Source organism: Intrasporangium sp. (assembly GCF_035280925.1).
GTDB lineage: Bacteria > Actinomycetota > Actinomycetes > Actinomycetales > Dermatophilaceae > Intrasporangium.
This window is the reverse complement of the sequence record NZ_DATEEY010000206.1, coordinates 1-57,671: the sequence shown is the minus strand read 5'-3', so window position 1 is coordinate 57,671 and position 57,671 is coordinate 1. Positions and strand designations below refer to the sequence as shown.

The following is a 57,671-nucleotide window of genomic DNA, read 5'->3' as shown; positions in this document are numbered from 1 at the left end:
ACGTTGCCCGGCAAGACTCCCGCGCAGAAGGCCGACGCGCAGCTGTCCACGTCTGGCGCGGAGGTCATCGGCGTCTCGCGCGTGGGCGACGAGCCGAAGCAGCTGCTGGTCGAGACGACCCTTGAGAAGTCCCAGGCAGCCGTGCTCGCCCTCCTCGTCGGCGACGAGGCGGGCCAGGAGTTCAAGGTCGCGGCCCTGACCCCGATGCTGACGGAGGCGCGGGTCGACGAGCTGGACGCCACCTCGATCGGGTCGGAGGCCATCGGCTCCGGCGAGGGGCTGGCGATCACGCCGGAGGAGGCCTCGCAGTCGTTGGCGGACTCCCTCAGCTACCCCGAGCCGGAGGAGACCACCGCGCTGGTCGAGGACCCGTTCTCGGCGCAGCTGCGTCAGTCCGCTGCCGCGCAGGCCAAGGCCATCTCGGCGAGCGGGACGTTCACCCAGTCGCACGAGCCGAAGGACGTCCTCGGTGGCCTGCGCCTCAAGGACGGTTCGGGCGCGATCGTCTTCACCCATCTCGTGCGCACCGACAGCATCGCCATGCGGCAGCCCACCAAGCTCAAACCATCGAAGGACCTGACGCTCCTGACGGGCATCAAGCAGATCACCAGCGAGGCCAGTCTGGAGTCCAACCAGATCGTTGCGCTCGTCATCCCGACGGCCGGAGCCGCCCGAGTCGTCGCGGCCTGGGACCAGCTCGTCGGCGGCACGGGTCGGTGAGGCAGGATTGATCCATGAGTCAGCAGCCCTTCACGGCAGCCGCCTTGCGCGGTGCCGTCGACCTCTCCTCGCTCAAGCGTCCGGCCCAGCCGGCTGGCCCCGCATCAGGCGGGGGAGCCGCCCCCACCACCTCCGGTGGTACTGCCGGCGTCACCGTCGACGGTTCTGACGCGGCGCTTCGCGACATCATCGCGGCGAGCGCCCGTCATCCCGTCGTGCTCGTCCTGTGGTCGTCGCGGCTCGCCGAGTCGGCGACCTTCGTGGCGACGGCCAAGCAGGTGGCGCAGCGGTATGGAGGCCGCTTCCAGCTCGTCACGGTCGACGTCGACAGCAACCCTGCCACGCTGCAGGCCTTCCAGGTGCAGGCCGTGCCGGTGAGCTTTGCGTTGATCCAGGGTCAGCCGGTGCCGCTGTTCGAGGGCGCCCAGCCCGAGGCGCAGTTCGCCGCGGTGATCGACCAGGTGCTCGCGCTCGCCGCCCAGAACGGCGTCACCGGCACCGTGTCCCCCGACGCCGACGCAGACGCCCGGGCAGCCGAGACCACCGGCGACAGCGACGGCGAGCCGGCCGAGGCGGCAACTCCGCTTCCACCGCTGCACCAGAAGGCCTTCGACGCCATCGAGGCGGGCCAGCTGGACGAGGCTGCCGACGCATACCGTGAGGCGCTCGCCCAGAACCCAGCGGACACGGACGCCAAGCTCGGCCTGGCCCAGGTCGGACTGCTCCAGCGCACGGCCGGCGTGGACCTCGCCGCAGCTCGCGCAGCGGCTGCCGACGCGCCCACCGACGTGGACGCCCAGGTCCTCGTCGCCGACCTCGACCTGCTCGGGGGTCATGTGGAGGATGCCTTCCTGCGCCTCGTCGACACGGTTCGCGTCACGAGCGATGCCGACCGCAACAAGGCTCGTGAGCACCTCGTCGAGCTGTTCGACATCGTCGGCCCGACGGATGAACGGGTCGTCAGAGCGCGCAAGGCGCTCATGAGCGCCCTGTTCTGACCGTCTCGACCCTCAAGCCGGCCCACCCCGGGAGCGGCGCTTCACGCTGCGCCCAGCCCGGCGGCATACGGCATCGTGGTGACAACGCAGAGGTGCCGCCCGCTCGTGTGAGCGGGCGGCACCACCCGGGTGTGCCGTCGTCAGCGGCGACTACTCGACGGCGCCCACGGCGTTGACGATGCCGTCACCGTAGAAGCCGTTGAAGTCGGCCGTGCCGACGCACGTCGCCGTGAACTCAGCCGAGCGGCCGACGTCCTCGTACGACATGACCCCGCCGGCCGGGCAGGCGTGGTCGCGCGCCGTGTCCATGAGGATGCTGCGCGTCAGGGCAGGTGCCAGCCCGAAGTTGCTGGCCGTTGTCCCGGTCCCGTGTGCGCCCACCACGAGTGCAGCGACGCCGGAGGCGTGCGGCGCTGCCATCGAGGTGCCCTGGAGCCACTGGTAGTACGCACAGGCCGAGGTGTTCTCGTTGTGCTTGCCGTTGACGCAGGACTTGAGCGTGCCCAAGTCGCGGCCCAGCTTGGTGATGTTGCCGTTCTTGTCGACCTGGCCCTCCGCCTGCAGGACGTTGAGAGGGGCGGCCGACAGGATCAGGTTGCCGTTGGTGCGGTGGGAGTCCGTGCCGAGGCCGTCGCGGAACCAGCCACCCGGTGCGGACACCTCGATCTCACCAGAGGTCAGGTCGGTCGTGTAGTTGGAGAAGTCCGACTTGCGCTCCGACGGACCCAGGGCAGAGACGCCGATGACGTTCGGGCCCTCGGTCGGAAGGTCGAGGCACTTGGAGTTGTCGATCGTGCGCTCCCACGGCTCGGTGTCCCAGTTGTAGATCGGGTTGTCGTAGTCGGGCGACGAGAAGTCGTGCCGCGGCTTCGACAGGTCCTCATGGTTGTTGCCGAGAGCACCGACGAGAGCGACGCCGTGCTCGGTGGCGTAGCCGAGCGCCCGGGTCATCGCGTCGATGACCATGTTCTGCTCCGCGACCGCTTCCTGACCGCCGTTGGTGATGTCCTCCGGAGCGCCGCCGCGGCAGTTGTACAGCCACGGGTCGACGTAGAAGGACATGTTGACGACGTCGATGCCGCTGTCACCTGCATAGGTCAGCGCGTTGACCACAGGGCCGAGGAAGAAGTAGCCGCTGTCCTGGCCGCCGCGGATGTTGACGATGCTGGTATCGGGCGCGATGCCGCTGATGCCGACGCCGTTGAGGGCCGCGCCGATGGTGCCGGCCACGTGGGTCCCGTGGCCGTTGTCGTCGGTGTTCGCCGGGTCGACGCAGTCGCCGGTCTCGCAGGCGCCGTCCACGGCCGGGATGTCCGTCGTGAAGTTGCGCGACAGCGCGTTGTCGAAGTTCGGGGCGATGTCGAGGTGGGTGCCATCGACGCCGGTGTCGAGGATGCCGACCCGGACCTTGTCACCGGTCTCAGTCGCGCGGGCCGTGAAGGCCTCCACCATCTCGTGGCCCCACAGGAATCCGTCGAGGGGGTCGGCTCCCTCCGGGGCCGCGGGCACCTTGGTGCTGCCGTTGGCCCGGCTCTTGTTGAAGACGTGCTCCTTCTCCACCGGGTCGGGCTTGACCTTGATCGCCGTCGGGGCTTGGCCCACGGCTCGGTTCAGCGCCGCACCCTGAACGCTGGCCAGGTTGCGCGCCTTGGCCGCGAACCCGGCATCCGTCGAGGTGACGGTGACGAGACCGATGGCGGTGTTCTGGTTGATGACCTTGGCCCCCGCCCGGGTCAGTTGACTTGCCAGCTCTGCGGCGGACACGCCGCTCTTCGCCAGGACGTAGTACGTGCGGGCCGCGCTCTGGGTCTGTGTCGATGCCGCGGTGGCTCCTGCGCTTGCCGCCAGTCCACCGAGACCGGCAGTGGCCAAGGCGATGGCGCCGGTGACCGCAACCATGCGAGATCGTCGCATCCGAATCTCCTCTGTCAGGTGCTGGGCACTTCGTCGTGCCCAAGGGCCAACCTAGGCCCTCCGGAGACCTCCGGAACGTTACAAGCGCGACGAATGCGCATACCACCGATTCGACTTTCGCGCATTCCGAGGACGTGGCACCGCCGTCGCGGGACCATCCTTGTGACGTGGATCACCACAATCGTGGGCTCGGGGCCGTCATGTCGAAGGGAAAGATCCATGCTCGGACGAACGACTCGGCGGCTGGCCGCCGGTGCAGCACTGGCAGGCGCACTCGTTCTCGGTAGTGGCGCTGCGGCGTTCGCACACGAGTGCTACAACGCGAGCCGCTCCGACAAGGGCAACGAGATGGCCGGTTCGAACTCGCAGGCCTGGTTCACGCTCGTCGTCAGCGACGCGATCCAGGGCGACGCCGACTCGGGCTTGATCACCCAGGAGCAGGCCGACTGCATCACCGAGGCCTACGCCGAGACTGGCGCCCCGGCGTCCTTCACCATCCACGTCAAGGGCGCCAACGGCCAGGACGGCGTCATCGCAGGCCACAACCCCAACGATGGTCTGATGACCAACGGCAAGGGCATCGACCACGCGTTCGACGCGTATGGAGACGCGATCTTCGGCAGCTACGCCGCCTGCGGCGTGCAGTTCTGAGCCGCTGCTGGTGGATCCTCGAGATGTCCCGCGTCTCACTCGTGGCAGGCGCCGGGACACCTCGAGAAGCAGATCCGGGTCGGCGGGGACGTCAGTCGGCCGACTCGGGGCCCTCGTCCGGCTCGACGGTTCGGACCTTCGCTTCCTCGAGATGTGCCAGGACCGCGTCGGCCAGGTCCCCGGGCGCGGCCGCGTTGGCGTCGAGCCACAGACCCCACCGGGGGGTCGCCGAGACGCGTGGGTCCTCGAGGACGACGACGTGAACGGTCTCCGGCGCAGCGAGGTCGAGGAAGTCCTCGAGGTGTCCGCCGGTGACGACGTCGCACACCACAGCGTCGAACCCCTCGAGCTGGTACGTCTCCGCGGCAGCGAGGCACGCTGACCACCGCAGCAGACGGTGGCGGACGCCCTCCAGACCGACGTCGTTGTCGGGGACGCGGCCGCTCACGACCATGGCGTCGACCTGCGCCCCCGCGACGACCAGGCACCTCGGCAGCCGGTGGCCGAGCTCCAGCCCGACGGCTGCTGCCGCGTCCTCGCTCGGCGCCGTGACGAGGAAGAGCCGGCCGCGCGCCACGGGTTCGTCGGTCATCCGCGCAGCGCCGCGTCAACGACCTCCTTGGCCTCTGCCTGGACCTGGGCCAGGTGCTCGCGGCCGCGGAACGACTCGGCGTAGATCTTGTACACGTCCTCCGTGCCGGACGGCCGGGCGGCGAACCAGGCGCTCTCCGTCACGACCTTGAGCCCGCCGATCTTGGCGCCGTTGCCGGGCGCCTCGGTGAGCTTTGCCGTGATCGGTTCTCCGGCAAGCGATTCCGCGGTGACAGCGGCTGCCGACAGCGCCGACAGCTTCGCCTTCTGCACACGGTCGGCGGGGGCATCGATGCGGGCATAGGCAGGCGATCCATGCCGCTCGGCGAGATCGGCGTAGTGCTCGCTCGGGGTCCGTCCCGTCGCGGCGAGGATCTCCGACGCGAGCAGCGCGAGAATGATTCCGTCCTTGTCCGTCGACCAGACGGTGCCGTCGAAGCGCAGGAAGCTCGCCCCCGCCGACTCCTCACCACCGAACCCGACCGACCCGTCGAGCAGACCGGGCACGAACCACTTGAACCCGACAGGCACCTCGAGCAGCCGACGGCCCAGATCCGCGGCGACGCGGTCGATCATCGAGGAGGACACGAGGGTCTTGCCGATGGCGGTGTCGGGGCGCCAGCCGGGCCGGGCGCCGCCGAAGAGGTACTGGATCGCAGCCGCGAGGTAGTGGTTGGGATTCATCAGCCCGTCGTCCGGCGTGACGATGCCGTGCCGGTCGCTGTCCGCGTCATTGCCGGTCGAGATGTCGAACCGCTCCTTGCTCTCGATGAGTGATGCCATCGCCGCCGGGGAGGAGCAGTCCATCCGGATCTTGCCGTCCCAGTCGAGGGTCATGAATGACCACTGGGGGTCGATCTCCGGGTTGACCACGGTGAGGTCGATCGCGTGTCGTTCGGCGATCGCGCCCCAGTAGTTCACCGACGCCCCACCGAGGGGGTCGGCGCCGATCCGTACGCCGGCTTCCTTGATCTTCGCCAGGTCGACCACGCCGGGCAGGTCTTCCACGTAGATACCCAAGAAGTCGTATGCCGCTGAGCTCGCTCGCGCCTGGTCGTACGGGGCGCGCTTCACTTCCGTCAACCCCGCGCGGATCAGCTCGTTCGCCCGTGCCGCGATGACCGAGGTCGCGTCGGTGTCCGCGGGGCCGCCATGCGGCGGGTTGTACTTGAAGCCCCCGTCCGAGGGCGGGTTGTGGGACGGGGTGACGACGATGCCGTCGGCGAGCCCGGTGGAGCCGGACGTCTTCCCACGGTTCGCACGGAGGATCGCGTGCGACACCGCAGGAGTGGGCGTGCAGCTGTCGCGGTCGTCGACGAGCACCTCGACGCCGTTCGCGACGAGGACCTCGAGCGCCGTCTTCCAGGCGGGCTCGGACAACCCATGGGTGTCGCGGCCGATGAAGAGTGGGCCATCGAAACCCTGCGAGGCCCGGTACTCACAGATGGCCTGCGTCGTCGCGAGGATGTGGTCCTCGTTGAACGCCGCGTTGAGGCTCGAGCCGCGGTGACCGGAGGTGCCGAAGACCACCTGCTCGTCGGGGTTGTCGACGTCCGGGTGCTGGTCATAGTAGGCGGCGACGAGCTCGTCGACGTCGACGAGGTCGTGCTCTTGGGCGGGCTGTCCGGCGCGCGGGTGGGTCATCAGGGGCCTTCCTTCGACGTGGGCTTCGTGCGACGCTGCCTCGTCGCGCCCGCCGGCTTCTCGGCCGGCTCGGGAATGAGCCAGAGGGCAGACAGGCGCGGGACGGTGATGGTGGCGGCGTGTGACTGCTGCTGCCACGCCTCGGATCGCGCCTCGACGACGACACCGGTGCTGCTCGGGGCACTCGGGTGGTAGCCGGCCGTGTCCAGCACGACGCGCCACGCCCCGGCGCGGGGAAGCCCGACGCGGTAGCCCTCCCGCGTCTCACCGCTGAAGTTGACGATGCAGGCGACGACAGGGGCGTCGAGCGCCTGGTCGCCCGCGCCAAAGCGCAGCCAGGCAAAGGTGCTGTGGGCGGCGTCGTCGGCGTCGAGCCATTGGAAGCCGGCCGGGTGGGAGTCGAGCTCCCACAGCGCGGGGTTGGCCCGGTAGATGCCGTTGAGGTCCTTGACGAGGTTGTGGACCCGATAGTGGAGGGGCAGGTCGAGCAGCCACCAGTCGAGGCTGCGGCCCTCGGACCACTCGGACTCCTGGCCGAACTCGCATCCCATGAAGATCAGCTGCTTGCCAGGATGGCTCCAGATGTACGCCAGGAAGGCCCGCAGCGTCGCCACCTGGTCCTCACGGGACCCCTGCGACTTGCGGAGCAGGGAGCCCTTGCCGTGGACGACCTCGTCGTGGCTGATCGGCAGGATGTAGCTCTCGCTGAAGGCGTACATGAGCGAGAAGGTCAGCTTGCCGTGATGGTGGCTGCGGAAGAGGGGGTCCTGGCCGAGGTAGCTCAGGGAGTCGTTCATCCAGCCCATGTTCCACTTGAAGCCGAAGCCGAGGCCGCCCCGGTCGGTCGGCTTCGTGACGCCTGGCCACGCCGTCGACTCCTCGGCGATCGTGACGATGCCGCCGACCCGCTTGTACGCCGTCGCGTTGGTCTCCTGGAGCAGCGCCACCGCCTCGAGGTTCTCGCGACCGCCGTGCCGGTTGGGCACCCACTCGCCTGCCTGGCGGGCGTAGTCGAGGTAGAGCATCGAGGCGACGCCATCGACCCTCAGACCGTCGATGTGGAACTCCTCGAGCCAGTAGATCGCGTTGGCGACGAGGAAGTTGCGCACCTCGGGCCGACCGTAGTCGAAGACGTTGGAGCCCCACTCCGGGTGCCACCCGAGGCGCTTGTCCGGGTGCTCGTAGAGCGGCTCGCCGTCGAACCGGGCCAAGGCCCAGTCATCCGTGGCGAAGTGGCCGGGGACCCAGTCGAGGATGACCCCGATCCCCGCCTGGTGCAGCTCGTCCACGAGGTAGCGGAAGTCGTCGGGGGTCCCCCAGCGCGAGCTCGGTGCGTAGTACCCGGTGACGTGGTATCCCCAGGAGGGGACGTAGGGGTGCTCCATGACCGGGAGGAGCTCCACGTGGGTGAAGCCGGCGTCCCGGACGTAGTTGACGAGGTGCTCGGCCAGCCCCCGGTAGCCCAGGCCCTGACGCCAGGACCCGACATGCACCTCGTAGATGCTCATGGGACCGACGTGGGCGTCCGCGCCCTTGCGTCGCTCCAGCCACGCGTCGTCGTGCCAGACGTGGTGCGACTCCGTGACGATGGCGGCCTGCTTCGGGGCCACCTCGGTCATGCGGGCCATGGGGTCGCTCTTGAGGCGGACGACGTCGTCGGCACCTCGAATCGCGAACTGGTAGTTCATCCCCTCACCTGCGCCGGGGAGGAACAGCTCCCAGACGCCCGACTCGCCGAGCGCCCGCATCGGGTGCGACAGCCGGTCCCAACCGTTGAAGTCGCCGATGACGTGGACCGCCTTGGCGCGGGGGGCCCAGAGGGCGAACGAGACGCCCCAGGCATCGCCCATGGGTCCGGGGTAGTTGCGCAGGTGGGCGCCGAGCACCGTCCACAGCTGCTCGTGGCGCCCCTCGTTGATCAGGTGCCGGTCGATCTCGCCGAGTGTGGGGGCGAAGCGGTACGGCTCGTCCTGCTCGTGCTCGATGCCGTCGCCGTAGGTCACGAGCAGGCGGTAGTCGTGGGTGCTGCCGAAGTCGGGCGACGTCATCGACCAGATGCCGTCCCGGATGTGCTGGAGGTCCACCACGTCGCCCGAGTCCAGGCGCGCCCGGACCGAGGTCGCGAGGGGGCGGTAGCAGCTGATGGTGAGCCCACCGGGCCCGAGGTGGTGCCCGAGCAGGTCGTGCGGCTGTCCGATTCGTCCTTGGAGAAGGGCGTCGACGGCAGCGTCGTCGAGACGTGGCCGGGAAGGACCTGATGGACCGGATGGGCCGGACGGCGCCGGTGGCGCGGGGGTGGACGGGGGACCTGGTTGCGGCGGTGTCCTGCGTTCCGGGCTCATCGTGTCGGGCCTTTCTCGGAGAGGATCCGCCCAACGGCCTCGACGGGGATCGGCAGCCAGGTCGGGCGGTTTCGGGCCTCGTAGTCCACCTCGTAGAGGGCCTTGTCGAGCTCCAGGACCCGGACCAGTGTGCGGTCGTCCGCGTCGAGCTCACCGGCGACAGACCCATACCCATCGACGAAGGCGAGCCGACAGCGGGCTGCCCACGCGCTGGGCGCGTCGGTCGTGTCGTCGGTTGAGGCCCGCCCGCTCAGGCGAACGGACCCGGCCACGTAGTCGAACGACCGCAGCATCCCCGCGATGTCGCGGTGAACGAGGTCGGGGCGGACCCGCTCGGCGAGCGGCCGCAGCGGCTCTCCCTCGAAGTCGAGCGCGACCCACCCACGCTCGGGCACGTCCAGCACCTGGCCGAGGTGGTAGTCCCCATGGATCCGCTGGAGTGGCGGCCACGCCACGGAGCTGAGCCGTCCGAGCAGGGCCTCGACGTCGGACGCGCGCACGGCAAGCTCTGGCACGTCGGCAACGGCAGCGGCATACCGTGCTCGCATGGATCGCAGCAGCGCCTCCTGGGCCTCGGCAGAGGCGTCCTCCCTGCCGAGCGTGGCGGCCAGCGACTCGTGGATCTCCGCGGTCATCATGCCGAGCTCGCGAGCCCGGCCGGTGAAGTCGGTCCCCGAGGCTGCCGCGACGAGGGCGACCCGCCAGGCGTCCTCCACCCCGGGGATGAACTCCTGGGCGAAGGCGAGCTCGCCGTGCTGCTCGGCCCCGGAGCCGGCCGGGTCGTCCCAGGCGCCGGACAAGTGACCGAACGCGGCCGGCACCCGCGTCGAGCCGGCTTGCGTCAGTGCGGACTGGATCGCGACGTCGGGGTTCTCGCCGTCCTGGACGATGCGGAACACCTTGACGATGAGCGGCTCCGCGGGTCCACCGTCGCGCGCTCCCATCCGGCAGATGACCGAGGTGTTCGACTGCTCCCCGGTGAGGACCTTCGAGGACGTCACCGTCCCCGTCGTGAGGCCGGTGGGCCGGCCGACGGCCAGGGCGTTGCTCCCCTGCGAGGCCTGGCCGTCATCGCTCTGCCCGCCGGTGAGGATCGTGTCGACGAGGCCGGCGACGTAGACCGGGTCGTGCGGGCCGTCGTACACCCACCGTGGGCCGAGAACGCTGTGGTCCATGGTGCCGATGAGCGCGTGCTCGGCTCCCTCCAGCGGGGCGCCCCGATAGCTGAGTGGCACCTGGTAGACGACGGGCGGCGACGCGGCCCGGTCCGCGACGAGGATCACCTCCACGCCGACCTGCCCCTCCGGGTCCTCGAAGCGGAACCCTCCGACCCGCTCGAGCTGCGGGGCCCGGCCCTTGGCTGCGTACCACCGCTGGTCGGGCATCCATGCCGTGACCAGCTCGAGCTTCGACGGAACGATCGAGGCGCCCTTGTGCACGGTCGCCATCAGGATGCCTCCGCCCCGCGCAGCTGGAGCCAGAAGAAGTCACGCGTGCCCAGGGTGATGGTCACCCGGCCGTCCTGGGCGACCCACGGGAACCCGCTGCCGCCGAACAGGTCGACGAGCTGACGGCCCGCGAAGCGCTCCGGCAGCGTGATCGTGGCAGCCTGAGGGCGGCTCGACAGGTTGCTGACGCAGAGCACCGCCTCCGCAGGGTCGCCAGCCTCAGCCTCCATCGACCGCGTGAAGGCCAGGACGGTCTCGTTGTCGGCGCCGACCACCTCGAAGTCGCCGAGTCCGAAGACCGGGTGGCGGCTGCGCACCTGGAGCATGCCGCGGAGCCAGTGCAGCAGTGAGGCCGAGGTGGCCATCTGCGCCTCGACGTTGACGTTGTTGTAGTGGTAGACGAGGCTCGAGATGACGGGCAGGTAGAGCTTGCCCGGGTCGACGCTCGAGAACCCCGAGTTGCGGTCGGGCGTCCACTGCATCGGGGTGCGCACGGCATCCCGGTCGGTGAGCCAGATGTTGTCACCCATCCCGATCTCGTCGCCGTAGTAGAGGCACGGCGATCCGGGGAGCGAGAGGATGAGCGCGTGGATGAGCTCGATCTCCGGTCGTGAGTTGTCCAGCAGGGGCGCGAGCCGGCGTCGGATGCCGACGTTGGCCCGCATGCGTGGGTCCGGCGCGTACCAGCCGTACATGGCGGCCCGCTCCTCGGGCGACACCATCTCGAGGGTGAGCTCGTCGTGGTTGCGCAGGAACGTGCCCCACTGGGTTCCCGGCGGAATGGGTGGGGTCTCCGCCATCACGGAGACGATCGGCTCGGCCCTCTCCTCACGCAGCGCGTAGTAGAGGCGCGGCATCACGGGGAAGTGAAAGCACATGTGGCACTCGGGATCCTCCTCCGTGCCGTAGTAGTCGACCACCTCCGCCGGCGGCTGGTTCGCCTCGGCGAGCAGGATCCGGCCCGGGTACTCCTCGTCGACCATGGCCCGGACCCGAGCGAGGAACTCATGCGTCCGGGGCAGGTTCTCGCAGTTGGTGCCCTCCTCCTCGAACAGGTAGGGCACCGCATCCAGTCGGAAGCCGTCGATCCCGAGGTCCATCCAGAACCGGACGATGTCGAACATGGCCTCCTGGACCGCCGGGTTCTCGAAGTTGAGGTCCGGCTGGTGGGAGAAGAAGCGATGCCAGAAGAACTGCCGGCGCACCGGGTCGAACGTCCAGTTCGAGACCTCGGTGTCGACGAAGATGATGCGGGCGTCGGGATAGCCCTCGTCGGTGTCGGACCACACGTAGTAGTCACCGTACGGGCCGTCGGGCTCGGCCCGGCTGGCCTGGAACCACGGGTGCTGGTCGCTCGTGTGGTTCATCACGAGGTCCGTGACGATCCGGATTCCCCGGGCGTGCGCCTGCGACACGAGCTCGGTGAACTCCGGCAGGGTGCCGAACTCCGGCAGCACCGCCTTGTAGTCGGCGATGTCATAGCCGCCGTCACGCAGCGGCGACGCGTAGAACGGCGGCAGCCAGAGGCAGTCGACGCCGAGCCACTGGAGATAGTCGAGTCGGCCGATGAGACCGGTGAAGTCGCCGGCTCCGGAGCCCTTGGAGTCGGAGAAGGCCCGGACCAGCACCTCGTAGAAGACGGCCTTGCGAAACCACTGGGTGTCGTACTTCAGGCCGGGCTGGGCGAGGTTGAGTCCCTGCATGAGCTCAGTGGCCCCTCACGCTGAAGATGTGGACCGGCTCCGTGTCGGGTCCGAGTCGCACGTAGTTGTCCCGTCGCCAGGTCCAGGTCTGGTTCAGGACGTGGTCGTGCACGTCGAACGTCGACCACGTGGCAAGCCCCAGGGCCTCCATGTCGAGGTGCACCCAGGTCTCGCGGGTCGCGTGGGGATCCAGGTTCGCGACGACGAGAACCGTGTCACGGTGTCCGTCGACCAACCTCGTCTTGGAGTAGACCAGGAAGCTGTCGTCGTCCGCGCGATGGAAGCGAAGGTTGCGCAGCCAACGCAGCGCCGGGTGCCAGCCGCGGATCTCGTTGAGCCGCTTGAGGTACCACGCCAGCGACCGGCCCTCGAGCGGACCACCGGACTCGTGGAGGTACCACTGCCGGTCCTTGTACTCGTACTTCTCGTTGTCGAGCTGCTCCTCGGCGCCCGGCCGGGCGACGTGCTCCATGAGCTCGTAGCCGGCGTAGATGCCGTACGTGGGGACCATCGTCGCCGCGAGCGCAGCACGCAGCTTCCACGCGGTCGGGCCGCCGTACTGCATGTAGGGCGTGAGGATGTCGTGGGTCGTCGGCCAGAAGGACGGGCGCATGTAGGCCGCGGCGTCCCCGGAGAGCTCGCGGCCGTACTCCTCGAGCTCCCAGGCCTCGTTGCGCCATGCGAAGTACGTGTAGCTCTGCTGGAACCCGGCCTTGGCGAGGGCGTGCATCATGGCCGGCTTGGTGAACGCCTCGGAGAGCCAGATCGTCTCCGGGTGGTCCTTGGCGACATCGGCGATGAGCCACTGCCAGAAGGGAACCGGCTTCGTGTGGGGATTGTCCACCCGGAAGATGCGGATGCCGTGGTCGAGCCAGACCTGGATGACCCGCCGGACCTCCGCGTAGGCGCTCGCCGGGTCGTTGTCGAAGTTGAGCGGGTAGATGTCCTGGTACTTCTTCGGCGGGTTCTCGGCGTAGGCGATGGTGCCGTCCGCCCGGGTCGTGAACAGCTCCGGATGGGACTGCACCCACGGATGGTCGGGCGAGGCCTGCAGCGCGAGGTCGAGTGCGACCTCGAGGCCGTGGCGCCCGGCCTCCGCGACGAAGAAGTCGAAGTCCTCGAACGTTCCGAGGTCAGGGTGAATGGCATCGTGGCCGCCGTCGGCCGACCCGATGGCATAGGGCGACCCGGGATCGCCGGGCTCCGGGGACAGCGTGTTGTTCCGTCCCTTGCGCGCCGTCGTGCCGATCGGGTGGATCGGGGTCAGGTAGACGACGTCGAAGCCGAGGTCGGCGATCGCGGGGAGCCGCCTCGCCGCACTTCGGAACGTCCCTGACGTCCACTCACCCGTCTCCGGGTCCCGATGAGCCCCTTCCGACCGCGGAAAGATCTCGTACCAGGCGCCGTAGAGGGCGCGCTCGCGCTCCACGAGGAGGGAGTACGGCTGCGTGGGCGAGACGTACTCGCGCAGGGGCATCCACGAGGCCAGCCCCCTGATCTCGGGGGAGGTGGCCGCCCCGAGGCGGTGGGCGGCATGGCGGTCCCGGTCGCGGAGCGCCGCGATCCCCTTGTCGATCTCGCTCGCGTCGACACCCATGCCACGGACCGACTCGGCGAAGCGCTCGAGGACACGGACGCCTTCGGCGCACATGAGCTCCTCGTCGACACCCGCGCCGATCTTGATCTCGGCGTCGTGGACCCACGTGGCATAGGGGTCTGACCAGCCCTCGACGCGGTACGTCCACCAGCCCGTCCGGTCGGCGCGCACCGTGGCACTCCACTCGGACAGGCCGAGGTTGTCGCAGTGCATGGCGAAGTAGTGGTCCTGGCCGTCCGGGTCCCTGAGCACCGCCTGCGCATTGACCGCGTCGTGTCCCTCCCGGAACACCTTCGCCCGGATGACGAAGTCCTCACCGACGACGGACTTGGCCGGGCGCTGACCGCAGTCGACGATCGGTCGCACGTCCATGACCGGAATGCGCCCGATCGGGCTCGCGCCGCCCGCCATGCCCTCGACGGTCGGTGCCGTGCTGGCCGGGCTGGCGGGGGCCAGGTGGGTGGCCCCCGCCTCGGTGTCGTCGGTCAGGCCGACCTCGGCAACCGGTGTCGCCGTGGGCTCGACGGTCGCTCTCGTGCTCCGCCTGAGGGGCGGTTTGGCGGGCTGGTTCGGACGAGATGTCGGGGAGGAGCCAGTCACGGATCGACCGTATCGAATGTGCGTCGGTTCGCACCCTCTGCTTCGCCCGCGGACTTCAGCGCCGGGCCCGTCCGATCCCGCCTTGGCCGTATGCCGCTGGGCTCGCCCCTCGTCGAGTGTGCAGTCCGTGCCCGTGCAGTCCGAGCGAGTGTGCACTCCGTGCCCGCGCAGTCCGAGCGAGTGTGCACTCCGCGCCCGCGCAGTCCGAGTCGAGTGTGCAGTCCGCGCCCGTGCAGGTGACTTCCGACCACGCCAAGGACGTGGCCCGTACCGGCTCGCACACTCGTCTGGGACGGTGCCGGGCGCGGACTGCACACTCGACTGAAAGCTTGGGCTGGGCACCCAGCCCACATTCGACGCGAAGCCGGCCCAGCGGCATACGGCCCTGAGGTGTTGTGCAAGACCGCTGAAACGGTTGCAAGATCTTGCCGCGACCAGCCGTATGCTGTCCCCTCGTGAAGGCTATCCGTCGCTTCAGCGTCCGCACTGTCCTGCCCGGCCGCATCGAGGGCCTCGGCGTGCTCGCCAGCAATCTCCGCTGGTCGTGGCACCCGGAGACCCGGGACCTGTTCGCCAGCATCGACCCCAAGGAATGGGCCGACACGAAGGAGGACCCGGTCCGTCTCCTCTCCCGTCTCTCGGCCGAGCAGCTCGCTGCCCTGGCGGCGAACGATGAGTTCGTCGGGCGCGTCGTCGCCGCGAACGAGGATCTGCACTCATACCTGACGAACGAGCGCTGGTACCAGGCCTGGAGTCGCGAGCAGGAGGCCGCCGGTCGTGCTGCTCCGAAGGCGATCGCCTACTTCAGTCCGGAGTTCGGCATCACGTCCGTCCTCCCGCAGTACTCCGGTGGTCTCGGCATCCTCGCCGGCGACCACCTGAAGACCGCGTCCGACCTCGGTGTGCCGATCGTGGGCGTCGGCCTGTTCTACCAGACCGGCTACTTCAAGCAGTCCCTGTCTGCTGATGGCTGGCAGCTCGAGTCCTACCCGGTGCTCGACCCCGACGGCCTGCCGCTCTCCCTCGTCCGAGAGGACGACGGCAGCCCCGCCGTCGTGTCGATCAACCTGCCCGCCGGGCGGGTCCTGCACGCCCGCATCTGGCGCGCCCAGGTCGGCCGGGTGCCGCTCCTGCTGCTCGACTCGGACGTCCCGGGCAACGACGAGCAGACGCGCAAGGTGACCGAGTCGCTGTACGGCGGCGGCGGGGACACCCGCCTCGAGCAGGAGCTGCTTCTCGGCATCGGCGGCGTCCGGGCGCTGCGTATCTGGTCGCGCCTGACCGGCGCGCCGGCGCCGGAGGTCTACCACACCAACGAGGGCCACGCCGGCTTCCTCGGCGTGGAGCGGATCGCCGAGCTCGTCCATGACCACGGACTCACGTTCGACGAGGCCATCGAGGCGGTGCGCTCCGCGACCGTCTTCACGACGCACACGCCGGTCCCCGCAGGCATCGACCGCTTCGACGCCCACAAGATCGAGCTCTTCTTCGGCGGGCCCAACGGCCTGCCGGGCGTGCCCGTCGAGCGGCTGCTCGCGCTGGGCGCGGAGGACTACGAGGGCGGTCAGCCGGGGATCTTCAACATGGCGGTCATGGGGCTGCGCCTCGCCCAACGCGCCAACGGAGTCTCCCAGCTGCACGGGCACGTGAGCCGGGAGATGTTCGAGGGCCTGTGGCCGGGTTTCGACGAGGAGGAGGTGCCGATCACCAGCATCACCAACGGGGTCCATGCACCGACCTGGGTCGACCGGAAGGTCTACGACGCGGCGCGCGCCCACCTCGGCACGGCCGATGTCGCGGGTGCGAACGCCTGGGAGCGGGTCTCGAGCGTGCCGGCGGAGGCCATCTGGCAGGTCAAGGGCGACATGCGCGCCGCGCTGGTGCAGGAGGTCCGCCGGAGGGTCCGCTCGTCGTGGCTCAAGCGTGGCGCTGCACCTGCCGAGCTCGGCTGGGTCGACGACGTGCTCGACCCCGACGTGCTGACGATCGGCTTCGCCCGGCGCGTGCCGACCTACAAGCGGCTCACCCTGATGCTCAGCGACAAGGAGCGACTCAAGCGCCTGCTGTTGCACCCGCAGCGGCCGATCCAGCTCGTCATCGCGGGCAAGTCACACCCGGCGGACGAGACCGGCAAGCGGCTCATCCAGGAGATGGTGCGGTTCGCGGATGACCCCGAGATCCGGCACCGGGTCGTCTTCCTCCCGAACTACGACATCGCGATGGCGCAGGGGCTCTACCCGGGTTGCGACGTCTGGCTCAACAACCCGCTGCGTCCGTTCGAGGCGTGCGGCACGTCCGGGATGAAGGCGGCGCTCAACGGCGGGCTCAACCTGTCCATCCTCGACGGCTGGTGGGACGAGTGGTTCGACGGGCAGAACGGCTGGGCCATCCCGACGGCCGACGGCGTCGAGGACCCGGACCGACGCGACGACCTCGAGGCCGCGGCGCTCTACGAGCTCATCGAGCACAACGTGGCGGCGACCTTCTACGACCGCGACGAGGCGGGCATCCCGCGCAGCTGGATCGCGATGATCACGCACACGCTGGAGACCCTCGGGCCCAAGGTCCTGGCGAGCCGGATGCTGGAGGACTACACCGAGCAGCTCTACGGCCCGGCAGCTGGCGCCGGACGCGCCCTGAACGGCCCCGACTTCAAGGGCGCTCGTGAGCTGGCCACCTTCAAGGCCCGGGTCCGGTCCGCCTGGCCCAAGGTCCGCGTCGACCATGTCGAGCCGTCCGGGTTGTCCGACTCCCCGCAGATCGACGACACCCTCCACGTCAGCGCCTTCGTCGACCTCGGTGGTCTGACGCCGGAGGACGTCGAGGTGCAGCTCGTGCACGGGCGGGTCTCGGACACCGACGACCTGCGCGAGGTCATCGCGGCGCCCCTGGAGCTCGTCGAGGGCTACGACAACGGGACCTACCAGTTCGCCGGAGAGCAGGGCCTCACGCGCACCGGATCATTCGGCTACAACATCCGGATCGTACCGAAACACGCGGCGCTCGCGTCGCCCGCCGAGCTCGGGCTGGCCCGCAACGCCTGACCGTTGTGTCGGGTGTGCAGTAAGTGACGTTCCTGCTGACAGTCGGGACGACCTTGGCACTGTCTGCACACTCGACTGCTACGTGGGGTCGTGGGCGCTCCACAGACGCATGGAGGACGGCGACATCGTCACGTCCGCGCCCGCAGGCACGGTGGGTCCGGGGGGAGCCGGGCGCTCCCGCGCGCTGTCCCACAACAGGTCGTATGCCGCTGAGCCGGGTGCTGTGGGCAGCGTGACCTCCGCCGCCCACGCGCTCCCGTTGACCTGGAGCAGGACCGAGCGGTGCCCTTGCCAGGCGCCGTTGAGCAGCGCCTGGAGCGCGTCGACGGCGGGACCGTCCCACCGCCTGCCCATCTCCTCGCCGTCGCCGCCGTACCAGGCGAGGTCGGTCGAGCCGTCGGCGTGCACCCGGCGGCCGGAGAAGAACTGACGTTGCCGCAGGACCGGATGGTCCCGTCGCAGCGCGACGAGGTGACGCACCGTTTCGAGGAGGTCCTCCTGCCACTGCTCGAGTTCCCATGAGTACCAAGAAATCTCGTTGTCCTGGCAGTACGGGTTGTTGTTGCCCTGCTGGCTCCGGCCGAACTCGTCACCGCCGTTGATCATGGGCACGCCGGTCGACAGCAGGAGGGTGCCCATGAGGTTGCGCATCGAGCGTCGTCGTGTCGCGTTGACCGACCCGTTGTCGGTCGGCCCCTCGACGCCGTGGTTCCAGGACCGGTTGTCGTCCGAGCCGTCCAGTCCGCCCTGGCCGTTCGCCTCGTTGTGCTTGCGGTCGTGGGCCGTCAGGTCGGCCAGGGTGAAGCCGTCATGGGACGTGACGAAGTTGATCGACGCGATGGTCCCGCGGTCGAGGCTGCCGAAGAGGTCCTGCGAGCCGGCGATCCTGGTGGCGAGGTCGCGCACGCCATGGCCGGTCTCGCCGGCCGTGGACGCCGCCAGGTCGGGGAGCCAGAACGTCCGCACGGCGTCGCGGAAGCGGTCGTTCCACTCGGACACGGGTGGCGGGAACTGGCCCGTCCGCCAGCCGTGCAGCCCGAGGTCCCATGGCTCGGCGATCAGCTTGACGCGCGACAGGACCGGGTCGGTCCGTAAGGCCACCAGGAACGGGTGAGTCGGGTCATACGCCTCGTCCCGCCCGCGCGCGAGGGCAACCGCGAGGTCGAAGCGGAACCCGTCGACGTGGCACTGCTGCACCCAGTAGCGCAGCGAGTCGAGCACCATCCCGGCGACGATGGGGTGCGACAGGTCGAGCGTGTTGCCGCACCCGGTGACGTCGATGTCCTGCCCCCGCGCATCGAGCCGGTAGTAGGCACGTGAGTCGAGTCCCCGCCAGGACAGGGTCATGCGGTCCTGGGCCTGCTCCGCAGTGTGGTTGTAGACGACGTCGAGGATCACCTCGATACCGGCCGCGTGGAGCAGCTTGACCATGCCCTTGAACTCGTCGACCACGCCCTGCGGGTCGTCGGCCGCCGCATAGCCTGCATGCGGCGCGAAGAAGCCGAGGGTGTTGTAGCCCCAGTGGTTGCTCAGGCCCTGCGCGACGAGCTCGGGCTCGTGGGTGAAGGAGTGGATCGGCAGCAGCTCGACCGCGGTGACGCCCAGGCTCTGGAGGTGCTCCACGAAGGCCGGATGCGCCAGACCGGCATAGGTGCCGCGGAGGTGCTCGGGAATGTGGGGGTGGAGCGCAGTCGCGTTCTTGACGTGGACCTCGTAGACCACCGACTCAGTCAGTGACCGCCGAGGCGGCTCATCCGCCCCCCAGTCGAAGGTGTCGTCCACGATGACGGAGCGCGGAAGGTATGCCGCTGAGTCACGTCCGTCGATCACGGTCAGGTCGCCGGTGAGGTCGGGACCGACGTGGTGGGCGAAGAGAGCCGAGTCGAGCGTGACGTCTCCGTCGAGGGCCCGGGCGTACGGGTCGAGCACGAGCTTGCTGGGGTTGTAGCGCTGCGCGCGCCCTGGCTCCCAGGGTCCGTCGGCGCGGAAGCCGTAGCGCTGGCCGGCGCGGACTCCCGGCACGGTGCCGAACCAGGTGCCGTGCGCGCGCTCCAGCAGGGGGACGCGCCGCTCGGACTCGCGGCCCTGTGCGTCCCGGTCGAAGAGGCAGACCTGCACCGCGGTGGCGTTCAAGGCATGGACGGAGAACACCGCCCCCTCCGCAGTGAGGTGGACCCCGTGCTCCGGCGGGACATCGGGAGATCCTGGGGGAGGAGACGGCACGGCCTCAGCCTAGAGCGCGGGGGAGGGGACGCTGGGACCGAGCCCAGCGGCATACGGCCCCTCGGTCGAGTGTGCAGACCGTGCCGGCACGGCACGGACGACTGACGGGGACGAGGCGGCACGAAGTGCACACTCGACAGAAGAGGACTTTCGTCTGACGCGTGCATGTGACTGGCACCTGCCTCGCTCGTTACGGTGGGGCCATGACCGATCCGACTTCCCTGCCCAACTTCCAGCCGCACGCACCTGCGGGCCCCCCGAACGGCGCCGCGAAGAGCGACGCTCCCGTGCGCGACCGCATCGTCGCCGTGCTCGCGGAACTGGGGTTGCAGGCCAAGGTCGACAACGACGGCGACCTCGAGTTCGTCGTCAACGAGCAGACGCTTTTCGCTCGGGTCGCAGAGGGGGAGATCCCCCTCGTCCGCTTCTTCGGTCAGTGGCAGCTTCAGGAGCCGGTGTCCCCGGACCGCAACGAGCGCCTCGCCCGGTGCAACGACATGACGCTCCAGCTCAACGTCGTCAAGATGTGCCTCGTGCAGGAGAGCCTCGTCGTCTCGGCGGAGCACGTCGTGCCGGAGTGGGCCGACCTCAAGCTGCTCACGCCCCTGTCGATCAACCACATCCTCCAAGCCGTTCAGTTCTTCTTCCAGTCCTGGCTCCCTGCCGATGACCAGGCGCAGCCGGGTGCTGGCGACGCGACGCAGGGAGGCCAGTGATGGGGGAGTTCGTGCGGCTCGAGGTCGAGGACGGCATCGGCACGATCCGGCTCGACCGACCCAAGATGAACGCCCTCAACGTCCAGGTCCAGGAGGAGATCCGCGCCGCGGCCCTCGAGGCGACCGACCGCGCGGACGTCAGGGCGGTCATCGTGTGGGGTGGTGAGAAGGTCTTCGCCGCGGGGGCGGACATCAAGGAGATGCAGAGGATGTCCTACACGGACATGGTCGACCGCTCCGGTCCGCTCCAGACGTCCATCACCGCCGTCGCCCGGATCCCCAAGCCGGTGATCGCCGCCATCACCGGGTATGCGCTCGGCGGCGGGTGCGAGCTCGCCCTGGCCTGCGACTTCCGCGTCGTCGCTGATGACGCGAAGCTCGGCCAGCCGGAGATCAACCTTGGCATCATTCCCGGAGGGGGCGGCACGCAGCGGCTTGCGCGTCTGGTCGGCCCCGCCAAGGCCAAGGAGATCATCTTCAGCGGCCGCCACCTCGACGCGCAGGAGTCCCTCGCCATCGGCCTCGCCGACCGGGTTGTCCCCGCCGCCGACGTGTACTCGGCGGCGCAGGAGTGGGCCCGGCAGTACGTCAGCGGCCCGACCTATGCGATCCGGGCCGCGAAGGAAGCCGTCGACCGGGGGCTGGAGGTCGACCTCGAGACCGGTCTGGAGGTCGAGCGGATGCTCTTCGCCGGTCTGTTCGGCACACGCGACCGCGAGATCGGCATGGCCGCGTTCGTCGAGCGGGCCGAGGCGCAGTTCGAGGGCAAGTGAGCGGCACGTGACAGGTGTGGACGTCCTCGTCTTCTACTCTCCTGTCGAGTCGACCGAGGACGTCCTCGCGGCGGTGTTCGCTGCGGGAGCCGGGACGATCGGCGACTACACGGAGTGCGCGTGGTTCGTCGAGGGGACCGGTCAGTTCCGTCCTGGTTCGGCCGCGCGCCCGACCATCGGTGCGGTCGGGGATCTCGAACGACTGCCCGAGCACCGTGTGGAGGTGACGTTCCCGCGACAGGTGCGTGGCGAGGTCGTGGCCGCGCTGCGGGAGACGCATCCCTACGAGGAGCCGGCCTTCCACGTCATCGAGTCGGCGAACCCCGACACCTGACCCCAAACTCGATCGAGTGGACAGCTTTCGGGGTATGCCGCTGGGCCGGCTCCCACAGATCTTGTTCACTCGATCAGCGGCGGGGTCACGCGTGAGCGCCGGCGGGCGACGGCCTCCTCAGCTGACCGGTTCGCCCCGACGACGTTGTCGAGGCGGGAGGGCTGGGAGCGCGCCGGGCGAGGTCGGCCGGCTCAGCGGCATACGGCATGGTGCATTGACGTGAGCCAGCCCACGGGTGGTGAGCGTCACCCCGGAGGGGTGGTGGGTATGCGGGCGCTCAGTGACAAGATGGACGGCAGTGCCGGGGTGGACCTCCGGTCTCAGGGAACCCCGCAACACCAGCTACGGAAGAGGACGTTCACCCATGAACATCGTCGTCTGTGTCAAGTACGTGCCGGACGCCCAGGCGGACCGCACGTTCAACGCATCTGACAACACGACCGACCGCGCGAATGTCGACGGCCTGCTGTCCGAGCTCGACGAGTACGCCGTCGAGGCAGCACTGAAGCTGGTCGAGGCCGGCGAGGGTGAGGTCACCGTCGTGACGGTCGGCCCCGACCAGGCAGCGGACGCCATCAAGAAGGCCCTCCAGATGGGCGCTCACAAGGGCGTGCACATCAAGGACGACGCCGTTCACGGCTCCGACGCCCCGGCCACCTCCCTCGTGCTCGCCGAGGCGATCAAGAAGCTGTCCGCCGACGGTCAACCCGACCTCGTCATCACCGGCATGGCCTCGACCGACGGCACGATGGGCGTCGTCCCCACGATGCTCGCCGAGCGGCTCGGCCTGCCCGCCGTGACCTACGCCTCGGAGCTCACCGTCGAGGGCGGCGCCGGAGGATCCGTCACGATCCGCCGCGACGGCGACGTCTCGACCCAGACGATCGAGGCGAGCCTCCCGGCCCTCGTGTCGGTCACCGACCAGATCAACGAGCCGCGCTACCCCTCCTTCAAGGGGATCATGGCCGCGAAGAAGAAGCCGGTCGAGACGTGGGGCCTCGCGGACCTGGGCGTCGACGCGTCGCAGGTCGGCCTCGACGCCGCGTGGACCAAGGTCGAGTCCTTCGCCGCTCGCCCGCCGCGCACGCAGGGGACCATCGTCACCGACGAGGGTGACGGCGGCCAGAAGCTCGCGGCCTTCCTCGCCGAGCGCAAGTTCATCTGATCGCAGCAGCCGTTAGAAGGAGAGACATCGCAATGGCTGAAGTTCTCGTGCTCGTCGACCACGTCGACGGCAAGGTCCGCAAGACCACGTCCGAGCTGCTGACGATCGCGCGCCGCCTGGGCGAGCCGTCGGCCGTGTTCATCGGCTCCGGCTTCGACGCCGCCAAGGAGACGCTGGCCAAGTACGGCGCCGCCAAGGTCTACCGCGTCGAGTCCCCCGAGGTGCTCGAGCACCTGGTCGTCCCGCAGGCCGAGGTGCTCGCACAGCTGGTCGGCTCCGCGTCGCCGGCTGCGGTGCTCGTCCCGGCCAACACCGAGGGCAAGGAGATCGCGGCGCGGCTCGCGGTCAAGACCGAGTCGGGCCTGATCACCGACGCGGTCGACGTGCAGCCCGGCGCGGGCGGCGGCGTCGCCACGACCCAGTCCGTGTTCGCCGGCTCCTACACGGTCGAGGCGACCGTGACCAAGGGCACGCCCATCGTGGCCGTGAAGCCGAACTCCGCTGCCCCCGAGGAGGCCCCGGCGGCCGCGGCTGACGAGGTCGTCGACTTCACGCCCTCCGACGTGGCCAAGAGCGCCCGGATCACCGAGTCCAAGGAGAAGCAGGCGACCGGCCGTCCCGAGCTGACCGAGGCGGCGATCGTCGTCTCCGGTGGCCGCGGCACAAGCGGCGACTTCTCGCCGGTGGAGGCGTTCGCCGACTCGCTCGGCGCGGCGGTGGGCGCCTCGCGTGCGGCCGTCGACGCGGGGTGGTACCCACACACCTCGCAGGTGGGCCAGACGGGCAAGCAGGTCAGTCCGCAGCTCTACGTCGCCGCGGGCATCTCGGGTGCGATCCAGCACCGTGCCGGCATGCAGACGTCCAAGACGATCGTGGCCGTCAACAAGGACAACGAGGCGCCGATCTTCGAGCTCGTCGACTTCGGCGTCGTCGGTGACCTGTTCCAGGTGCTGCCGCAGGCGACCGAGGCGATCAAGGCCGCCAAGGGCTGAGGCTCGGATTCCGCGCCGCAGAGGACCTCCGATCACTCGTGGTCGGGGGCCCTCGTGCGTCGGCTGACGCTCGCCGACGCACGACGATGCCGTATGCCGCTGGGCTGGCTTGCGCTCAGGCAGCGGGCTGGCCGTCTGGTCGCCTCCCCGCAGTGCGCACCCAGCTGCGCACCTCCTCGCGGTTCCGCGCGTACGTGGTGGCCGCGGTCCCGAAGGCCCACCACGGCGAACGCAGTGTCTCGGAGAGCGATCGCGCCGCCCGGTTCCCGCTCCTGCGCCACTCGATACGGCCCCGCTCCGTGATGCGGTGGACGTCGTCTCTCGAGATCGACTGGGAAACAAGGGTGTTGTGCACGCGCATGGCTTCGTTGTTCCTCAGGTCGATGCGCGCGGTCCAGGCACGGAAGCCGAGGGCGGCCGCCACGCTCAGGCACACCGCGTAGACCGGGACCTCGGACAGGTCGACGAGCTCGAGGATGAGGCGGGCGACGAAGTACCCGACCACGGGACTCGCCAGCGCCGCGACGACCCGATGGCCGGCCGGCGCCCTGAGGGTGCGGGGGCCATGCCTCATGCGGCCGATCATAGGCAGCGCCGTCAGCGCCGTCAGCGCCGTCCAGCGCCCTCAGCGCCCTCAGCGCCGGGCGGGGGTGGGTAGGCGGGGGGACGGACGGTCGAGGATGCCGGTCTCCACCAGCCTTTCCTCGACGATGGGGGACATGGACTCGACGTAGGTCCGGGTGATGTGGGTGCCCTGCCGGTAGACGAGGATCTCGCCGACGACGGCGGGGCACTTGCCGTCCGGGGTCCGCGGGCAGACCCACGGATTGAGGTCGAGCCAGGTGCGGGACGCCCCGAGGCCGGCCGCCCGACGCAACGCCTGGGAGCCACCGCCGTCGTTCGCCGGGAAGGCGCACTCCAAGTAGTCGTCCGGGTGACGCTCCACGCATTCGTAGCGACGCTCCTCGCCGCCCGGGCGGGGGGTGTCGCTGATGGCGACCACCGTGGTGCCGACACGCTCGAGCCGATCCCAGTAGGAGTCATAGCCCGCAGCCGCGGCGTCGCCTTCGGCCGCGTTCGCTCCGCCGAGCAGCGCCGACGTCACCACGTAGTCGACCCGGCCCTGCTCCGACGTCAGGTGCCTCATGACGCGGTCGTTGTAGGTGCGACAGTCGGGCGCGCGCTCGGACGGGTTGAGGGCGCAGGCGCTCTTGAGATAGAGCTCGAGACGCCACCCGTGGGCATCGGCGATGGCTTCCAAGGCGTCGAACCACTGCCCGGCCTTCGAGTCACCGGTGAGGGCCACGGTGACGTCCCCGTCCTTGTCGCCGTAGACGCAGTCGAGCCTGGGCGTCGCGTCGCCCTCTGCTGTCTGGCAGTCGTCGTCGTAGTACCCGGGGATGTCATCCGGCGCCGCGGCTGGACTGGGATGGATCGGACCTGAGCGGGTGAACTCCGGGGCGAGGGCCGTGGTGGCGCGGGTCGGCGTCGGCGTGGCGCCGTCGTGAGAGCGGGGAGACGAGCTCTGGGCTGGGTCCGGTGAGGAGCTCGCGGAAGACGGCTGCCGGTGGGCCAGCGCGAGCGCCCCGGGAGCATCGGTCGGCGTGTCGGTCAGGCGTGGGACCTGGGTCCAGACCACCCCAGCCGCGGCCAGTGACAGCGCCATGCCGGCGGCGCCCATGGCGAGGGTCGGCCTGGGGCGGCCGGCGAAGATCGACCCGAACCGGATGGGGTCCTCGACGAGGTGCTTCGAGAGCCAGGCCAGCCCAATCGATGCCACGGCGAGGCCGACCTTGTGCCAGGCCGTCAGCTCGGTGACCTCCCCGGCGAGGGCGATGAGGGGCCAGTGCCAGAGGTAGATCGAGTAGGAGAGCCCGCCGAGGAGGACGAGCGGCCGCAACGCGAGCAGACGCCCGGCCGCGGTGCTCGAGTGCGCGACCCCTGCCGCGATGACAGCCGCCGCCCCGAGGGTCGGGAGCAGCGCGGCCCATCCCGGCCACGGCGTCGTCCTCGAGACGACCACGCCGGACGCGGCGACGAGGAGCAGACCGGCGGCAGCCAGCCCCGAGGCGGTTCCCCTCGTCAGGCGGCGCAGCAGCGGCACAGCGCACGCCAGCAGTGAGCCGAGGCCGAGCTCCCACGCGCGGGTCGTGGAGAAGAAGTAGGCAGTCTCGGGCGCGGACGCGGTGTGCGCCATGGAGACGGCCAGCGATGTGACGACGACCGCCCCCATGCCGACGGTGACGGTCCGACGGACGCCCCACCCGAACCGTCGGGACAGCCAGGCCAGCCCGATGATCATGATGGGGATGACGACGTAGAACTGCTCCTCCACCGAGAGCGACCAGTAGTGCTGCACCGGCGACGCTGCGGCATCCTCGGCCAGGTAGTCCACGGAGCGGAGGGCGAGCGCCCAGTTGACGACGTAGAGCGCTGCCGCCATGACGTCCTCGGACAGGCTCTGCCAAGCGGAACCCGGGAGGACCCACCAGCCCACGAGCGCCGTGACGACGAGCACGATGGTGGCCGCTGGAAGCAGGCGGCGGGCTCGACGGGCGTAGAACCGCACCAGCGATACGGTCCCCGAGCGCTCGGCCTCGCTGAGCAGTCCCGAGGTGATGAGGAAGCCCGAGATGACGAAGAACACGTCCACGCCCGCGAAGCCTCCCGACAGCCGGTCGACGCCGAGGTGGTACACCAGGACGAACAGCACGGCGACGGACCGCAGGCCCTCGATGTCTCCTCGGAGCGGGGAGCGGGACGGCTGGCTGGGTGAGCTCATGCTGCGTGGGATTCCTCGTGGCTGGGCAGCTGACGGTGGCGACGTTCGATCGTCACACGTCCACCCGGCTGCTCGCATCTCTGCGAGCGGGTCGGCACACCCCGGGTGGCCAGGCTGGCCGTGTGACGGCGACGAGCGGTTCCGGCCCTAGAATCGGTGGGTGACTGCCTACCTCGACCACGCAGCGACCACGCCGATGGTTCCTGCTGCTCTGGAGGCGATGACGGAGCAGCTGGCCATCGTCGGCAACGCGTCTTCACTCCACCGGACCGGGCGTGCGGCGCGCCGGGTGGTCGAGGAGTCGAGGGAGAAGATCGCCAAGGCGATCGGCGCGCGCCCGTCCGAGGTGGTCTTCACCTCAGGTGGCACCGAGTCGGACAACCTTGCGGTCAAGGGCACGTACTGGTCGCGCCGTGACGCTGATCCGGCGCGCACCCGTCTCGTCGTCAGCGCCCTGGAGCACCATGCGGTACTCGACACCGTGGAGCACCTCGTCCGGCATGACGGCGCCAAGGTGACGTGGGTCGAGCCGACGAGCGACGGCTTCATCGAGCCGGACGCCGTGCGCCGGGCGATCGAGCAGGATCCCGGCTCGGTCGCTCTCGTCTCGGTCATGTGGGCCAACAACGAGGTCGGCACGATCCAGGAGGTCGGCTCCACCGCCGCCCTCGCGCACGAGTTCGACGTGCCGTTCCACACCGATGCCGTCCAGGCGGTGGGGCACGTGCCGGTCGACTTCGCCGCGAGCGGCGCGGACCTGCTGTCCCTGACGGCGCACAAGCTCGGTGGGCCCATCGGGGTCGGCGCGCTCGTGGCCCGGAGGGACATCCGCCTCATGCCGCTGTCGCACGGCGGCGGGCAGGAGCGCCAGCTGAGGTCCGGCACGTTCGACACCCCGGCGATCCGTGGCTTCGCGGCTGCCGTCGTCGCCGCCACCGAGTCCCTCGACTCCGAGATGACGCGGATCACCGCCCTGCGGGACCGGTTGCTCGAGCGGGCCACCGCCCTGGGGCTCGGCATCCGGCCCGGCGGCTACTGGCGACCGGGCGACCACCACCGTCGGCTGCCGGGCAACGCTCACCTGCTCATCGATGGGTGCGACGGCGACTCGCTGCTGTACCTGCTTGACGCGGCCGGTGTCTCGTGCTCCACGGGGTCGGCCTGCCAGGCCGGCGTCCCCCAGCCGAGCCACGTGCTCCTCGCCATGGGGACCAGCGAGCAGGACGCCCGCGGCGCCCTTCGCCTGTCGCTCGGCCACACGTCCACGGAGGCCGACGTCGACGAGGTCATCGAGGCGCTGCCGTCCGCCATCGAGCGTGCTCGCCGAGCGAGGCAGGTGACGGCATGAGGGTGGTCGCGGCCATGAGCGGAGGCGTCGACTCCGCCGTCGCGGCGGCGCGCATGCTCGACGCGGGGCATGACGTCGTCGGGGTGCACCTGGCCCTGTCCCAGAGCGCGGCGACGTTGCGGGAGTCGGCGCGGGGGTGCTGCACCATCGAGGACGCGGGAGACGCCCGACGGGTGGCCGACGTGCTCGGCATCCCGTTCTACGTGTGGGACATGGCGGAGCGCTTCAAGCGCGACGTCATCGAGGACTTCACCTCGGAGTACGCCCGGGGCCGGACGCCCAACCCGTGCCTGCGCTGCAACGAGAAGATCAAGTTCGCCGCGCTGCTCGACAAGGCGGTGGCGCTCGGCTTCGACGCCGTGGCCACCGGTCACTACGCGCGGATCGTCGAGGTACCCGACGGCGCCGGGGGAATGCGCCGCGAGCTGCACCGCGCGGTCGACGCGGCCAAGGACCAGAGCTACGTCCTCGGCGTCCTCGACGAGGTGCAGCTGGCCCGGGCCTTCTTCCCGCTCGGGGACACGACGAAGCCGCGGATCCGCGAGGAGGCGGCCGAGCGCGGTTTCTACGTCGCCAACAAGCCGGACAGCCACGACGTCTGCTTCATTCCCGATGGCGACACCAGGGCGTGGCTCGGCCGGGCCCTCGGGAAGGAGCCGGGCGACATCGTCGACGCCGACGGGTCCGTCCTGGGCCGTCACACCGGCGCGTTCGCCTACACGGTCGGCCAGCGCAAGGGCCTGCGGCTGAGCCGCCCGGCCCCGCACGGCGAGCCACGATACGTCGTCGAGGTCCGGCCGGAGCGCAACCAGGTGGTCGTCGGAACCGCCGACCTGCTCGGCATCAACGCCATCACCGGTGACCACGCGCGCTGGTGCGGTCCGGCGCCGGACGGCCTGATCCGGGTCGGGGTCCAGCTCCGCGCCCATGGCGAGGAGTTCCCGGCCACAGCCTGGGCGCACGGCGACCGCGTCGAGGTGCGTCTCGACGAGCGGACCCGGGGCGTGGCACCCGGCCAGTCGGTGGTTCTCTACGAGGGGACGCGCGTCGTCGGGTCGGCGACCATCGCGGCATCCCGACTCGAGCGCGTCGAGGCACACTGACCCGCCTCAGGGCAGGGACCTGGTCCACGTCACGGTCCGTGCGACGGGTCGGAAGCCGATCGCCTGGTAGAGGCGTCTCGGTCCCGGGTAGTCGTCGTCGCCGCGTGGGCTCACCTGTGCGGTGTGCGCCCCGAGCTCTCGCGAGCGGTGCAGCGCGGCCAGCGTGACCGCGCCGGCGAGGCCCCTGCCGCGATGGGCGGGAGCGCAGCCGACCGGCTCGACGAGCGCAACGCCGGTCGCCTCGTCGAGCCAGACGAGGGCGGAGGCGACCAGCTGCCGCTGGTCATCGCACGCCACCCAGTCGAGGGCGCTGCGATACGGCCAGGCGTGCATCACCTGCGCGTAGGCCCCGGTCGTGACCCGGGACGGTCCGAGCCCTGACCACGCGGCCCGGTGGACGGCCGCGCGGAGCGCTGCCTCGTCCTGCTCGACGGGGCGAAGCACGTACCCAGCAACACGGTGCACGGGTGGCAGCTCGCGGAGGTCGAGCAGGTGGTGGCTGAAGTGCCAGCCGTCTGGCTCGGGCCGGAATCCCGCCTCCCGGAGCACCGGTTCGACGCCGTCACCCGCCATCGCCACCGCGGACTGCTGCGGCGCGTCGCTCCAGTCCTCGAACCAGTCGACGACGTCGCCGGCCACCTGCGGATGGTCAGGGTCGACCTGGAGCTCCAGCCAGTCGGGGCTCTCGGCCCAGCCGAAGCCGACCACCTCATCGCCAATCCGCCACAGCGAGATCGCCTCGTCGCGCCCCATGCCGTCGCGGTCGAGGGGCTGCGAGTACCGGTTCCAGGCGAGCTGGCCGGGATGGAACCGCGCCGTCGGGGACCAGACCCGCGAGCACATCGCCTGCATCTCACGCAGGTCCCGCGGCCCGGAGAAGTCGCTCCGCGTGGTCGGCACGCCGCAAACCCTAGCCACTGCCGCCCCAGGAGCTCCGGCCACGCACCCGCATGCCGTGTGGTCGAGCCGGCTCCACGAAGCCTGCCGCTGATGGCCGGGTGTGCTGCGGGTTCGAGTGCGGGCCTAGGGTTGGGCCGTGACTTCGGCAACCGGGATCGGCTCGTGGCCGGGAACATCGATGCGAGACACGCTGGCCCAGGTGCGCGAGATCCTCGACGGTCACCTGCCCTACCTGCCCGAGCTGCCGGCCCGTGGCCCGGGGGCAGACATGATTGGACGCACCACCGGTCTGCTCGTCGAGCTTCCGGTGGACCTCCAACCGACCGGCTGGCGCCTCGTCGACCGACCGGGTCGCGATGCGCAGCGGACCGCAGCACTGCTGCGTGAGGATCTCGACGAGCTGGCCGAGGCCTTCGAGGGACACGTCGGCGCGTTCAAGCTCCAGGTCGTCGGGCCCTGGACCCTCGCGGCCTCGGTGTGGCTGCCCCGTGGCGAACGGGTGGTCGTCGACGAGGGGGCCTGCCGAGATCTCGTCGACTCGCTCGCGGAGGGCGTGCGGGCCCACGTGGCGACCGTGCGACGGCTCGTCCCAGGCGCGCACGTCGTGCTCCAGGTCGACGAGCCGTCACTGCCGACAGTCCTGTCAGGTCGGCTGCCCACTGCGTCCGGGTACGGACGGCTGCCCTCGCTCGACCCGGAGGTGGCCGCCGCGGGACTGATCGCGGTGCTCGCGGCGCACGACGGGGACACCGTCATCCACTGCTGCAGCGCCGATCCACCCCTGCCGCTCCTCCGCTCGGCGCGCCCGGCGGCGGTGTCCCTCGATATCGCGCAGCTGCGTCCGCGCGGCTGGGAGGGTGTGGCCGTCGCCGTCGAGGACGGCATCGGCCTGTACGCGGGCGCGGTGCCGACGGATGGGTCGGTGACCCGGGCGGTCGAGGTGGCGGACCGCATCACTGACGCCTGGCGACGAGTCGGTATGCCGCTGAGCTCGCTCTCCGACGTCGTCGTCACTCCGGCGTGTGGCTTGGCCGGGGCGCCGCCACACGTGGCGCTCGGCATCCAGCGCGCCGCGGTCGACGCCGCGCGCGAGCTGACCGAGCGCGCCCAGGCGGGGTGAGGTGGTCAGGCCGCCGTCCCTGCGGTCCCTTCGGCGCGTTCACCGCACCCCGGGAGCGAACCTACCCGGGGTAAGATAGCGGCCATGGCCGCCCCCACCCATCTGAGCCTCGGCGACCGGGGACAGCGGATCGGGCTGCGCCTGATCACCAAGGTCGGCTCGCTGCCCATGCTGGGCAACCCCGACGTCCGCCGGACCGTCGAGAGCTTGCTCTACCGGGGCAGCCGGAGTGCGTTCGGGACGATCGAGGCCATCGAGGCCATGGAGGCGGCCTCGAGGCGATCTTTCCCCTCGCGGGCCGGCCGTGGGGACCCGGCCCGCACAGCAGTGGCCCCGGCCCGACGCGAGTTCGACCTGACCCCCTCGGATGACCAGGACCTGATCCGCTCGGCGGCGGCGGGGCTGGCCGACGACGTGATCCGGCCGGCTGCGGCGAGGGCCGATGCCGAGCGCTCGGTCCCCGGGGCCGTCCGTCGTGCGGCCGCCGAGCTCGGCCTGACCCTCCTCGGCGTCCCGAGCGAGCTCGGCGGCATCGCCGAGGAGCGATCGGCCGTCACCGCCGCGCTCGTGCTCGAGGAGCTGGCCCGCGGAGACCTGGGGATCGCGACGGCTCTCCTGGCTCCGGCCGCCGTTGCGACGGCGCTCGCGAACTACGGCTCGAGCACGCAGCAGGCCACCTACCTGCCGGCCTTCACGAGCGAGAGCGTCCCGGCCCGGGCGTCACTGGCCCTCATGGAGCAGGGACCGCTCTTCGACCCGCTGTCGCCCACCACCACCGCGGCCATCCGTGGGAGCGACCTCGTCATCAACGGCGCCAAGTCCCTCGTCGTCGGCGCGGCCGACGCGGACCTGCTCATCATCTCCGCGCTCGTCGACGGCGCGCCCCGCCTGGTCCTCGTCGAAGCGGGCACGCGAGGGATCACCGTCGCCGACGACCCCGCCATGGGCATCCGTGCCGCGTGCACCGGCAGGATCGCTCTCGACGACGCCGTCGTACCTGCCGCCAACCTGCTCGGCACGAGCGAGGACCACCTCGACGCGGTGCGGCGTGCCCGGCTGGCCTGGTCCGCCGCCGCCTGCGGGACTGCCCAGGCCGTCCTCGACCAGCTCATTCCGTACGTGACGACCCGTGAGGCCTTCGGGGAGCCGATCGCGCACCGGCAGGCCGTGGCGTTCACCGTCGCCGACATCGCCATCGAGCTCGCGGGGCTGCGCCTCGTCGTCTGGCGCGCCGCGTCCCAGCTGGACCAGGGCAAGGACGCCGCGCGCCTCGTCGCCCACGCCCGCCACCTGACGGCCAGGCATGCGGCGCAGATCGGCTCGCATGCCGTCCAACTGCTCGGCGGCCACGGCTTCGTCAAGGAGTTCGACAACGAGCGGTGGTACCGCGACCTGCGTGGCGCGGGCGTCCTCGAGGGGGTGCTGCTGACATGATCGATCTCGAGGTGCCCCGGAAGTTCATCCCGCTGCTGGCCAGGGCGCGCAGGTTGGCGGACGAGGTGATGCGGCCGATCTCGCGCAAGTACGACCGCGCGGAGCACGCCTACCCGGTCGAGCTCGACCTCGTCTCCGCGGTCATCGACGGCCTCACCGACTCAGGTGCAGGACGAGGCGCAGGTGTGGCGGGCGCCACCCGCACGAAGGACGGGTCCGCCGGCGTCGGGTCGGGCCGCGAGGCACCGCGAGGCAGGAAGAACCGTAACGGTGCCAACCTCTCCTCGGTGCTGTCCGTCATGGAGACCTGCCGCGGCGACGTCGGGCTCGCGCTCTCCATCCCGAGGCAGGGCCTGGGCAACGCCGCGATCGCCGCCGTCGCCACCGAGGAGCAGAAGGCGCGCTACGGCAGGCGCTGGGCGGCGATGGCGATCACCGAGCCGGATGCCGGCTCGGACTCCGGCGCAATCCGCACCACTGCGGTCCGGGACGGTGACGCATACGTCCTCAACGGCGAGAAGATCTTCGTCACCGGTGGTGAGCGGGCCGAGCTCGTCGTCGTCTGGGCGACCCTGGACCGCAGCCTCGGCAAGCGGGCCATCAAGTCCTTCGTCGTGGAGCGGACCAACCCCGGGCTCGAGCTCGTCCGGCTCGAGCACAAGCTGGGCATCCGGGCCTCGGACACGGCCGCCTTCCATCTCGAGAACTGCCGGGTCCCCGCGGACGACCTGCTCGGCGACTCCGAGATCAACCCAGAGATCGACCCCGAGATCGGCACCGAGGGCGTCAGCCAGGCCGGCTTCGGCGGCGCGATGGCCACCTTCGACAACACCCGACCCCTCGTCGCGGCCATGGCGGTCGGCCTGTCCCGCGCCTGCCTCGACACGACGACGGGTCTGCTGGCCCAGAGGGGCATCAGCGTGGACTGGGACCGCCCCCCGCTGGGCCAGAGCGCTGCTGCGGCCCGGCTCGCCGCGCTCGAGGCGGAGCACGAGTCCGCCTACCTGCTCACCCTGCGTGCCGCCTGGATGGCGGACAACGGTCGTCCCAACTCGATGGAGGCCTCGATGGCCAAGGCCAAGGCGGGTCGCAGCTGCGTCGACGTCGCCCTCGCGTGTGTCGAGCTGGCCGGGCCGACCGGTTACGCCGAGACCGAGCTGCTCGAGAAGTGGGCCAGGGACGCGAAGATCCTCGACATCTTCGAGGGCACCCAGCAGATCCAGCTGCTCGTCGTCGCCCGACGACTGCTCGGTCTCACGTCCGCACAGCTGAGGTAGCGTCGAAACGAACCTCACGGGAGCGTGTCGGTGGTCGTCGTTATCGTGTGCGAGTGACTCGGGAGACGACGACGGTCCAGGACAGCGCGCGAGCGGAGGACGCCGTGATCTCGACCCGTCGGCAGCGGGTCCCGTGGCAGGTGAAGTTCGGGTCGCTCGCGGTCATCTGGGGCGCCAGCTTCCTGTTCATGAAGATCGGGCTCCGGTGGTTCTCGCCCGTCCAGATCGCGACCGCCCGCATCGTCCTCGGCGCCGTCACCGTCGTGCTCCTGCTCCATCTCGCCGGTGGTCGCCTGCCGCGTTCGTGGCACGTGTGGCGCCACCTGCTCGTCGTCGCCGTCTTCCTCGCGTCGCTGCCGTTCGTCCTCTTCCCGCTCGGGGAGGAGCGGGTCAGCTCGGCACTCGCCGGGATCGGCAATGCCATCACCCCGATCGCGACCGTCCTCGCGACGATGGCGATGGTCCCGTCAGAGCGCCTGCCGGGGCGTCGGATCCTTGCGATCCTCGTCGGCTTCGTCGGCGTGGCCGTCATCGCCCAGCCCTGGGAGAGCACCGGTCAGCCGGACCTCGTCGGCTTCGGCCTGACGCTCATCGCGGGAGCCTCCTACGGCATCGGGTGGACGTGGGTGCGCAAGTACCTGTCGGACGCCGACCTCGGCGGCCTCCAGCTCCCGGCCGCGCTGCTCACCGTCGCCGCCGGCCAGATGACGATCGTGCTCGTCGTCTGGTGGGCGCTCCACCGCGAGCGGTTCCCGGCGCCGTGGTCCCCGGCCGTCGACGCGACGGGTGGCGGCAGCGGACCGATCCTGTCGATCCTCGCGCTCGGGATTCTCGGCACCGGGCTGGCCTACCTGTTCCAGTTCGACGTCTTCCGCGCGGTTGGCCAGCAGGTCGGCTCCCTCGTCACCTACCTCATCCCGATCGTGTCCGTCGGGCTCGGCTACGTCTTCCTCAGGGAGCGGCTCGGCCCGTGGCAGCTCGCCGGGGCGGCCCTGGTGCTGGGTGCCGCAGTGGTGGTCACGCGTCCGCAGCGTGCACGCAGCACCGGTTGACCGGCACCGGCCGCACACGCGGACGTGCGACGAGAGCGAGCCCAGCGGCATACGGCCTGATGCAGGTCAGCCGCCGCCGGCGGTACTAGAGGGCCGAGCCCTTCTGCCAGGCGGACCAGCTGAGGTTCCAGTCGGCGTAGCCGTTGCCGAGGGTCATCGGCTTCTTCGAGCCGACCGTCTCGACGACGTCACCCACGCGCATGTTGTCGTACAGCCAGATGGAGTTCGCGTTGCTCATGCCGACGCACCCGTGGCTGACGTTCTCGTGACCCTGCTGGGCGACGGACCAGGGCGCCGAGTGGAGGAACTCGCCCGAGTGGGTGATCCGCAGCGCCCGCTTGACCTTGACGTCCTCGTAGTAGTCCTTGTCGCCTTCCTTGAGGCCGATCGACTCGGCCTTCATGGTGAAGTCGGTGAACTTCTCCATGATGACCTTGACTCCGGAGCGGGTCTCCCAGCCGGGCCGTCCGCCGGAGACCGGGATCGACTTCGCCTTCTTGCCGTTGATCTGCACATCCATCATGTGCGTCTCGAGGTTCACCTTGGCGATGACCGCGCGGCCGACCGTGAAGTCGGTGACGACGCTCTGCTCGCCCCAGCGACCGCCTCCGGCCGGGACGCCGTTCAGGTTGGCCTCGACGTGCACCTTCGTGCCCGGCTTCCAGTAGTCCTGCGGTCGCCAGTGGGCCTCGCGGTCGGAGAGCCAGTACCACGAGCCCTCCTGCGTGGGCTCCGAGGTGACCTTCATGTGCTCCTCGAAGGTCGCCTTGTCGACGACCGGCAGGTCGAACGTGGCCATGACCGGCATGCCGATGCCGACCGTGCCGCCGTCGGGATAGACCTTGGTCCAGATCTGGTCGTCGAGGGTCAGGTCCGCCGTCGTGAACGAGCGCTTCGTGCTCTGCTGCTCGCCGGACTGATCCGTGGCGGTGAGGCTGAACGTGTACCTGACCCCGGGCTCGAGCAGGTCGCTCGAGGTCCACGTGCCGGACTCGAGCCAGCCCTCGACGGCGACCTCGTTGCCCTTCTTGCTGACAAAGGACAGGGCGGCCTCGGTCAGGGTGCCGTCCTCGGTGCGTGCCGACACGCGGGTGTCGACCGAGACCCCCTTGGCGCCCTCCTCCGGCGTGGTGACCCAGTTGACCGGTGGGGTCGTGGGCGTCGGGGTCGGAGTGGCCGTCGGCGTGGCCCCGCTCGTCCGGGCCCCCTGGTCGGCCGCCGTGACGGGCGCCTCGGCCGAGCAGGCCGTGACGCCGAGCAGGCCGATGACGGCGATCGCCGCGACGAACGTCTGGCGAGCGGATGGAATGGTGACCTTCACGTGCTTCCCCTCGGACCTACTGGTGCCTCGACCCCGATCATGCAGGATCCCAGGCCAACCCCTCCGGAGCAGTGTCCCCGATGAAGGCACCCATCACCAAAACCATCCACGCCGCGGCGTCCGGATCGTGACCGCGCCGTTGTCGCCACAGAAGCCGCCGTATGCCGCTGGGCCCGGTGTCGCTGCGGCCTGGCCGTCAGGGGTGGCTGGCAGGATGGGCAGGTGAGCGAGATCACTGGGAGCGAGATCAACGGGAGCGACATCCCGGCCACCTCGGGTCCGGCCGTGGTCGAGGACCCGATCCCCGTCGAGGTCAACCAGGAGTGGGCCGACCTCGCCGAGCAGGCGAGCGCCGCACAGTTCGCCTACCACGTCAAGGACGCCCCGACGATCAGTGACGGTGAGTACGACGCGCTCATCCGCCGCCTCAACGAGCTCGAGGAGCAGTGGCCCTCGCTGCGCACGCCCGAGAGCCCCACGCAGAACGTCGGCGGCTCGGCGTTCGCGACCGGCTTCGAGACCGTCGACCACGTCGAGCGCATGCTGAGCCTCGACAACGCGTTCTCCTTCGAGGAGCTGCGTGCGTGGGCGGAGCGGGTCGAGCGTGAGGTGGGCACGAGCTCCCACTTCCTGACCGAGCAGAAGATCGACGGCCTGGCCGTGAACCTGCTCTACGAGCAGGGTCGGCTGGTCAGGGCGCTGACCCGGGGTGACGGCCGCACGGGGGAGGACGTCACCCACAACGTTCGCACCATCAAGGGGGTGCCCGAGCGGTTGAGCGGTGGCGACGTGCCAGCGCTCGTCGAGATCCGCGGCGAGGTCTTCTTCCCGACCGCTGGGTTCGCCGACCTCAATGCCTCGCTCGTGGCGGCGGGGAGGGCGCCGTTCGCCAACCCGCGCAACGCGGCGGCCGGGTCGCTGCGGCAGAAGGACCCCAAGGTCACGGCGAGCCGGCCACTCCAGCTGCTCGTCCACGGGATCGGGGCCAGGCGGGGCTTCGACCTGGAGCGGCAGAGCCAGGGCTACGAGGTGATGCGCGCCTGGGGCCTGCCGACGTCCGACAAGGTCAAGGTGCTCGACGAGATCTCCCAGGTCGAGGAGTTCGTGACCTACTACGGGGAGCACCGCCACGACGGCCTGCACGAGATCGACGGCATCGTGGTCAAGGTCGACGAGGTGGCGCTCCAGCGCCAGCTGGGCACGACGTCACGGGCACCACGCTGGGCCATCGCCTTCAAGTACCCGCCTGAGGAGGTCAACACCAAGCTGCTCGACATCCGCGTCAACGTCGGGCGCACCGGGCGGGTCACGCCGTACGGCGTCATGGAGCCCGTCGTCGTGGCCGGGTCGACGGTCGAGCAGGCGACCCTGCACAACCAGTTCGAGGTCGAGCGCAAGGGCGTGCTCATCGGGGACACGGTCGTCCTGCGCAAGGCGGGTGACGTCATCCCGGAGATCGTCGGGCCGGTCGTCGAACTGCGCGACGGGAGCGAGCGCGCCTTCGTCATGCCGACGGAGTGTCCGGCGTGCGGGACGCCGCTCGCGCCGGAGAAGGAAGGGGACAAGGACATCCGGTGCCCCAACGCCCGATCCTGTCCCAGCCAGCTGCGGGAGCGGATCTTTGCGCTCGCCTCCCGGTCGGCGCTCGACATAGAGGCGCTTGGCTGGGAGGGGTCGATCGCCCTCCTGGGCTCGGGCATCATCACCGACGAGGGCGACCTCTTCGCGCCGCCGCCGGACAGCCCGGAGGCGGGCCGCTACGGCGTGACGCGGGAGCGGCTGTCGACCGTCACGCTCTACACCCGGGCGGCGAGGAGGACCGACCCGCCCGAGCACGTCATGGCCGGCCGGGTGCTCTCCGCCAACGGCGAGAAGCTGCTGACCGAGCTCGAGAAGGCCAAGTCACAACCGCTGTGGCGGGTGCTCGTCGCGCTGTCGATCCGTCACGTCGGCCCGACCGCAGCCCGCGCGCTGGCGGCGACCTTCGGCTCGATGGACGCGATCCGGTCGGCGACGACGGAGGAGCTGGCCGAGGCGGAGGGCGTCGGCGGGATCATCGCCGAGTCGGTCACCGCGTGGTTCCGGGTGGACTGGCATGCCGACATCGTGCGCAAGTGGGCGGCTGCAGGGATGCGCATGAGGGACGAGGTCGACGAGTCGGTGGAGCGCACCCTGGAGGGCAGGACGGTCGTCGTGACCGGCTCGCTCGAGGGCTTCTCCCGCGACGAGACGAAGGAAGCGATCATCAGCCGCGGCGGCAAGGCCGCCAGCTCGGTGTCGAAGCAGACCGACTGGGTCGTCGTGGGGGCCAACGCCGGCTCCAAGGCCGCGAGGGCCGAGGAGCTCGGCCTGCCGATCCTGGACGAGGCCCAGTTCGTGCGGCTGCTGCGAACGGGCTCCCCGGACTGACGGCATCGAGGGTGCGGGCGCCCGGTCAACGCACCGGTTTGTGGGGTTCCGGACGGGATGCGGCCTGATCGTTACCGCTTCGTTGCCGCTCCGTAGCCCTCGCTGACCTGGTTGGGGCCGCTGAATCCGGGAGATGTGGCCTCGGGCCATACCCAGATGTCAGGTGTGTGGGGAGGGCCCGTGCCCCGCGTCTGGCCGACTCCTAGAGTTGCCGGAGTCGGGACGCGCCAGTCCGGACAGATCAGGTACAAACCAGACCACGAACCGCACGAGGCAGACCAGCTACCGCACGAGGAGGTGCAGGTGTCCAAGGACCCGCCGCTGCTCGAGACCCGCTCTCTGACCAAGGAGTTCCGCGGGTTCAAGGCGGTCTCCGACGTCAACCTCTCCGTCACCGAGGGCACCATCCACGCGCTCGTCGGCCCCAACGGAGCAGGCAAGACCACGCTGTTCAACCTCCTGACCGGCTTCCTGTCCCCGTCGTCAGGGTCGATCGTGTTCGACGGCAAGGACATCACCGGCAAGGAGCCGGAGCAGATCGCCCCCCTCGGCATCGCCCGCTCCTTCCAGATCACGAGTCTGTTCGACCAGATGACGCTGCGCGAGCACCTCGAGCTGGCCCTGGCCAGCCCGACCGGCATGGGCATGCAGTTCTGGCGCTCCATCAAGCGCATGTCCATCTTCCGGGACCGCTCCATGGAGCTGCTCGACCGGGTCGGTCTCGCCGACCGTGCGGGCCTGCCGGCCGGCTCGCTGGCGTACGGCCAGAAGCGGGCCCTCGAGCTCGCGATCGCGATGGCCCTCGATCCCAAGCTGCTGCTGCTCGACGAGCCGACGGCCGGGATGGGCATCGAGGACGTCGACCGCACGATCGGGCTCGTCAAACAGCTCGCCGTGGGACGCACCGTCGTCTTCGTCGACCACAACATGCACGTCGTCGGATCGCTCGCCAGCACGGTGACCGTGCTCCAGTCCGGGCAGGTGCTCGCCGAGGGCAGCTACGACCAGGTGCGCAACGACGAGCGGGTCATCACCGCCTACCTCGGAGCAGCCCATGACTGAGACGCCCATGACTTCGACCCGCACGTCACTCGAGGTCGCCGGAGTCTCTGCCTGGTACGGCGAGGCGCGGGTGCTCACGGATGTCAGCATCGAGATCCGCCAGGGCGAGGTCGTCACCCTCGTCGGTCGCAACGGCGCAGGCAAGACGACCCTGCTCCGCTGCATCATGGGGCTGCACAAGCAGGTCCAGGGATCGACCACGTTCGACGGCATCGAGCTGCACAAGCGGTCCGCGGACAGTCGGGCACGGCTGGGCATCGGCTGGGTTCCCGACGACCGCGGCATCTATGCCTCGCTGTCCGTCGCCGAGAACCTCGTGCTGCCGCCCGTCGTCCACGACGACGGCTGGAGTCTCGAGCGGATCTACGAGTTCTTCCCCGCGCTCCACGAGCGCAGGGACTTCCCCGGCACCAAGCTGTCGGGGGGCGAGCAGCAGATGCTCGCCATGGCACGAGTCCTGCGGATGGGCGCGCGCCTGCTCCTGCTGGACGAGCCGAGCGAGGGTCTCGCTCCGGTCATCGTCCAGAGCATCGGGGAGATCATCCGCGAGATCAAGGCCCAGGGCGTGTCCGTGCTGCTCGTCGAGCAGAACGTCAAGTTCGCCGCCACCGTGGCCGACCGGCACTACCTCCTCGCACAGGGGAGGGTCGTCGAGCACCTCGACAACGAGGACGTCCAAGCCCGCGAGAGCGAGCTGCTCACCTATCTCGGGATGTAGTACACCTCCATCCCTCGGCCGATGCCGGGACCCCGGCACAGGCAGCTGCACCATCCAGAAGGCATGACATCCCAGGAGGGGACATGAGTGGCAGGAACAAGGTCACGGGCACCGTGGCCATCGCGGCCTCCGCATCGCTGGCGTTGGCCGCCTGCGGCGGCGGAGCCGGCGGGCCGCAGTCCGGCGGAGACGCCAAGCTGACCAACGACAAGGTCGTCATCGGCCTGCTGAACGACCAGTCAGGCGTCTACAAGGACCTGTCCGGGCCGAACTCCAAGGTCGCGATCGAGATGGCCATCGCCGACTACCAGGCCAAGTACGGAGACGACGCGGTCGCCAAGAACATCGAGGTCATCCAGACCGACCACCAGAACAAGCCGGACATCGCCAACACCAAGGCGCAGGAGATGTACGACCGGCAGAACGCCGACATCATCCTCGACGTCCCGACGTCCTCGGCCGCGCTGGCCGTCGCGGGCCAGGCCAAGGCGAAGAAGAAGCTGCACATCAACATCGGTGCCGCGACGACCGCCCTGACCGGTGAGTCGTGCAACAAGTACACCTTCCACTGGGCCTACGACACCTACATGCTCGCCCACGGCACGGGCACCGCCACCGTCCAGAACGGCGGCAAGACCTGGTCGATCGTCTACCCCGACTACGCCTTCGGTCAGGACATGAACAAGTCGTTCACCACCGCCATCGAGGACGCGGGTGGCGAGGTCCAGCAGTCGATCCCGACGCCGTTCCCGAACGACAACTTCGCGACGTTCATCACCAAGGCGGCCTCGACCAACCCCGACGTCGTCGGGATCATGGCCGCTGGCGGCGACCTGATCAACTTCGTCAAGCAGTACAACCAGGCCGGGATGCAGGACAAGGCCACCCTCGCAGTGGGCCTGATGTTCATCACCGACATCCACTCGCTCGGTGTCGAGCAGTTCTCCGGAACGCAGTTCACCGATGCCTGGTACTGGAACTTCGACGACGAGAACCGCGCCTGGGCCGACAAGTTCACGGAGAAGACGAACACCCGTCCGTCCTTCGCCCACGCCGGCAACTACTCGGCGGCCTACCAGTACCTCGAGGCGATCCAGGAGGCCGGCACGGACGACGCGGACGCGGTCGTTGCCAAGCTCGAGGGCAAGAAGGTCAACGACGTCTTCCTGCGCAACGGCGAGATCCGCGCCGCCGACCACCGGGTCCTGCACGACGCCTACCTGGCGAAGGTGAAGACCAAGGACCAGGTCAAGGAGGACTGGGACTACCAGGAGATCCTGACGACCATCCCGGCGGCCGAAGCCTTCGGGCCGGTGTCGGACGCCTGCAAGATGTGACCTGACCCCGCCGCGCGTGACGGTGGTGCCGGGTGCCATGAGGCATCCGGCACCCCGTCCCAGGGCGGGGCCCAGAGCAGAAGGTCCAGGAACCTCATGAGCGCATTCATCCAGTACACGCTGCAGGGCCTCGCAGCCGGCGGGTTCTACGCCCTGTCCGCCCTCGGCCTCGCGGTGATCTTCGGCGTCCTCGGCGTCGTGAACTTCTCCCACGGCGCCTGCTACATGCTCGGGGCCGTGCTCTCGGCCGTGCTGCTCGCCGAGCTCAACGTCAACTTCTGGCTCGCGATCGTCATCGTGCCGATCCTCATGTTCGCCTTCGGGGTGCTCATGGAGCGCGCGCTGGTCCGCTGGCTGCTAGATCTCGACCCGCTCTACAACTTCCTGCTCACCTTCGGCCTGGCCCTCGTGATGGTCGAGGCGGTCAAGCAGCGCTACGGCGTCTCGGGGCTGCCCTACCAGGTGCCCCCGGGTCTCGGCGGGCAGGTGAGTGTCGGCAGCCTGAGCCTGCCCACCTACGCCATCTTCGCGTGCCTCTTCTCGGTCGCGGTCTGCGTGGGCGTCGGCCTGCTCCTGACGCGAACCCGCATCGGGATGATCGTGCGGGCCGCGACCGAGGCGCCCGAGCGCACCCGGGCCCTGGGCATCAACGTCGGGCGCTGGGTCACCCCGGTCTTCGGTTTCGGCATCGCCCTCGCCGGCCTGGCCGGCGTCCTCGCGGCTCCCACGCGGGCCATCACCGCCGAGATGGGCAGCAACTTCATCATCATCCTGTTCGCCGTGGTCGTCATCGGCGGCCTCGGGTCGATCCTCGGGGCGGTCGTCGCCGGGTTCCTCGTCGGACTCGTCGAGGCCTACGGAGTCGCCTACGCCCCCGCCTACGCCCAGATCGTCATCTTCATCCTGATGGCGCTCGTCATCCTCGTTCGGCCCGCTGGCCTGTTCGGACGGGAGGAGATCGCATGACCGCCGACCAACAGCTCACCGCCCGGTCCGACATCGACCTCGCCAAGCCGTCGATCCTGTCGCGCCGCAGCCCTTGGCGCTACGTCATGCTCCTCGTGGGCCTCGCGGTTCTCGTGCTGCTGCCGTACCAGATCTACCCGCCCGTGGCGATGGACATCCTCTGCTGGGGACTGTTCGCCATCAGCGTCGACCTGCTGCTCGGCTTCACCGGCCTGCTCAGCTTCGGCCACGCCGCGTTCTGGGGTGGATCGGCCTATGCCACCGGCATCATCGCGATCAACACCGGCTGGCCCTTCCCGCTCGCCGTCCTCGGAGGCGCCGTCTTCGCCATGGCCATCGCCGTGCCGATCGGCTACCTGTCGGTGCGGCGGACCGGCATCTACTTCGCGATGGTGACCTTGGCCTTCGCGCAGATGCTGTACTTCATCGTCAACCAGTGGCGTGATGTGACGGGCGGAGAGAACGGCCTCCAGGGCATCCCGAAGAACTTCTTCGGGATCGAGTCCGTCGAGTCCGACTCGTTCTACTTCTACTACGCCGGCGCCGCCGTCATCGTCATCGGCATCTTCATCGCCTGGCGCGTCGTCAACTCCCCGTTCGGCCGGGTCCTCACCGCGATCCGCGACAATCCCGCCCGCGCCCGGGCGCTCGGGTACAACGTCGAGAAGTACAAGATCGTCGTCTTCGTCATCTCCGCCGGCCTGGCGGGCCTGGCCGGGGGTGTCTTCTCGATCAGCCACGGGTTCGCCTCGCTGCAGGAGGTCGCCTGGACGACGTCCGGAAAGGTCGTGCTCATCACCGTCCTCGGTGGGATCGGGACGCTCTGGGGTGGCCTGGTCGGCGCGGGCGTCGTCGTCTATCTCGAGGACTACCTCGCGTCCGCCGGAGTCACCGGCATCGCGATGATCACCGGTGCCATCTTCGTGCTCATCGTCCTCCTCTTCCGCCACGGCATCTGGGGGACGGCCCGCAACCTCATCCGCGAGCAGGTCATCGCGCGCCGCAGCCGCCCTCGCCCCTGAACCTCGACGCGACGTCCAAGGCGTCCATGCGGGACCAACGACAGTGAGCGCCCGACGTCCCCGTCGGGTGCTCACCGTCGTTGCCACTCCCTCCGTCGGCGGGCCGGAGGGCGTTCGGGAGCGCGCCGACCGGCCCATAGACTGGCCCCCATGTCCACACTCTCCCGTGCCGACGTCGCCCACCTCGCGGGGCTGGCTCGGATCGACCTCTCGGACGCCGAGCTGGACCGGATGGTCGGCGAGCTGTCGGTGATCCTCGAGTCGGTCGCCAAGGTTCAGCAGGCCCCCATCGAGGACGCCCCTCCGATGTCGCACCCCATGCCGCTCATCAACGTGACCCGACCCGACGTGGTCCGGCCCGGGCTCACCCCCGAGGAGGCGCTGTCGGGGGCGCCGGAGCAGGAGCTCGGGCGCTTCGCGGTCCCGCGCATCCTCGACGAGGCCTGACGCGTCCGCACGGCGACCCCGAGGGCTTGGCTGGGCCAGCCACCGACCAACCGCACGTATGACGCCCAGCTGGCCCAGCGGCATACGGCATCATTTCGTGAACTCCCTGATGGATGAAGGCAACTGACGTGACAACTGACCTGACTCGCGCCTCCGCTGCGGAGCTCGCCGAAGCGCTGGCGAGCAAGACGATCTCTTCCGTCGAGGTGACCCAGGCGCATCTCGACCGGATCGTGGCCGTCGACGAGCAGGTGCACGCCTTCCTCCACGTCAATGCCGAGGGGGCGCTCGCGACGGCTCGCGCGATCGACGAGCGGCGCGCGGCGGGGGAGAGCCTGCCCACGCTCGCCGGCGTGCCGATCGCGGTCAAGGACGTCATGGCGACCAAGGGCCTGCCGACGACCTGCGGCAGCCGGATCCTCGACGGCTGGATCCCGCCGTACGACGCGACCGTGGTGCGCCACCTCAAGGACGCGGGCATGCCGATCCTTGGCAAGACCAACATGGACGAGTTCGCGATGGGGTCCTCCACCGAGCACTCCGCCTACGGTCCGTCCCGCAACCCGTGGGACCTCGAGCGCATTCCCGGCGGCTCAGGAGGCGGATCGAGCGCCGTCGTGGCCTCGTTCCAGGCGCCGCTCGCCACCGGCACCGACACCGGCGGTTCGATCCGCCAGCCGGCCGCCGTCACCGGGACGGTGGGGACGAAGCCGACCTACGGGGGCGTTTCACGCTACGGCCTCGTCGCGCTCGCCAGCAGCCTCGACCAGGCGGGCCCCTGCGCGCGGACCGTGCTGGACGCGGCCCTGCTCCACGTCGTCATGGGTGGGCACGACCCGCTGGACTCCACCTCGATCGACGCCCCGGTGCCGCCGGTCGTCGAGGCGGCCCGCCGCGCCGACGTCAAGGGGATGCGGATCGGAGTCGTGAAGGAGCTCGGTGGCGAGGGCTACCAGCCGGGGGTGCGCGCCCGCTTCGAGGAGTCGGTGGCGCTGCTCGTCGAGCAGGGTGCCGAGGTCGTTGAGGTGAGCTGTCCCAACTTCGACTACGCGTTGGCCGCCTACTACCTCATCCTGCCGAGTGAGGCCTCGAGCAACCTGGCCAAGTTCGACGCGATGCGCTACGGCCTGCGGGTCCTGCCCGAGGGGGTCGACGCCCCCACTGCCGAGCAGGTCATGGCGGTGACGCGCGACGCCGGCTTCGGCGACGAGGTCAAGCGCCGGATCATCCTCGGCACGTACGCCCTGAGCTCGGGTTACTACGACGCCTACTACGGCTCGGCGCAGAAGGTGCGCACGCTCATCGCACAGGACTTCGAGCGCGCCTACGAACAGGTCGACGTCCTCGTCAGCCCCACGGCGCCGACGACGGCGTTTCGCCTCGGTGACAAGCTCGACGACCCAATGGCCATGTACCTCAACGACATCGCGACGATCCCCGCGAACCTCGCTGGGGTGCCCGGGATGTCGATTCCGTCCGGTCTCGCGGAGGAGGACGGCCTGCCGACCGGGATCCAGGTCCTCGCGCCGGCCACGAAGGACGAGCGCCTCTACACCGTCGGCGCCGCGCTCGAGCAGGCCCTGCTCGAGCGGTGGGGCGCCCCGATCCTGTCCAAGGCACCCGAGCTCGCCGGCAGCGTCGTCGCCGGTGCCCGTGCGGCCGTGAAGGGAGCCTGAGATGTCCGTGACCTCCGCTGCGGTCGACGTCGTTCTCGACTACGACGAGGCGATCGCGAGGTTCGACCCCGTCATGGGGCTCGAGGTCCACGTCGAGCTGCACACCGCCACGAAGATGTTCTGCGGGTGCCCGACGGCCTTCGGCGCAGAGCCGAACTCGCAGGTGTGCCCGGTGTGCCTCGGCCTGCCCGGCGCCCTGCCCGTCGTCAACGAGAAGGCCGTCGAGTCGGCGATGCGGATCGGCTTGGCACTGAACTGCGAGATCGCCGAGTGGTGCCGCTTCGCCCGGAAGAACTACTTCTACCCGGACATGCCGAAGAACTTCCAGACGTCGCAGTACGACGAGCCGATCGCCTTCAACGGATGGCTCGACGTCGAGGTCGACAGTGGCACAGACGGAGCCGGTGGCACCGAGGTGTTCCGGGTCGAGATCGAGCGCGCCCACATGGAGGAGGACACGGGCAAGTCGCTCCACGTCGGCGGCGCGACCGGGCGCATCCACGGCGCCGACTACTCGCTCGTCGACTACAACCGCGCCGGGATTCCGCTCATCGAGATCGTCACCAAGCCGATCGTCGGTGCGGGGGAGCGGGCGCCGGAGGTGGCGCGCGCCTACGTCTCGGCCCTGCGGGACCTGATGCGCGCCCTCGACGTCAGCGACGTCAAGATGGAGCAGGGGTCGATGCGCTGCGACGCCAACGTGTCGTTGCGCCCGCGGTCGGGTGCCGACCCACGCGGCGAGGCGCAGCTCGCAGTCCCGCTCGGGACGCGCACCGAGACGAAGAACGTCAACTCGCTCCGCTCGGTCGAGCGCGCGGTGCGCTATGAGATCTCGCGTCAGGCGGCGATCCTCGCATCGGGCGGCTCCATCCTGCAGGAGACCCGCCACTGGCATGAGGACACCGGCATCACGACCTCCGGCCGGGTCAAGTCAGACGCTGACGACTACCGCTACTTCCCGGAGCCGGACCTCGTGCCCGTGGCCCCGAGCCGCGAGACGGTGGGAGCTCTGGGCGAGACGCTGCCGGAGCCGCCGGGCCAGCGGCGCAAGCGCCTCCAGGCCGAGTGGGGTTACAGCGACCTCGAGATGCGCGATGTCGTCAACGCCGGCGCGGTCGGGCTGATCGAGGAGACGGTCGCTGCGGGGGCCAGCGCTGCCGCCGCCAGGAAGTGGTGGCTGGGTGAGCCGTCGCGGCGCGCCAACGCGGTGGGCCAGGACATCGCGACGTATGCCGCTGGGCTGGGCTTCACTCCAGCGCACGTCGCCGAGCTGGACCGTCTCGTGACGAGCGGGCGCCTCAACGACTCGATGGCGCGCCAGGTGCTCGACGGCGTCCTCGCCGGTGAGGGCACCCCGACGCAGGTCGCCGACGCTCGCGGACTCGAGCTGGTCCAGGACGACGATGCGCTCGAGGCGGCCGTGGACCAGGTCATCGCTGCGAACCCGGACATCGTCGCGAAGATCCGCGACGGCAAGGTGCAGGCGGCGGGGGCCCTGATCGGCCAGGTGATGAAGGAGCTGAAGGGGCAGGCCGACGCGGGCAAGGCGCGCGAGCTCATCCTGGCCCGACTGACGTGAGGTCACCCTGTCAAGAGTGAGATTGGTCACGACGGCAGCACAGCGCCGGCGGGTCGTGCCCGGCAGCCCGCCTAGGCTCGGGGCTCGTGACGACGACGCACTCCTTGACTGAGCCGCTGCCCGACCGGTCGACCGAGCCCTCCCTGCCGGTCGCCTCCGCCGACGAGCACCACGAGGAGTGGTCCGAGCGCCAGGCCCTCGCAGAGGCGATGATCCCGATCATCGGGCGGCTCTACCGCCAGAACAACGTCGTGACGTCGATCTACGGACGTCGGCTCATCAACGAGTCCGCCATCCACCTGATCAAGGCACACCGCTTCGCCCGGCGGATCGACGACGTGGAGCTCGACCTGCATGACACCCTGCCCGTTCTGCAGGCCCTCGCGGCAGTCGATCCCGGCGCCGCCTCGGTGGACCTGGCCCGGCTGACCAGGAAGTACAAGCAGGACGGTGGCGACGCCGACCTGACGGAGTGGGTGCGCGCGGAGCTCGGCGAGGTGGCCGGCCGCAAGGGAGCGACCGGACGCGAGGATGGTGACGGCCGGCGTGGGACGGATGTCGTGCTCTACGGCTTCGGCCGGATCGGGCGCCTGCTCGCACGGATCCTCATTGCCCACACAGGCAGGGGCGACGGCCTCAACCTGCGGGCGATCGTCGTGCGCAAGGGGAGCGACAACGACCTGATGAAGCGGGCCAGCCTGCTGCGCCGCGACTCGGTGCACGGGTCGTTCCAGGGGACGATCACCGTCGACGAGGACGCCAACACCATCCTCGCCAACGGCACCCGCATCCAGGTCATCTACTCGGACGACCCCGCCACCGTGGACTACAGCGCCCACGGCATCAAGGATGCGATCGTCGTCGACAACACCGGCCGGTGGCGCGACCGTGCCGGCCTGTCGCAGCACCTCCAGTGCCAAGGAGTCTCGCGGGTGCTGCTCACCGCGCCGGGCAAGGGCGACCTGCCCAACATCGTCGCGGGGATCAACGAGCACCTGATCGGCTCCGGTGCAGCCGGCGACGAGACCATTCTCTCGGCGGCCTCGTGCACCACGAACGCGATCGTGCCGGTCCTCAAGGCGGTCAGCGACGAGTACGGCATCGTCGGCGGCCACGTCGAGACGGTGCACTCGTTCACGAACGACCAGAACCTCATCGACAACTTCCACAAGGGCGAGCGTCGTGGCCGCTCCGCCGCGCTCAACATGGTGCTGACCGAGACCGGCGCGGCGAAGGCCGTGGCCAAGGCCCTCCCCGAGCTGGAGGGCAAGCTGACGGGCAACTCGATCCGTGTGCCCACCCCTGACGTCTCGATGGCGATCCTCAACCTCACGCTCAAGCGGCCGACGTCGCCGGGGGAGATCAACACCTTCCTGCGTCGCACCTCGCTGCACTCGCCGTTGCACAAGCAGCTCGACTACATCGACAGCCCGGAGGTCGTGTCGACGGACTTCGTCGGCTCCCAGTACGCGGGGATCGTCGATGGCCGTGCAACGATCACGGCGGACGACCGTGTCGTGCTCTACGTCTGGTACGACAACGAGTTCGGCTACAGCTGCCAGGTCGTCCGGGTGCTGGAGAGCATGGCGCGGGTCCACCCGCCGGCCTTCCCGCGCGTGTGACCGTCAGGGAGCAACCCCCGACCGTCTAGCGGCGACCGCCGCCGAGCAGACCGCCGAGCAGGCCGCCGAGCAGGTCCCCGCCGCCGGAGCCGCCGAGGATTCCGCCGAGGACGTCCTGGATCGGGTTCGACGCGTCCTGCTGCGCAGGTGCGCCTGCCCCGGCCGGTTGCTGCGTCGGTGCGCTCTGCGCGCCCTGTCCTCCCGGGAAGAGCGGGCCCGAGTCCACCCGACTGGGCCCCGGACCGGATGACGCGTCACCGCCGGGCATTCCGCGCATGCCGCCCTGCTGGCTCATTCTCTTTGCGAGCCAGGACAACACGAGCGGGGCGAGGACCGGCAGCAGCTTCTTGACCAGGGTGCCCGTCGTGCCGCCACCCAGGCCGCCCAGCTGGTTCACCACCTGGTCGGTGTTGTCCCCGAAGATGTTGCCCACGATCTTCTGGCCGTCGTCGACATCGACCTCGGCGAGGTCGCGCGGCACGCCTCCTTGGTGATCGGCCAGGGCGTTCATGATCGAGCCGGCACCGGCAGGGTCCCCGGCGTTGGCCTGCAGCCCCCCGAGCAGGGCGGGCAGGGCCTGCCTGGCCGCCTCCCGAACCTCGGCCTCCGAGACGCCGTACTGGCCCGCGAGCTGCCCGACCGGCACGTAGTCCAGGATCTCGTCGTACTGTGCCATGCGTACCTCCTTGGTGTGTCACGGCCTTGCGCCGTGCTTTCGACTGTGCCACCGGCAGCCTCGTCGGCCGGGTGGAGCTCAACCCGCTCCAACGTCGGAGAGGGGCACCGAGATGAGCTTGTCGTCCGAGACGTTGCTCGTCGTCAGCCAGAGTCGACCGCCCACGAACAGGACGTCGCGGATGCGGCCATAGGTACCGTGCAGCTTGCGCTGCGGCTCCCCGACCGTCCCGTTGGCCTGAATCGGCACGCGCCAGACGGACTGTCCGCGCAGAGCCGCCATGTAGACCGCCCCGTCAGGGCCGATGGCGATGCCGCTCGGCGACAGGTCGGCTGTGGGCCACTGGGCCACCGGATCGACGAAGTCGTCGTCGCCCGCCTTGCCCTCGACCTCGGGCCAGCCGTAGTTGCTGCCGGGCTCGATGAGGTTGAGCTCGTCCCACGTCTGGGCGCCGAACTCGCTCGCCCACATCCGGCCCGCGTCGTCCCAGGCGAGGCCCTGGACGTTCCGGTGCCCGTAGCTCCAGATCGGCGAGCCGCCGAAAGGGTTGCCGGGGGCCGGGTCTCCCTCCGGTGTGATGCGCAGGATCTTGCCGCCGAGGGACTGGCGGTTCTGCGACAGTGACGTGTCCCCGGCCTCGCCGGTGCCGACGTAGAGGTAGCCATCAGGCCCAAACGCGATCCGGCCACCGTTGTGGTTGTGGCCGCGTGGAATTCCCTCGAAGACAACCTCCGGCTCGCCGATGCGGTCACCTCGCCACGGCACCGCGGCGATCCGGTTGTCGCTGTCGGTCGAGTAGTAGGCGTAGAACACCGGGTTGACCCCGAAGTCCTTCGGGACCGCGAGGCCGAGCAGGCCACCCTCGCCGCTCGTCCGCTCGATCGGAAGCTGACCGACGACGCGGGGCTCGCCTCCGGCCCCCGGCGCCGGGACCTGGTAGACGTCTCCGGTGTTGCGCTCGCTCACGAGGGCCGACCCGTCCGGCAGCAGGGCAACCGACCAGGCCACCTCCAGGCCGTCGAGCAGGGTCGTCGCGGGGCCGGTCTGGACGGGGGATGGCGTCGTCGTCGCCGTGTCGGTCGGGGCTGGCTCAGGGCTGGTCGTCGTGCCGCCAACCGCAGCGGACGTGGTGGAGATCCGGGCCGGAGACGTCTCCGAGTCGGAGTCAGGAAGGTCGGCCGTGCACGCTGCGAGTCCCAGCAGTGGCGCCGTGACCCAGATGACCAGCCGACGAGTGCGCATGCGGGGGGTGGGCGGCATACCTCATTCTGTCCCATGCGATCGCCGTGAACCGGTTTGCGCCACCACCTCTGTCGGCGCGACGGATCGGTGGCTCCATCACCGCGCGCGGCGGGCCACCTTGTCGGCCAGCCAGGCGTGCTCGTCGGGGTGCAGCACCCCGGCATCGAGGACCTGTCGCGCTGCCTCCCGGTCGCCCATCGCCGCCCTGAAGCTGAGCAGGAGGTCGATCTCGTGGTCCGGCCGCTCGACCTCGATCGCCACGCCGGACCGGACCAGGCCCGGCTGGACGACGGACAGGTATGCGCCGGTGCGGCCCTCGGCGCTGAACCGCTTGACCCACTGGGGAACCGCCATGTGCCCCGCGAAGGTGGCGCAGGGGATCCGGGGTACCTCGACACTGAGGACGACGTCGCCGAGCCGCCAGACCTCCCCGATGCGCGCGTGGGTCGTGTCGACGCCGACGGTGGTGAGGTTCTCGCCGAACGCGCCGGGCGCGATCGGCCGGCCGAGCTCCCCCTCCCACCACTGCTGGTCCTCGCGGGCGTAGGCATACACCGCCTGCAGGGATCCACCGTGATGCCTGCGGTCCCCGATCTCGTCCCCGACGAGGCCGCTGCCGAGGCCGCCCCGCTTGGGGCCGGGATCCCGCACCTCGACGAGCGTGTCCTCCGGCAGCTGTTCCTTGGCGATGCCCGTCGTCGGGCCACTTGCGTAGGGGCGGACGACACCCTTTCCGAGGTTGATGGACATGACGTGTGGCCGGCTCACCGGGTGAGCCTACCGTCACGCCAGGTCGTAGGTTGGGGCCCATGAGCACCGTTGGCCCCGTCGTCGTGGGCGTCCCAGAGGAGGCGTATGCCGCCGGGCTGGCTGACGTCGTGGGCGTGGAGCCGGTCGTATGGGACCTTTCCCACGCACATGGGCGCGAGGCTGAGTTCCGACTCGTCGTGCCTCCGTACATGGGACCTCCGCCCCGAGTGGAGCGCTTCCGCGATCTGCCCGCGCTCGAGGTGGTCCAGCTGCTCTCGGCCGGCTACGAGACCGTCCTCGACCGCATACCTCCAGGCGTGGCGCTGTGCAACGGCGCGGGGATCCACGACGCGAGCACGGCGGAGCTTGCCCTCACCCTCACCCTGGCCTCCGAGCGCGACCTCGCCACGCACCTGCTCGCGCAGTCGAGCTCGTCCTGGGCCCCACCCCGGATGTGGCGCGCCCTCGCGGACAAGCGGGTCCTCGTCGTGGGCTACGGCCGGATCGGCCATGCGATCGTCAGGCGGCTGCTGCCGTTCGAGGTGGAGGTCACGGTCGTCGCCTCCCGGGCGAGGGGCGGTGACGACCTGGTCGACGCCGTGCACGGCATCGACGAGCTCCCCGCCCTCGCGCGCACCGCCGACGTCCTCATCCTCGTCGTCCCGCTCACCGACTCGACGCGCGGGCTCGTCGACGCCGACCTGCTGGCCCGGCTGCCGAACGACGCCCTCGTCGTCAACGTGGCGCGCGGTCCGATCGTCGACACCGATGCCCTGGTTGCAGAGTGCTCCTCCGGCCGGCTCCGCGCGGCGCTCGACGTCACCCACCCCGAGCCCCTTCCGGCCGACCACCCACTGTGGAGGGCTCCGGGGGTCATCATCACCCCACATGTCGGAGGAGCGACCTCGGCGATGGCACCGCGAGCGCTCGCCCTCCTGCGCCGCCAGGTCGAGGCGCTGCGAGACGGCCGGCCACTCGACAACGTCGTCAAGCCAGCCACCTCCGTCAGCCGCTGACCAGAGACGCCAACCGGCTTCGCGTCTGCGCCTCCCTATCTTCTCGCCGAGTGTGCAGTCCTCCTTCTCGTCGAGTGTGCAGTCCGCGCCGGCGCCCGGATGGGGAACCCGTGCGCGAGGTGCACACTCGACTGGAAGCGGACCGGCGTCGCGCGTGCGCCTCCCTCCTTCTCGTCGAGTGCAGTCCTCCTTCTCGTCGAGTGTGCAGCCCGGCTTCTCGTCGAGTGTGCAGTCCGCGTCGGCGCCCGGATGGGGAACCCCGGCGCGAAGTGCACACTCGACGAAGACGGGCGGGGACGGGAGCCGGGCCAGCGGCATACCGCAACGGGTAATGCCTTGTGGGCTGTCCGAGCCATAGTGGACACTGTGAACATGGCTGAGACGATCGTGGCAGTCGGGACGCGGAAGGGCCTCTGGATCGCCCGAAGCGCCGACCGGCAGGAGTGGTCCGTCGAGGGTCCGCACTTCCTCATGAGCGAGGTGGCCTCGGTCGCGTTCGACACCCGCGCCGGGCGTCGATCGGTGCTGGCCGGGGTGAAGTCGTGGCACTGGGGCCCGACGGTGCAGGTGAGCGAGGACGCGGGCCGCACGTGGAGCGAGAGCGCTGATCGTGCGCTCGCTTTCCCGAGCGACACGGACACCGCTCTCGAGCGGGTCTGGCAGCTCACCCCTGATCCCAACGACGACGACGTCGTGTGGGCCGGTGTCGAGCCGCACGCCCTCTTCCGGAGCGCGGACCGGGGGGAGCGGTTCGAGCTCGTGCGCGGCCTGTGGGACCACCCGCACCGGCCCACGTGGGAACCGGGCTTCGGCGGTGGCGCCGTCCACACGATCGTCCCCGAGCCCGGACGGCCCGAGCGGATGCTCGTCGCGATGAGCGCGGGCGGGGTGTACCGCTCGCAGGATGCTGGGGAGACGTGGGCGCCGAGCAACCCGGGGATCCGCGCGTACTTCCTGCCCGACAACGAGTACCCCGAGTACGGCCAGTGCGTGCACAAGGTCGCGCGTGGAGCGGACGGCGAGCTCTTCGCCCAGAACCACAAGGGCGTCTACCGGTCCGGCGACGGCGGCGCCACCTGGGAGTCGATCGCGGACGGACTGCCGACCGACTTCGGCTTCACGATCCTGGCCCATCCACGCCGTCCCGGAGTGATCTGGAACGTGCCGGTCCAGGACGACGGTGAGCGGATCCCGCCGGCGGCCCAGCTGCAGGTGCAGCGGTCGGACGACTCGGGCGGCAGCTGGCGCACCCAGACGGTGGGACTCCCGGACCACAGCTACACCTGTGTGCTGCGCGACGCTGCCGGTCTCGATGGCGGCGATCCGGTGGGCCTCTACTTCGGCACCCGTAACGGGGACGTCTTCGCCTCCGCCGACGAGGGTGAGACGTTCAGCCGCATCGTGACCCAGCTGCCCGACGTGCTCGTCGTGCGAGCCGCCAGTGTGGAGTGATGTCGAGTGACGCGGCCAGTGGACCAGGTGATTCCGGTGTCGACCACTCCCGTGCGGGTCATCCTGCCCGGCCTCCTGCGTGACCTCGTCGGCGGGGTCGCCGAGATCGAGGTTGCTTCAGCCGACGGCGGCCAGACCGTCGGCCAGCTGCTCGACCGTGCGTTCACCGAGTACCGGGTCCTCGACGGCAAGGTCCGCGACGAGCGCGGCCGGATCCGCCCGCACGTCAAGGTCTTCGTCAACGGGCAGGACGCCACGCGCGGCGAGGGGCTCGCCACCGTCGTGCCGGCCGGCGCACGGGTCCACATCATCAACGCCGTGTCCGGAGGGTGACGCAGCCTTGATGTGGACCGAGCGGGTTGCCTTCCGGGGCTGACAACGCCGGAACAGGCGGGCATGCTCGAAACATGAGCAGCGCAGCGCGAGAGAAGACCCTCATCCTCATGCGTCACTCGAAGGCCGAGCAGAGCCCGGGCAAGGTGGACCATGACCGCGAGCTCACCGAACGGGGCCGCCGGGACGCGAATGCGGCCGGCGCGTGGCTCAAGGAGCAGGGCCTCGTGCCCGACCTCGTCATCTGCTCGACCTCGCGGCGCACCCGACAGACCTGGGAGGCGGCGTGCAGGGGCGGCGCTCACACAGAGTTCGTCGAGTACCGCAAGAGCGTCTACACCGGTGGCATCGATGACACGCTCGAGACGATCCGCGAGGACGCCGGCGAGACGGCATCGGTCCTCGTCATCGGACACAACCCCACGATCGCGCAGCTGACCAGCCTGCTCAGCGAGGGAGATGGGTCGCGGCAGGCCCATGAGGCGCTCGCGGACGGCTTCGGCACGAGTGGAGTCGCTGTCCTCCGTTACGCGGGTGAGTGGGCCGACCTCGACGTCGGCAGCTGCCAGCTCAAGCGCTTTCACCTGAGCCGCGGCTGACTCCGCGACGAGAGGGCGGCAGGGCCGCAGGGCTGGGACGGTGCCCGCGGCCGGGAGCGAGCTCAGCGGCATACGGCATCTGAGATGACGTGTCCACCCAGCGGACACGGTCCTATGCTTCGGTCCATGACGCAAACGCCGGACATCAAGCCACGCAGCCGCGACGTCACCGACGGTCTGGAGAAGACCGCGGCGCGAGGGATGCTCCGGGCGGTGGGGCTCTCCGACGACGACTTCGCCAAGCCGCAGATCGGTGTTGCCAGCTCCTGGAACGAGATCACGCCGTGCAATCTTTCCCTCGACCGGCTCGCGAAGGCCGTCAAGGACGGCGTGCACGCCGGCGGGGGCTACCCGCTCGAGTTCGGGACGATCTCGGTCTCCGACGGCATCTCCATGGGCCACGAGGGAATGCACTTCTCGCTGGTCTCGCGCGAGATCATCGCCGACTCCGTCGAGACCGTCATGAACGCCGAGCGTCTCGATGGCTCAGTGCTCCTCGCCGGATGCGACAAGTCGCTTCCCGGCATGCTCATGGCGGCGGCACGCCTCGACCTCGCGTCCGTCTTCCTCTATGCCGGCACGATCCTGCCCGGCATCGCCAAGCTCTCGGACGGCACGGAGAAGGAGGTCACGATCATCGACGCGTTCGAGGCGGTCGGTGCCTGCGCCGCGGGCCTCATGCCGCGCGAGGACGTCGACGCGATCGAGCGGGCGATCTGTCCCGGCGAGGGCGCGTGCGGCGGCTTCTACACGGCCAACACCATGGCGGCCGTCGCCGAGGCGATCGGGATGTCGCTCCCTGGCTCCGCTGCGCCGCCGGCCACGGACCGGCGCCGGGACGCCTATGCCCGCAAGTCGGGGGAGGCCGTCGTGGGCCTGCTCCGCAAGGGCATCACGGCGCGGCAGGTCATGACGAAGGAGGCGTTCGAGAACGCGATCGCCGTCGTCATGGCCTTCGGCGGCTCGACCAACGCGGTACTGCACCTGCTCGCCATCGCACACGAGGCCGAGGTCGACCTGACGATCGGCGACTTCCAGCGCATCGGCAAGAAGGTGCCGCACCTGGCCGACGTCAAGCCGTTCGGCGCCTTCGTCATGAAGGACATCGACCACATCGGCGGCATCCCCGTCGTGATGAAGACGCTGCTCGACGCCGACCTGCTCCACGGCGACGCGCTGACCGTGACCGGCAGGACGATCGCCGAGAACCTGGACGAGATCAAGCCACCGCACATCGACGGGCGCGTCATCCGCGAGATGTCGCGGCCGATTCACAAGACGGGGGGCCTGACGATCCTCACCGGCTCGCTCGCGCCGGAGGGTGCCGTGGTGAAGTCCGCGGGTTTCGACGAGGACGTCTTCGAGGGGATGGCGCGCGTCTTCGACGGCGAGCGGGGCGCGATGGACGCGGTCGAGCAGGGCATCCTCGAGAAGGGCGACGTCGTCGTCATCCGCTATGAGGGTCCCAAGGGCGGGCCCGGTATGCGCGAGATGCTCGCCGTGACCGGTGCGATCAAGGGGGCGGGGCTCGGCAAGGACGTCCTTCTGCTGACCGACGGGCGGTTCTCCGGTGGGACGACCGGGCTGTGCGTCGGACATGTCGCCCCGGAGGCCGTCGACGACGGGCCGATCGCCTTCGTCCGGGACGGTGACCGGATCCGGCTCGACGTCGCGAACGGCACGCTCGACCTGCTCGTCGACGAGACCGAGCTCGGGCGTCGGCGCGCCGAAGGGGTCGTGCACCCCGAGCCGAGGTACACCCGAGGCGTGCTCGCGAAGTACCGCAGACTCGTTGGTAGCGCGAGCCGCGGCGCCGTCTGCGACTGAGCCCGCCTCAGGCCCACGTCCTCGGCAACACACCGAGCACAAGCAAACACACCGGGATCCGATCCCGGTGTGTTCGCGATTGCTCGGTGTGCTGCGGTGACGGGAGCGGAGCGGGACACGGCCAGGCGCACCCGTTATGGTCCATTGTCCCGCGGCGGTTCGTCGTCACCGCTCTCCGGACGTGTCGATGGCCCAGTGGCGCCAGGTGGAGGTCACCTCCATCCCGACCTTCTCGTAGAGGCTCAGGGCGCCGGTCCGGGAGTCGGTGGACAGCTCGGACCGCGGCGCTCCATGCACCCGCGCCTCCTCGAAGGAGTCGACGAGCAGCGCACGGGCGAGGCCTCGGTGCCGCTGGTCGCGGCGCACGGCGAGCCGGCTGACGTAGCCGCACTCACCGGCGAGCTGGAGGATCGACGACCCGACGACCTCGCCGGACGGGTCGATCATGAGCCTCAGGTGCCAAGGCTCGAAGCCCGGGCGCAGCACGATCTGGGCCGCGAAGTCGGCATAGGTCTCGCGCTCTCGTTCTGACCACTCGAGGAAGGCGTCCTCGACGACCTCGTGGGCCCTGCGGTAGTCCGCCTCGCCCTCGGCCGGCCGGATCGAGTAGCCCTCGGGGATCGGCTGCGGCACGATCTGCTTGCCCTCGGGCATCGCCAGCACCCATGAGGTCCAGAGGACCTCGTACCCGAGGGCGCGCAGGAGCCGCTCGTTCGGCGAGCCGTCTGGCGCGGGCATCCCGACGAGTCCGGCGCCATCGCGCCTGCTCAGCCGCTGCGTCCAGCGGGCAAGGGCGGTTCCGATACCCCGGCCCCGGTGGTCGGCCGCGACGGCCGCGTCGGCATACCGGCCGCGGTAGACCTCCGCGTACCCCACCAGGGTCTCTCGCCCGTCATGGGTGTCGAAGACACCGATGCTCTGGGTGGCGAGGTCGAAGCTCGGGCGCTGCCAGTCGCTGACGATGTCGGCCTCCTCGATGGCGACCTCGCCGATCGTCTCCAGCTCCCCGGCGGCCATGAGCTCGAAGACGGATCGGGCCTCGGCCATGGTGAGCGGCCTCACGGTGTAGTCCGTCAGCCCCAGGTCATTGATGTCGAGCTGAGTGTTGCTCATGGGTTCCCTCCCCGGTCATGGCGGTGCTGGGGG

At 70.0% G+C, this 57,671-nt stretch carries 46 protein-coding genes (1 of these 46 running past the window's edge); 30 read left to right on the top strand and 16 right to left on the bottom strand.

Annotation, left to right across the window (positions count from 1 at the left end; genetic code table 11):
- Positions 1–720 carry the 3' portion of a hypothetical protein gene (locus VJN29_RS18510; RefSeq protein WP_324145113.1) on the top strand. 264 nt of this gene lie to the left of the window's left edge, so only the last 720 of its 984 coding nucleotides appear in the window; its start codon lies beyond the left edge, outside the window; the stop codon is at positions 718–720.
- Between the two features lie 14 nt (positions 721–734).
- Entirely contained in the window at positions 735–1,718 is a 984-nt protein-coding gene (locus VJN29_RS18505; protein WP_324145112.1) for a tetratricopeptide repeat protein, read from the top strand.
- A gap of 150 nt (positions 1,719–1,868) precedes the next feature.
- On the opposite strand, the gene VJN29_RS18500 is transcribed toward VJN29_RS18505, so the two are convergent.
- The gene (locus VJN29_RS18500) at positions 1,869–3,632 is read right to left on the bottom strand and encodes a S8 family peptidase (protein ID WP_324145111.1); all 1,764 of its coding nucleotides are present in this window, start codon (positions 3,630–3,632) and stop codon (positions 1,869–1,871) included.
- Between the two features lie 219 nt (positions 3,633–3,851).
- Between VJN29_RS18500 and VJN29_RS18495 the strand changes: the two genes are divergently transcribed.
- Positions 3,852–4,283 carry a hypothetical protein gene (locus VJN29_RS18495; RefSeq protein ID WP_324145110.1) on the top strand — a complete coding sequence of 144 codons (432 nt, stop codon included), beginning with the start codon at positions 3,852–3,854 and terminating at the stop codon, positions 4,281–4,283.
- A gap of 91 nt (positions 4,284–4,374) precedes the next feature.
- On the opposite strand, the gene VJN29_RS18490 is transcribed toward VJN29_RS18495, so the two are convergent.
- Genes VJN29_RS18490 through VJN29_RS18465 form a run of 6 tightly spaced genes read right to left on the bottom strand, consistent with a single transcriptional unit; the run spans position 4,375 to position 14,208 of the window.
- Positions 4,375–4,875: a hypothetical protein gene (locus VJN29_RS18490; RefSeq protein WP_324145109.1), complete on the bottom strand. Its 501-nt coding sequence runs from the start codon at positions 4,873–4,875 to the stop codon at positions 4,375–4,377.
- Positions 4,872–6,518: a phosphoglucomutase (alpha-D-glucose-1,6-bisphosphate-dependent) gene (gene pgm, locus VJN29_RS18485; RefSeq protein WP_324145108.1), complete on the bottom strand. Its 1,647-nt coding sequence runs from the start codon at positions 6,516–6,518 to the stop codon at positions 4,872–4,874. The genes VJN29_RS18490 and pgm overlap by 4 nt, the downstream gene beginning before the upstream one ends.
- On the bottom strand, positions 6,518–8,860 hold the full coding sequence (gene glgB, locus VJN29_RS18480) for a 1,4-alpha-glucan branching protein GlgB (protein WP_414654423.1): 2,343 nt from the start codon (positions 8,858–8,860) through the stop codon (positions 6,518–6,520). The genes pgm and glgB overlap by 1 nt, the downstream gene beginning before the upstream one ends.
- A complete protein-coding gene (locus VJN29_RS18475) occupies positions 8,857–10,308 on the bottom strand; it encodes a maltokinase N-terminal cap-like domain-containing protein (protein ID WP_324145106.1) in 1,452 nt (483 codons plus the stop codon). The genes glgB and VJN29_RS18475 overlap by 4 nt, the downstream gene beginning before the upstream one ends.
- The gene (gene treS / locus VJN29_RS18470) at positions 10,308–12,011 is read right to left on the bottom strand and encodes a maltose alpha-D-glucosyltransferase (RefSeq protein WP_324145105.1); all 1,704 of its coding nucleotides are present in this window, start codon (positions 12,009–12,011) and stop codon (positions 10,308–10,310) included. The genes VJN29_RS18475 and treS overlap by 1 nt, the downstream gene beginning before the upstream one ends.
- A 4-nt stretch (positions 12,012–12,015) precedes the next feature.
- A complete protein-coding gene (locus VJN29_RS18465) occupies positions 12,016–14,208 on the bottom strand; it encodes an alpha-1,4-glucan--maltose-1-phosphate maltosyltransferase (protein ID WP_414654422.1) in 2,193 nt (730 codons plus the stop codon).
- Between the two features lie 455 nt (positions 14,209–14,663).
- On the opposite strand from VJN29_RS18465, the gene glgP reads away from it, so the two are divergent.
- Positions 14,664–17,252: an alpha-glucan family phosphorylase gene (gene glgP / locus VJN29_RS18460; protein ID WP_324145104.1), complete on the top strand. Its 2,589-nt coding sequence runs from the start codon at positions 14,664–14,666 to the stop codon at positions 17,250–17,252.
- 78 nt (positions 17,253–17,330) lie between these two features.
- Here glgP and glgX read toward each other — a convergent pair whose 3' ends face one another.
- A complete protein-coding gene (glgX, locus tag VJN29_RS18455; protein WP_324145103.1) occupies positions 17,331–19,475 on the bottom strand; it encodes a glycogen debranching protein GlgX in 2,145 nt (714 codons plus the stop codon).
- 203 nt (positions 19,476–19,678) lie between these two features.
- Here glgX and VJN29_RS18450 point away from each other — a divergent pair, with 203 nt between their 5' ends.
- From VJN29_RS18450 to VJN29_RS18430, 5 genes are all read left to right on the top strand, one after another.
- The gene (locus VJN29_RS18450; RefSeq protein ID WP_324145102.1) at positions 19,679–20,191 is read left to right on the top strand and encodes a T3SS (YopN, CesT) and YbjN peptide-binding chaperone 1; all 513 of its coding nucleotides are present in this window, start codon (positions 19,679–19,681) and stop codon (positions 20,189–20,191) included.
- The gene (locus tag VJN29_RS18445) at positions 20,191–20,964 is read left to right on the top strand and encodes an enoyl-CoA hydratase/isomerase family protein (protein ID WP_324145101.1); all 774 of its coding nucleotides are present in this window, start codon (positions 20,191–20,193) and stop codon (positions 20,962–20,964) included. Before VJN29_RS18450 ends, VJN29_RS18445 begins: the two co-directional genes overlap by 1 nt.
- Positions 20,965–20,971: 7 nt before the next feature.
- Positions 20,972–21,298, top strand: a complete 327-nt coding sequence (locus VJN29_RS18440; protein ID WP_324145100.1) for a hypothetical protein — start codon at positions 20,972–20,974, stop codon at positions 21,296–21,298.
- A gap of 364 nt (positions 21,299–21,662) precedes the next feature.
- Positions 21,663–22,463 (top strand): electron transfer flavoprotein subunit beta/FixA family protein, encoded by an 801-nt coding sequence (locus VJN29_RS18435; protein WP_324145099.1) that lies wholly within the window; start codon positions 21,663–21,665, stop codon positions 22,461–22,463.
- 32 nt (positions 22,464–22,495) lie between these two features.
- Entirely contained in the window at positions 22,496–23,455 is a 960-nt protein-coding gene (locus VJN29_RS18430; protein WP_324145098.1) for an electron transfer flavoprotein subunit alpha/FixB family protein, read from the top strand.
- 115 nt (positions 23,456–23,570) lie between these two features.
- Here the strand turns inward: VJN29_RS18430 and VJN29_RS18425 are convergent, their stop codons facing one another.
- Both VJN29_RS18425 and VJN29_RS18420 read right to left on the bottom strand, forming a co-directional pair.
- Complete coding sequence (locus VJN29_RS18425) at positions 23,571–24,029, bottom strand: hypothetical protein (RefSeq protein WP_324145097.1); 459 nt, start codon at positions 24,027–24,029, stop codon at positions 23,571–23,573.
- Between the two features lie 60 nt (positions 24,030–24,089).
- Positions 24,090–26,237: an acyltransferase family protein gene (locus tag VJN29_RS18420; protein WP_324145096.1), complete on the bottom strand. Its 2,148-nt coding sequence runs from the start codon at positions 26,235–26,237 to the stop codon at positions 24,090–24,092.
- 160 nt (positions 26,238–26,397) lie between these two features.
- Between VJN29_RS18420 and VJN29_RS18415 the strand changes: the two genes are divergently transcribed.
- Together VJN29_RS18415 and mnmA are read left to right on the top strand one after the other, a co-directional pair.
- Positions 26,398–27,585 (top strand): cysteine desulfurase family protein, encoded by a 1,188-nt coding sequence (locus VJN29_RS18415; RefSeq protein ID WP_324145095.1) that lies wholly within the window; start codon positions 26,398–26,400, stop codon positions 27,583–27,585.
- Entirely contained in the window at positions 27,582–28,688 is a 1,107-nt protein-coding gene (gene mnmA, locus VJN29_RS18410; protein ID WP_324145094.1) for a tRNA 2-thiouridine(34) synthase MnmA, read from the top strand. The genes VJN29_RS18415 and mnmA overlap by 4 nt, the downstream gene beginning before the upstream one ends.
- Positions 28,689–28,694: 6 nt before the next feature.
- Here mnmA and VJN29_RS18405 read toward each other — a convergent pair whose 3' ends face one another.
- On the bottom strand, positions 28,695–29,588 hold the full coding sequence (locus VJN29_RS18405; RefSeq protein WP_324145093.1) for a GNAT family N-acetyltransferase: 894 nt from the start codon (positions 29,586–29,588) through the stop codon (positions 28,695–28,697).
- A gap of 136 nt (positions 29,589–29,724) precedes the next feature.
- Between VJN29_RS18405 and VJN29_RS18400 the strand changes: the two genes are divergently transcribed.
- The 4 genes from VJN29_RS18400 (at position 29,725) to VJN29_RS18385 (ending at position 34,471) form a co-directional block, all read left to right on the top strand.
- Complete coding sequence (locus tag VJN29_RS18400; protein WP_324145092.1) at positions 29,725–30,708, top strand: methionine synthase; 984 nt, start codon at positions 29,725–29,727, stop codon at positions 30,706–30,708.
- Between the two features lie 84 nt (positions 30,709–30,792).
- Positions 30,793–32,142, top strand: a complete 1,350-nt coding sequence (locus VJN29_RS18395; RefSeq protein ID WP_324145091.1) for an acyl-CoA dehydrogenase family protein — start codon at positions 30,793–30,795, stop codon at positions 32,140–32,142.
- Positions 32,139–33,419 (top strand): acyl-CoA dehydrogenase family protein, encoded by a 1,281-nt coding sequence (locus VJN29_RS18390; protein WP_324145090.1) that lies wholly within the window; start codon positions 32,139–32,141, stop codon positions 33,417–33,419. Before VJN29_RS18395 ends, VJN29_RS18390 begins: the two co-directional genes overlap by 4 nt.
- A gap of 53 nt (positions 33,420–33,472) precedes the next feature.
- A complete protein-coding gene (locus VJN29_RS18385; protein WP_324145089.1) occupies positions 33,473–34,471 on the top strand; it encodes a DMT family transporter in 999 nt (332 codons plus the stop codon).
- Between the two features lie 85 nt (positions 34,472–34,556).
- On the opposite strand, the gene VJN29_RS18380 is transcribed toward VJN29_RS18385, so the two are convergent.
- On the bottom strand, positions 34,557–35,792 hold the full coding sequence (locus VJN29_RS18380) for a L,D-transpeptidase (protein ID WP_324145088.1): 1,236 nt from the start codon (positions 35,790–35,792) through the stop codon (positions 34,557–34,559).
- A 246-nt stretch (positions 35,793–36,038) separates the two neighbouring features.
- Here VJN29_RS18380 and ligA point away from each other — a divergent pair, with 246 nt between their 5' ends.
- From ligA to VJN29_RS18330, 10 genes are all read left to right on the top strand, one after another.
- A complete protein-coding gene (gene ligA / locus VJN29_RS18375; RefSeq protein WP_414654424.1) occupies positions 36,039–38,201 on the top strand; it encodes an NAD-dependent DNA ligase LigA in 2,163 nt (720 codons plus the stop codon).
- A 303-nt stretch (positions 38,202–38,504) separates the two neighbouring features.
- Complete coding sequence (locus tag VJN29_RS18370) at positions 38,505–39,263, top strand: ABC transporter ATP-binding protein (RefSeq protein WP_324145087.1); 759 nt, start codon at positions 38,505–38,507, stop codon at positions 39,261–39,263.
- On the top strand, positions 39,256–39,981 hold the full coding sequence (locus VJN29_RS18365; RefSeq protein WP_324145086.1) for an ABC transporter ATP-binding protein: 726 nt from the start codon (positions 39,256–39,258) through the stop codon (positions 39,979–39,981). The genes VJN29_RS18370 and VJN29_RS18365 overlap by 8 nt, the downstream gene beginning before the upstream one ends.
- 83 nt (positions 39,982–40,064) lie before the next feature.
- Positions 40,065–41,318 carry an ABC transporter substrate-binding protein gene (locus VJN29_RS18360; protein WP_324145085.1) on the top strand — a complete coding sequence of 418 codons (1,254 nt, stop codon included), beginning with the start codon at positions 40,065–40,067 and terminating at the stop codon, positions 41,316–41,318.
- 96 nt (positions 41,319–41,414) lie between these two features.
- Complete coding sequence (locus VJN29_RS18355) at positions 41,415–42,284, top strand: branched-chain amino acid ABC transporter permease (RefSeq protein WP_324145084.1); 870 nt, start codon at positions 41,415–41,417, stop codon at positions 42,282–42,284.
- Positions 42,281–43,306 (top strand): branched-chain amino acid ABC transporter permease, encoded by a 1,026-nt coding sequence (locus tag VJN29_RS18350; protein ID WP_324145083.1) that lies wholly within the window; start codon positions 42,281–42,283, stop codon positions 43,304–43,306. Before VJN29_RS18355 ends, VJN29_RS18350 begins: the two co-directional genes overlap by 4 nt.
- A gap of 150 nt (positions 43,307–43,456) precedes the next feature.
- Positions 43,457–43,753, top strand: a complete 297-nt coding sequence (gene gatC / locus VJN29_RS18345; RefSeq protein ID WP_324145082.1) for an Asp-tRNA(Asn)/Glu-tRNA(Gln) amidotransferase subunit GatC — start codon at positions 43,457–43,459, stop codon at positions 43,751–43,753.
- Positions 43,754–43,866: 113 nt separating this feature from the next.
- Positions 43,867–45,429, top strand: a complete 1,563-nt coding sequence (gene gatA, locus VJN29_RS18340) for an Asp-tRNA(Asn)/Glu-tRNA(Gln) amidotransferase subunit GatA (protein WP_324145081.1) — start codon at positions 43,867–43,869, stop codon at positions 45,427–45,429.
- Between the two features lies 1 nt (position 45,430).
- Positions 45,431–47,008 carry an Asp-tRNA(Asn)/Glu-tRNA(Gln) amidotransferase subunit GatB gene (gatB, locus tag VJN29_RS18335; protein WP_324145080.1) on the top strand — a complete coding sequence of 526 codons (1,578 nt, stop codon included), beginning with the start codon at positions 45,431–45,433 and terminating at the stop codon, positions 47,006–47,008.
- Positions 47,009–47,151: 143 nt separating this feature from the next.
- Entirely contained in the window at positions 47,152–48,630 is a 1,479-nt protein-coding gene (locus tag VJN29_RS18330; RefSeq protein WP_324145117.1) for a glyceraldehyde-3-phosphate dehydrogenase, read from the top strand.
- 25 nt (positions 48,631–48,655) lie between these two features.
- Here VJN29_RS18330 and VJN29_RS18325 read toward each other — a convergent pair whose 3' ends face one another.
- The 3 genes from VJN29_RS18325 to VJN29_RS18315 form a co-directional block, all read right to left on the bottom strand.
- Positions 48,656–49,306: a DUF937 domain-containing protein gene (locus VJN29_RS18325; protein WP_324145079.1), complete on the bottom strand. Its 651-nt coding sequence runs from the start codon at positions 49,304–49,306 to the stop codon at positions 48,656–48,658.
- Positions 49,307–49,384: 78 nt separating this feature from the next.
- Positions 49,385–50,566, bottom strand: a complete 1,182-nt coding sequence (locus VJN29_RS18320; RefSeq protein WP_324145078.1) for a PQQ-dependent sugar dehydrogenase — start codon at positions 50,564–50,566, stop codon at positions 49,385–49,387.
- A gap of 78 nt (positions 50,567–50,644) precedes the next feature.
- Positions 50,645–51,316: an MOSC domain-containing protein gene (locus VJN29_RS18315; RefSeq protein ID WP_324145077.1), complete on the bottom strand. Its 672-nt coding sequence runs from the start codon at positions 51,314–51,316 to the stop codon at positions 50,645–50,647.
- A gap of 41 nt (positions 51,317–51,357) precedes the next feature.
- Between VJN29_RS18315 and VJN29_RS18310 the strand changes: the two genes are divergently transcribed.
- The 5 genes from VJN29_RS18310 (at position 51,358) to ilvD (ending at position 56,525) form a co-directional block, all read left to right on the top strand.
- Complete coding sequence (locus VJN29_RS18310; RefSeq protein ID WP_324145076.1) at positions 51,358–52,314, top strand: 2-hydroxyacid dehydrogenase; 957 nt, start codon at positions 51,358–51,360, stop codon at positions 52,312–52,314.
- Between the two features lie 372 nt (positions 52,315–52,686).
- Positions 52,687–53,766, top strand: coding sequence for a sialidase family protein (locus VJN29_RS18305; protein ID WP_324145075.1), 1,080 nt, complete (start codon positions 52,687–52,689; stop codon positions 53,764–53,766).
- Between the two features lie 36 nt (positions 53,767–53,802).
- A complete protein-coding gene (locus VJN29_RS18300; RefSeq protein WP_324145074.1) occupies positions 53,803–54,099 on the top strand; it encodes a MoaD/ThiS family protein in 297 nt (98 codons plus the stop codon).
- A gap of 74 nt (positions 54,100–54,173) precedes the next feature.
- Positions 54,174–54,698, top strand: a complete 525-nt coding sequence (locus VJN29_RS18295; protein WP_324145073.1) for a histidine phosphatase family protein — start codon at positions 54,174–54,176, stop codon at positions 54,696–54,698.
- A gap of 126 nt (positions 54,699–54,824) precedes the next feature.
- Positions 54,825–56,525 (top strand): dihydroxy-acid dehydratase, encoded by a 1,701-nt coding sequence (ilvD, locus tag VJN29_RS18290; RefSeq protein WP_324145072.1) that lies wholly within the window; start codon positions 54,825–54,827, stop codon positions 56,523–56,525.
- A gap of 165 nt (positions 56,526–56,690) precedes the next feature.
- Here ilvD and VJN29_RS18285 read toward each other — a convergent pair whose 3' ends face one another.
- Positions 56,691–57,638, bottom strand: a complete 948-nt coding sequence (locus VJN29_RS18285; RefSeq protein ID WP_324145071.1) for a GNAT family N-acetyltransferase — start codon at positions 57,636–57,638, stop codon at positions 56,691–56,693.
- Between the last annotated feature and the right edge of the window lie 33 nt (positions 57,639–57,671).

Coding starts and splice junctions, on each gene's coding strand:
- VJN29_RS18360 (WP_324145085.1), top strand. CDS start 40,065: ATGAGTGGCAGGAACAAGGTCACGGGCACCGTGGCCATCGCGGCCTCC.
- ilvD (WP_324145072.1), top strand. CDS start 54,825: ATGACGCAAACGCCGGACATCAAGCCACGCAGCCGCGACGTCACCGAC.
- VJN29_RS18350 (WP_324145083.1), top strand. CDS start 42,281: ATGACCGCCGACCAACAGCTCACCGCCCGGTCCGACATCGACCTCGCC.
- treS (WP_324145105.1), bottom strand. CDS start 12,011: ATGCAGGGACTCAACCTCGCCCAGCCCGGCCTGAAGTACGACACCCAG.
- pgm (WP_324145108.1), bottom strand. CDS start 6,518: ATGACCCACCCGCGCGCCGGACAGCCCGCCCAAGAGCACGACCTCGTC.
- VJN29_RS18420 (WP_324145096.1), bottom strand. CDS start 26,237: ATGAGCTCACCCAGCCAGCCGTCCCGCTCCCCGCTCCGAGGAGACATC.
- VJN29_RS18325 (WP_324145079.1), bottom strand. CDS start 49,306: ATGGCACAGTACGACGAGATCCTGGACTACGTGCCGGTCGGGCAGCTC.
- VJN29_RS18425 (WP_324145097.1), bottom strand. CDS start 24,029: ATGAGGCATGGCCCCCGCACCCTCAGGGCGCCGGCCGGCCATCGGGTC.
- VJN29_RS18285 (WP_324145071.1), bottom strand. CDS start 57,638: ATGAGCAACACTCAGCTCGACATCAATGACCTGGGGCTGACGGACTAC.
- VJN29_RS18505 (WP_324145112.1), top strand. CDS start 735: ATGAGTCAGCAGCCCTTCACGGCAGCCGCCTTGCGCGGTGCCGTCGAC.
- VJN29_RS18475 (WP_324145106.1), bottom strand. CDS start 10,308: ATGGCGACCGTGCACAAGGGCGCCTCGATCGTTCCGTCGAAGCTCGAG.
- gatA (WP_324145081.1), top strand. CDS start 43,867: ATGAAGGCAACTGACGTGACAACTGACCTGACTCGCGCCTCCGCTGCG.
- VJN29_RS18430 (WP_324145098.1), top strand. CDS start 22,496: ATGGCTGAAGTTCTCGTGCTCGTCGACCACGTCGACGGCAAGGTCCGC.
- VJN29_RS18395 (WP_324145091.1), top strand. CDS start 30,793: ATGGCCGCCCCCACCCATCTGAGCCTCGGCGACCGGGGACAGCGGATC.
- gatC (WP_324145082.1), top strand. CDS start 43,457: ATGTCCACACTCTCCCGTGCCGACGTCGCCCACCTCGCGGGGCTGGCT.
- mnmA (WP_324145094.1), top strand. CDS start 27,582: ATGAGGGTGGTCGCGGCCATGAGCGGAGGCGTCGACTCCGCCGTCGCG.
- VJN29_RS18390 (WP_324145090.1), top strand. CDS start 32,139: ATGATCGATCTCGAGGTGCCCCGGAAGTTCATCCCGCTGCTGGCCAGG.
- VJN29_RS18365 (WP_324145086.1), top strand. CDS start 39,256: ATGACTGAGACGCCCATGACTTCGACCCGCACGTCACTCGAGGTCGCC.
- gatB (WP_324145080.1), top strand. CDS start 45,431: ATGTCCGTGACCTCCGCTGCGGTCGACGTCGTTCTCGACTACGACGAG.
- VJN29_RS18295 (WP_324145073.1), top strand. CDS start 54,174: ATGAGCAGCGCAGCGCGAGAGAAGACCCTCATCCTCATGCGTCACTCG.
- VJN29_RS18450 (WP_324145102.1), top strand. CDS start 19,679: ATGACCGATCCGACTTCCCTGCCCAACTTCCAGCCGCACGCACCTGCG.
- glgB (WP_414654423.1), bottom strand. CDS start 8,860: ATGAGCCCGGAACGCAGGACACCGCCGCAACCAGGTCCCCCGTCCACC.
- VJN29_RS18445 (WP_324145101.1), top strand. CDS start 20,191: ATGGGGGAGTTCGTGCGGCTCGAGGTCGAGGACGGCATCGGCACGATC.
- VJN29_RS18355 (WP_324145084.1), top strand. CDS start 41,415: ATGAGCGCATTCATCCAGTACACGCTGCAGGGCCTCGCAGCCGGCGGG.
- VJN29_RS18435 (WP_324145099.1), top strand. CDS start 21,663: ATGAACATCGTCGTCTGTGTCAAGTACGTGCCGGACGCCCAGGCGGAC.
- VJN29_RS18310 (WP_324145076.1), top strand. CDS start 51,358: ATGAGCACCGTTGGCCCCGTCGTCGTGGGCGTCCCAGAGGAGGCGTAT.
- VJN29_RS18495 (WP_324145110.1), top strand. CDS start 3,852: ATGCTCGGACGAACGACTCGGCGGCTGGCCGCCGGTGCAGCACTGGCA.
- VJN29_RS18320 (WP_324145078.1), bottom strand. CDS start 50,566: ATGCCGCCCACCCCCCGCATGCGCACTCGTCGGCTGGTCATCTGGGTC.
- VJN29_RS18490 (WP_324145109.1), bottom strand. CDS start 4,875: ATGACCGACGAACCCGTGGCGCGCGGCCGGCTCTTCCTCGTCACGGCG.
- VJN29_RS18305 (WP_324145075.1), top strand. CDS start 52,687: ATGGCTGAGACGATCGTGGCAGTCGGGACGCGGAAGGGCCTCTGGATC.
- VJN29_RS18500 (WP_324145111.1), bottom strand. CDS start 3,632: ATGCGACGATCTCGCATGGTTGCGGTCACCGGCGCCATCGCCTTGGCC.